The organism is Ruegeria atlantica, from assembly GCF_013032005.1.
Classification (GTDB): domain Bacteria; phylum Pseudomonadota; class Alphaproteobacteria; order Rhodobacterales; family Rhodobacteraceae; genus Ruegeria; species Ruegeria atlantica_A.
Window position 1 is genome coordinate 1 of sequence record NZ_WQBE01000019.1, and the last position, 41,589, is coordinate 41,589.

A 41,589-nucleotide genomic window follows, 5' to 3' on the forward strand; every position below is an offset into this window, starting at 1 on the left:
CTTTTGGACAGGACGCCAATATCAAGAAGTTTCATGGTTGACCTCAAGTCGACTTGAAGTAGCAGGATAGCTCCTCACTGGCACATGAGACAAGAGAGTTTACGATGACTGATACGGTGCAGGCGCAATCTTCTATTCCCATCCTGATCACTCTCGCTGCAACGACATTGCGCGACAACCATAATGTGCAGATAGCCTGAAATGAGGTTATTTACTTGGAATTGGCACTTGAAAAGAGCTTGTAGGAGCGATCAAGTGCCGAGAACAAAAGCGAATTCCGAGACTTCACCATGGCGTTCGCCAATGTTCTGATGAGATCAATCCGGCTCGGCCGCGCGCCTATAGACCTCTTTTCTAGTGTCGCCTACCCGGCACAACCAAACCCTCACAGCATCACCTCAATGGAACGGCCTTACCGCGCTTCTTCGATCGCCGTACGCCGAAAAACTCACGGTTTGATCGCAACCATTCTAAAACGCCGAACAAACCTGTTTTCTATCAAAGGCGTATACGAGAAGCGTTGGGGCAGGGCACCTTTGATGCAAGAACTAAGATCCGAGCTCGAGCCGGAGCAGAACAATGAACTTGATCGGCTATTACTGCAGTTCCCGGCAAAGTGGGTTTGAAAACACAGGGCGGAAAACGGACTTTCGCAGCGAGTGCGAACCAATGAGGGTGCTTGCAAGAAAGCCGACATTCAAATGGTGAACATTTCGGAATCTAAGCTGCACCATCGTAAGTCGGCTCTTTACCCAAATGCGTACTAAAACTAGCGAATAACTGACTTGCAGGTTGTTTGCGGAGGAGATCATCAACACTAAACCTTTTAGGTTTGCAGCATCGAAATGGCTCTGGAAAACAAACGAAATGACTCTTTGATTGCTAGGCATTCGATTAGCTTGCAATGTTGCGTGGCAGCTCTTTAATCGGAAAAGGACCTCCCATGTCTCGACTTTCAAAACGCAGAGATTTTGCCATCGAAGTTTGTGAGGAGGCTGGGGCAATTGCCGAAGAGTATTTCGCGGATCGGGGTAATCTTGTCGTTGATCAAAAAGGCGCTCAGGACTGGGTTAGCGAGGCGGATAAGAATGTTGAAACCTTTATTCGTCAGAGGATTGCAGAGGCGTTGCCCAATGACGGAATTTTCGGTGAAGAGCACGGCGCCACTGTTGGTAAGAGCGGTTTTGACTGGGTGATTGACCCAATTGATGGGACAACAAATTTCGTCAACGGCATACCTGCATGGACTATTGTTCTGGCTGGCGTCACGGAAGGGCATACTGAGATCGGTGTGATACGTGATCCAAATGTGGATGAGACCTTTGTAGCGATGCGCGGAGAAGGTGCGACGCTTAACGGATCACCAATGCGCGTCGCGTCAGGGGTGGCGCTGCGGGACGGAACAGTCGCCGTGGGATATACGAACCGGATTGAGACCCGGCATATTTTACCTATTGTCGAAAATCTAATCGAGTACGGGGCTATGTTTCACAGAAACGCCAGCGGAGCGCTATCATTGGCCTACGTCGCTGCTGGGCGACTCTTGGGATACATGGAAGAACACATGAATGCCTGGGATTGTCTGGCTGGGCAATTGCTGGTCTCGGAAGCGGGTGGCATTGTTGAGGATCAGAACGCCGATGTGATGATCCGCGAAGGTGGGCGTGTAATCGTGGGTACACCAGATGTGTTCGAGACCTTGGTTGAAATCGCAGAGAACGCTTGGAACGATTAGGGTCTATGCCAACGAAACCCAGCCCGAATAGGGTTTGAGTGTCAATAGATCTGCCTGCCAGAAATGGCCTTGTGAGGGCTGATCGTACTTGCGGTCTATCGAACAATCCGAGAGTGCGCACCACAGCAATGTGCCGACCGCGCCGTGTGTCACGATTGCAATATCTCCGGCGCCATGCATTTGGACAATCTCGGTGACTGTACGATAAATACGAATCTGCGCCTCGACAGCTGTTTCCCAACCGCGATAGCGCGTTTCCGGTTGAGCAAAGAAAGCATCAGCTGCTGCCTCGAATTCGTCCCGAGGCAAATAACCGGTGCCGCTGCGGTCGTTCTCACCAAGACCCAAGTGGTAATTTACAGGTAGCGTTAGGGATGCGGCAAGAATCTCGCCTGTTTCGCGGGCCTTTCGCTCGCCACTGGTCCAAATTTGCGTGACTTTCGATAAGACTTCATTGGATGCAAATTCAGCAGCGCGTTTGCGGCCCGTCGCACTCAAGCACCACTCTGTTATCGGAATGACCGGATCGATAGAGACCTCGGGGTGTGTTATGATCGTGAGAGTCGGCATTTAGTCAGGCAAAAGCACGGGCCCTTTGTCAGCAAAACCCATCATGATTTCAGTGCCGGGTTCTAGCGGTGCATCGACATCATCTTGAACGGCAAAAACCTGGCCGAATGCACCTTTCAATGTGTATTCCATCCGAACGCCAACATAGGTCGCCTTGGCCACTGAGGCTGGAATACCTTGATCTGAACCGATCACCAAACGTGAGGGTCGCACGGCGATGGTTGCCGGTCCTTCGGACAGACCGCGGCGTGGCAGCGTGTGGCGGTAGCCTTCGACTTCGATGGTTGCCATATCGCCATCAATACTTACGATTTGGCAGCTCAGAAGGTTTGCCTCACCTATGAAATCGGCGACAAACCGGTCATTCGGCGCATCGTAAAGCTGGCGCGGAGTGCCTATTTGAGCGATCGCTGCGTTACGCATAACAACTATCTCATCCGAGACTGCCAGTGCCTCTTCTTGATCATGGGTAACGTAAACAACTGTTAAGCCAAGGTCTTGCTGAATTGCCCGAATATCTTCACGAACTTGACGGCGAAGCTTGGCGTCGAGGTTGGATAGCGGCTCGTCGAACAACAGCACTTGCGGCTCAAGAACCAGTGCGCGCGCCACGGCGACACGCTGCTGCTGGCCGCCCGATAACTCTGAGGGAAGGCGGTTGTCGAACCCCTGAAGGCCAACCAGCTCCAAACCATACAAGGCGCGACTGCGGGCCTCGTCCTTCGCAAAGCCCGAGAATGTGAGGCCATACTTCACATTCTCCAATACGCTCATATGAGGGAACAACGCGTATGACTGAAACACCATAGATACATCACGGTCGGTGGCTGGCAGTTTGGTCACGTCCCGATCACCGATCAGGATCTTGCCCGAACTTGCCATCTCCAACCCTGCAATCATGCGCAGTGTCGTTGTTTTTCCGCAGCCTGACGGGCCAAGCAGCGTAACGAGCTTTCCTGCGTCTACGTGAAGGTTGATGTTATCGACGGCGACCACATCCTTGCCGAACACTTTCGACACGTTCTCAAACCGTACCGGGGCGGCCTTGGAACCGATTTTGGTGTCGGTCATGGCGATGTCTCCGTTCCGTGCTGGGTGCGTCGACCAATCTGAACCCGGCCAACGAGAAGTTGCAATAAGCCGACCGTCGCGAGCATCACGAAGATCAGCGTCGTCGAATAGGCGATAGCAAGGCCATAGTCGTTATTCTCGACCCGGCCGATGATATAGCTGGTTGCCATGTCATACTCTGCGCTGACCAGAAAGATGACGGCTGAGATTGCCGTCATGGCACGAACAAAACTGTAGACAAGTGCAGCAAGTATCGCAGGGCGCAACAGCGGCAGGATGACATTCCGGAACGTCTGCCACGAGTTTGCGCCAAGGGTAAGCGAGGATTCATCAAGGCTGCGGTCAAGCTGTGACATGCTCGCGATGCCAGCGCGAACACCAACTGGCATATTGCGGAAGATGAAGCTGACAACGAGGATGACACCTGTGCCGGTGATTTCGATTGGCGGAACGTTGAAGGCAAGGATGTAGCTAACGCCGATGACCGTGCCGGGGATGGCGAAGGACAACATTGTTCCAAACTCAAAGGCGTTCTTGCCTGCAAAGCTTTGCCTGGTCAGCAGATAGGCAGTTACTAGCCCAACAGCGGCAGTTAATGGCGCTGCTATGGCCGCGATGGTTATTGTGGTCCAGAAACTGTCCCAAGCGGCTCCGGTCCAGCGTATACCCTCTTCTTCGAAGCGGACTGAGAATGCAGTGATGTAGTGCTTGATCGTCAGCGAATTATCGACTCCCCACAGCTCAACCACACTGCCGTAGATGATCATTGCATAGACAACAATGGTGAACAGCGCCCACCCCAAAGCGATGAGCAGAACGGGAACAGATAGGCCCGTTGGCATTAGAGGATGCACCCCCGCATCACCCTTGCCGGTGACGGTAGTGTAGCTCTTCTTTCCCAGCCAGACACGCTGCGCGTAAAAGGCGGAAAGGGTAAAGAACAGCAGCACCATTGCCAGAACCGCAGCACGGCCTTGATCGTATTGAGCGCCGACAATTGCGAAGAAAATCTCAGTCGACAGCACGTCGAAATTTCCACCCAATACAAGCGGGTTCCCAAAGTCGGCCATGCTTTCGATGAAGCCCAGAAGAAATGCATTTGCAAGACCGGGCCGCATCAGGGGTAGAGAAACCGTTTTGAACGTCTGCCATCTGCTGGCCCGCAGGGTCTGGGCCGCTTCCTCCATCGAAGGTGAAACACCTTCCACCACGCCTATTAGTACGAGAAATGCAATGGGAGTGAACGCGAGTGTCTGCGCGATCAGAATGCCTGGCATTCCGTAAAGCCAGCGTGTCGGTTGTGTGCCAAATAGCTCGGCAAAGAACCGGGTTACAGAACCGGACAAGCCAAAAAGTAGGATAAGCGCCAAGCCGATCACGAATGGCGGGGTGATTATTGGAAGAACAGTCAATGCTCGCAGCGCCCGCTTATAGCGAAAGCCTGAGCGCGTCACGACCAACGCGAAGCACAGACCCAGACCCGTGGTGATGACGCCTACAAGGATGGCTAGGAACAGTGAATTCCACGCAGCACCGCATCGCGCACCTTGTAAACACCCCAATCCCCACAACCGGTCGTCGAAGAACTTCGAGAAGAAAACCGCAATGGAATAAGCGCCGTCTTCGGTGATGAAAGCAGCAAAAAGCATCTTGGCGATGGGGAAAAAGACAAAAGCGGTAACGATGGTAATCACACCGCCAATAGCGCTTACGACGAAGACATCACCATTAATAGCACCCCTCGCCGCGATACCTTGAGTGAGCAGGAACAGAAAGCTTGATGCGCAGATCATCGCGCCATAGCCCATTCCGAACTGACGGTCGCCAAGCTCACCAAACAACGCGTCCAACCAATCGAAGTTGAAGCCTCTGATACCGATGCTGAACCCCTGAGCGATCAGCCAGCCGAACCCCAGCGCTCCGGACAGTATCAGCATACGGGCGTAAAGCGGATCAGATTTGGTACGCTTCAACACCAAAAGCGGCAGGGCGAGGGCGATAAGGAGCGGAGCAAGCCACAGCTTCTCACCTTGTCCAATCAAAAACGCAGCGGGGGCATAATCCTCATCGAACGGGTAGCCGTCCACCAGCCACCCGAACGACCACAGGCCGCCGTCGACCATGTACCAGGGCAGCAGGCAGAATCCGACCCACCCGGCGATGATCCAGAAGATCAGGACCGGATGGGTCGTTTTTGATGTAGTGTCTGCCATTTACTGCGGCAGAACCGAAACCTCTTCATCCCATTTCTGCAACAGACGCTTCCGTTCGTCTGAGGAGCCATATTTTTTGAAGTCATAGTCGATCAGCTTGATCTGACTCATGTCAGGCGCGCTATCCGAAGTTTCCGCGCCCTTGTTCGATGGCACCTGAAACGCGTTAACCTGAAGAGCAAGGTTTTGAGCTTCGGGCGACAGGGCCCAGTCATAGAACTTCTTCGCTTCTTCTTCGTTACGAGCCCCGTCTATAATCGACATTGACCCAATTTCGTAACCGGTGCCTTCGCATGGCGCGACGACTTTGATCGGGAACCCCGAAACGGCCTGCTTTACGGCGTCATGCATGAAGACGATACCAATCGTGTTCTCGCCACGACCGGCGGCCTTGATCGGCGCCGAGCCGGACTTGGTGTACTGGTTGATATTCGAGTGCAGGCCCTTCATGAACTCAAAGCCTTCATCCTCGCCGAAGATCTGCACCATTGAGGCCAGCGTCGTATAGGCCGTACCCGACGAGTTTGGGTTCGCCATCTGAACGTGTCCTTTGTATTCGGGCTTCAAAAGATCCTTCCAGCAGGCAGGTTCGGGCAGGTTGTTTGCAGCGACAAGGTCGGCATTGTAGCCATACCCAAGCGCGCCTGAATAGATGCCGATCGTCTTGTTGCCAGCACTTTCAGCCTGAGATATCGCCCAATCATGAAGCTGGTCGCGCATTGGGGACATGTATTCCATCGTCAGGCCTTCTTCGGCGGCCTGCAGATGCGGGTCGCCCGTACCACCCCACCAAACGTCACCTTTCGGGTTCGAGCTTTCGGCACGGATTTGCGCAAATGTCTCGCCCGAGGACTTTCGGGTCATGTTAACGTCGATGCCAGTTGCATCTTCGAAGCTACGTGCCATCAGTTGACACCAATCCTCTTGAGCTGAGCAATAGAAAGTCAGCTTATCGGCATGCGCTGCGGACAAAGACGCGGTCAAGGCAATCAGTGATCCCACGGCAGTGGATGTCAATTTCTTCATTATTTTTCCTCCCTTAGGGTTTAATTCGTCCAGGTTTCCCGGATCTATTTTGCCCTTCCTCATGCAGCCTTACGAAATTTTTCTTAGAGTGTTGAGGCTTCCTAATTATCTGTCAAAACCTTTGGAAAATGCGTCCGGATACTTTTACAACCACCAACTTCACCAAGAGAAAACCAACGATGCGCCCAGCCTTTCCTTTTGAAATTGATCAGCCTGCGTATATTGCTCTGTCCCTTGAAATCTTTGATGTCATGTGAATTTTCACAACGGAATGAGGATTATGCAACAAAAAATATTGCAAAATGCCCGAAACCCCACAAAATTAAAATCTGAAAATATTCGAGTCGTTGAATGTCCAAAACCAAAACGCGCGGCAAGAAATCTGAAAAGAGTCCGGGTCGGGTAAAAAAATCCGACAGACGCCAGCAAATCCTGCTGGACTTGAAACTGCGCCCGCACGTTCGCATCAACGAGTTGGCACAGCGTTTCAACGTTTCGAATGAGACCGTGCGCCGGGATTTCGAAGCCCTGTCCAATGAAGGCCTGATCGCGCGTGCGCACGGTGGGGCATCAGCCCCAGTGCAAGGGCATTACCCAAGTCTGGAAGAACGGACCGGCGCACAGATCGAAGAGCGCGAGCGGATAGGTATCAGCGCGGCGGGGCTTGTTCAGGACGGCGAAACGGTCATGGTCGATTCCGGCTCGACGACTGTCGAGATGGCACGCGCTCTGGCATTTCTCGATATCCATTGCACGGTGATCACGAATTCAATCCCCGTAGCGATGACCCTTGGCCATGGTACTGCCCAGGTCTTGCTGTGCCCCGGAGAATACCTGGCAGCTGAATCTGCAACGATCGGAACCGAGACACTGGAATTTCTGTCTCGTTTCAACGTTGACAGGTGCATGATCGGTTCTTCGGGTTTCTCAGTAGAAGGCCCGTCTGAGACGGTAAGGGGCTTTGCGGCGATCAAGAGGATGATGCTGACGCGTGCTGCAAAACGCCACCTTCTTATCGATTCCGGGAAATTTGGCCGCAAGGGTCTGGCTCAGGTAGGCGATCTTGCCGAGTTGGATTCCATAGTCACCGACACAAAACCAACCGGGGAACTGCTCAATGTAATAGATGGTGCCGAGGTCGATATTCTCGTCGCCGGTTAAGAACGAAAAGGAATGACTAACAGCGGCTGATAAATGCCGCACATAACTGGGAGGAAAACATGAAGATTGACATCAAATTATTGGTTGGGGCTTCCGCAATTGCGCTATTGTCGCTATCGGGGACAGCCTCAGCGCAGGATTGTCCACGCGGTGACCTAGACGAGCGCTTTTGTGACGCCGATGGGGATTTGATCGCGGATATTCCAACAGATGCCTCCGAGCAAATTGATCCAGACACCTTGATTTTTGCATATACACCAGTCGAAGACCCGGCCGTTTACAAAACCGCATGGTCAGACTTTCTTGAGCATTTGAAGGCGGAAACCGGCAAGGACGTCGTCTTTTTTCCGGTTCAGAACAACGCAGCTCAGATCGAAGCGATGCGTTCGGGGCGTCTCCATATTGCGGGCTTCAACACCGGTTCCAACCCACTGGCTGTAAACTGCGCCGGGTTCCGGCCATTCACGATCATGGCTTCGAAAGACGGTAATTTTGGCTATGAGATGGAGATTATTACCTTTCCTGGTTCGGGCATCGAAAAGGTTGAGGACATCAAAGGCAAGCAACTGGCCTTTACGTCCCCCACATCCAACTCGGGCTTCAAAGCGCCATCAGCAATTTTGAAGAGCGACTTTGATCTTCTGCCGGAACGCGATTTCGAACCTGTCTATTCGGGCAAGCATGACAACTCGATCTTGGGCGTGGCCAACAAGGATTACCTAGCGGCTTCGATTGCCAATTCGGTAAAATCACGGATGATCTTGCGTGATGTAATCAACGAAGACGACGTTGTTACGATCTATAAATCGCAGACTTTCCCGACCACAGGATTTGGCACCGTTTACAACCTGAAGCCTGAGCTGCAGGAGAAAATCCGCAATGCGTTCTTCAATTTTGACTGGGAGGGCACGACACTTGAAGCTGAATTCTCGAAGTCGAACGAAGGCCAGTTTCTTGAAATGACCTATCAGGAATTCTGGGATGTCATTCGTAAAATTGACGCAGCAAATGGCGTCTCCTACGCCTGCCAGTGACCCTTGGCCAATACTGCGGGCCCGAAAGGGCCCGTTATTCAACCTAATCTGGGGCATTTTATGCTGCGTCTTCAAAAGCTGACGAAAACATACAAGACCGGAGATCAGGCGCTAAAGGCCATCGATCTTGAGGTGCCCAAAGGACAGGTGCTTGCGTTGATCGGACCCTCGGGTGCAGGCAAGTCGACCATGATCCGCTGTATTAACCGCTTGGTCGAACCCACAAGCGGCGGCGTCCTTCTGGATGATGTGGACCTGACAAAACTCGGCTCGGGCGCTTTGCGGAAAGCGCGCCGGGAAATGGGTATGATCTTTCAGGAATATGCCCTGGTCGAACGCCTCACAGTGATGGAAAACGTATTGTCGGGACGGCTGGGATATGTGGGATTCTGGCGCAGTTTCCTACGGCGATATCCGCAGTCGGACGTTGACGAGGCTTTCCGCCTGCTTGATCGGGTGGGGTTGTTACACATGGCTGACAAACGCGCCGACGAGTTGTCAGGGGGGCAACGCCAAAGGGTCGGCATCTGCCGCGCCTTGATTCAAAACCCAAAATTGCTGCTGGTCGACGAGCCAACAGCATCGCTCGACCCGAAAACCAGCCGTCAGATCATGCGACTTATTACCGAGCTGTGTCAGGAGCGCGGATTGGCGGCGATCATCAATATCCATGACGTGGCACTTGCCCAGATGTTCGTTCCTCGCGTCGTGGGCCTCCGCTTTGGCGAAATCGTCTATGATGGTCTTCCAACAGGCCTTACCCCCGAAAAGCTGACTGAAATCTATGGGGAGGAAGACTGGGAAGCGACCATCGAAAAAGTGGACGAAGATGAAGATGTCGAGGCTGCAGAATGAGCCATCGAGAGTTAGACGACATGCTGGGAAAAGGCTGGCGTAAACCGGCCTTTGTAAAACACCCTTTGCTCCGCTGGGTATTGATCCTAGGCTTTTTCGCCTACCTAATCGCGGCCTTCATGACCATCGATGTCGATTGGGGCCGTGTCTATGAAGGGCTGGATCGGGGGTGGGCATTTGTACTTGCGTTTACCAGCCCGGACTTCGTTTCGCGGTGGTCAGACATTTGGAGCGGTCTTCTGGAGAGTATCATTATGACCGTGGCTGCGTCGGTCGTGGGTATCTTGATCTCGATCCCAATAGGGTTGGGCGCAGCACGAAATATCGCCCCTTTACCAGTCTACATGATTTGCCGGGGCATTGTTGCCATCAGTCGAGCCTTGCAAGAAATCATCGTGGCCATTTTGCTGGTGGCTATCTTCGGTTTTGGTCCGCTGGCCGGATTTCTGACCCTTTCCTTCGCCACCATCGGATTTCTCTCAAAACTTTTGGCCGAAGACATCGAAGCGATGGACAAGGTTCAGGCCGAGGCGATCAAGGCTTCTGGTGCGCGTTGGCCGCAATGGATCAACTATGGCGTTCAGCCACAGGTTATGCCGAGACTTGTGGGCCTTTCCATGTACAGGATCGACATCAATTTCCGAGAAAGTGCAATTCTTGGTCTGGTCGGTGCCGGCGGGATTGGCGCGACGTTGAACACTGCGTTCGATCGATATGAGTACGACACAGCGGCGGCCATTCTAATCCTGATCATCGGGATCGTCATGGCACTTGAATACCTTTCGGGAATTATCCGCGCGAGGGTTCAGTAGTGCCTGTTCTTGAACAAAACGATACGCAGATCTGGCGCAGACGGACGACGGGTCAAAGTCTTGTTCGCTGGTTTGGCTGGCTTTTGGGTGTGGCTGTCTTTGTTTATTGCTGGCAGTTCATTTCGGAATCGACGACCTGGTTTTTCGTTTGGGATGCCCCCCGCATTGCCAACGATATCTGGACCCGCGCAACGCCTCCCAAATGGGATTACATCACACAGCTGGGCCGCCCGATTTGGGATACGCTGAACATCGCCACCCTAGGTACAATCATCGCCTTGTGCATGGCAGTGCCGGTTGCCTTCTTGGCCGCGCGCAACACCACACCGTCGACATTATTCATTCGACCCATAGCTTTGTTGATCATTGTCTCGACCCGCTCTATCAACTCGCTGATCTGGGCGCTTCTATTGATCGCAATTATTGGCCCAGGCGTCTTTGCAGGTGTTATTGCAATTGCCATCCGTTCAATCGGGTTCTGCGCAAAGCTTCTGTATGAAGCCATAGAGGAAATTGATCACACTCAGGTCGAAGCGATCACGGCGACCGGTGCGTCGCGCTGGCAGGTCATGGCTTACGGGATTGTTCCACAGATCCTGCCCGCTTTTGCAGGCATTGCCGTTTTTCGTTGGGACATAAATATCCGCGAGTCCACGGTTCTGGGCCTGGTTGGTGCCGGAGGTATTGGATTGCAACTGTCAGCTTCGCTCAACGTTCTGGCTTGGCCACAGGTCAGCCTGATCCTGATTGTAATTCTCGTCGCGGTTTTGATCAGCGAATGGGTCTCGGCAAAAGTTCGAGGGGCGATCATTTGACCGGGTTCTCTGCGCAGGAGGCTTTCGATGCCTATGAAGCTGTACGACATCGCCTTCCGGAAGCTAGACCTACTGAAGTGACATATCGTCAGGTTGAAACGCTTGATGACATAGCTCATGAGTTCGATGTATTCCTCCTCGACGCCTTCGGGGTTCTTAATATAGGTGACACAGCAATCCCGGATACACCGGATCGGGTCAGGTCACTGAAAGCCGCCGGCAAACGTGTTTTGGTCGTTTCAAATGCTGCTGGGTTTCCTCACACAACTCTGTTGGAAAAATATTCTAGGCTTGGTTATGACTTCGCGCCCCGAGACGTGATCACCAGCCGGGCCACGTTGCTATCAGAAATAAACGGTCAAAGTGGGTTGCATTGGGGCTTGATGGCGACCCCCAGCGCCGGTCTTCGCGATTTGGAAGGGCTGAAACTATCCTACCTCGAGGATGACCCGAAGCCCTACGAAACCGTTGACGGGTTTCTAATGATAGGATCAGCGGTTTGGACTGAATCGCGTCAAGCTATGCTAGAGACTGCCTTGCTTGAACGGCCTCGCCCGGTAATGGTCGGCAACCCTGATATCGTCGCGCCCCGCGAGTACGGGTTTTCAAAAGAGCCCGGTCTTTTCGCGCACAGGCTGGCAGACCGGACAGGTGTTGTTCCTCAGTTCTTTGGAAAGCCTTTCGCCAACATCTATGATCTTGCTTTCCAACGTCTCGGGCACATCGACAGGTCCCGGGTTCTGATGGTTGGCGACAGCCTGCACACCGACATTCTGGGCGCATCCAGCGCTGGCATAGATTCGGCACTCATTTCAGGATATGGATTCTTCGCAGGGCATGATGTTGAAGCAGCGATCAAGAAGGCGGGGATAGTGCCAAACTTTGTAGTAGGCCGGCCTTGAGTCTAGAGCATTCGTTTTCGATAAGTATCCCGTTCAAATCGAATGTCCTGCAAGCCCGCATTTCGAACATGCTGACCATGGAAATACTGCGCTGTGGACCAACGGCAGCTTTGCCCCCCTCGCGGCAATGCGACCCCCGGTCTAAAGTCTGGATTGGGCTGTGATGCGACGTGTCGGCTCAGCCGTTGAACCAAATCGGAGCATCGCCTTCTGACCAAGTTGTGTACTTTCGCATCACTAGCAAAAATACTTCACTGTCCAGGAATTGATCTAGCCACGCCACTAAATTCGGCCACTCCTGTGCGTCAAACCGCGCCCGGTCTATATGCGCAAACTGGCGAACAAATGGTAGAATCGCCAAATCGGCGAGAGTGGGGCGATCTCCAAAAAGCCAGGCCCTCCCGACTAACCGCTCGTCGAGGTTGAGCAAGTAGCTCGCCGCTTTCCTGCGCTCCTTTTGGACGTCTAAGTCCGGATACCGCACGACGTATTTTGTGTGATCTAATGCATCCTTGAATGGGCCATCATTTGCCGCGATTAGGCCCCAACCTTCTTGAGGCATATCCAAAAGTCGCTGCGGATCATTTTGTTGAAGCGCCCAAATCATGATTTCCAGGCTTTCATCTATTACTTTGTCTGGAAGTCGAAGCGCGGGCACTGTTCCGGACGGGGATGTTTGTAAGAAAGCCTCAGGTTTGTCCTGCAAAAGAATCTCGCGCAGCTCGACTGTGACTCGTGAACTCGCCAATGCGAGACGGGCCCTTATGGCGTATGGGCAGCGACGGAACGACCATAAGATAGGGTATTGAGCCATACGAAGATATATCTCCAATCTACCAGCGTGGTTAAACCTCCCGTCGTTTCCCAACTGGTACTTCTGCTTGAACGCTGTCTGATACTATCGGATGGGCCATTGCTTCACAAACATCGGCCTCAGTAGCCGTCTGGTTTGGAGATTCAGAACGAGAAAATGCGGAATTGAGTACAAGTGACTTGTCTTGCGAAGTTGCAACGCGAAAGTCCCCGAGATCTTAGAAATTGGCCCTGGGCCGGTCGCGGTGGTTATGGATTGATCGAAGAATTAGTCTATCATAGCTTGCAGCATATGCCCAAGTTTCTCCATCTTGTCGTCTTAGAGCGCCACAGCGCTCATCGCCGAAAACGTTTTGCCGGATAGCTGGTCTTCCATTTGTGACTTAGCCAATAAAACAATTTTGGAGACCTCAGATGACTGAATTCACTGAAATCCCGGTGCTTGATCTTGCACCGCTGATCAATGGAGAGGATACGTCCAACCTCGCCTTGGAATTCGCCGAAGCCTATGGAAAAACCGGATTTGGCTATGTTGTTAATCACGGCGTTGATCCTGACTTGCGCGCTGCCGTGTTTGCCGCCTCGACGGAATTTCATGCACTGCCGGAGATCGAAAAACAGGCAATTGCACTAAATAAATGTCATCGTGGCTACATCGCGATCAACACCTCCACGGACGTGAACTCTGACCTGGCCAAGGTGACTAAACCCAATCAGTCCGCATCGTTCATGATGATGCGCGAGGATGCAGAGGTCGACCCTGCCGTCTATCTGTCCGGACCAAATCAATGGCCTGCTCTGGAAGGTTTCCGAGAGGCCTGCGAGGCTTATGCCGACGCGATGACAAACCTGGGTTACAAACTCATGGGTCTTGCCCTTGACGCTATTGGCGCCGCGGATCGTTCGATCCTCAGTGCATTCCAGACGCCAACGATTTGGCTGCGCCTACTCCACTATCCACCACAACCGCCACAGGCTTTGGGTGATCTTTACGGATCTGCACCCCACAAGGACTTTGGATGTCTGACATTGCTCGCACAGGACAATGTTGGTGGTTTGCAAGTCCAGACGCCTGAGGGTCATTGGGTGGATGCACCGCCTATCGACAATGCCTTCGTGGTCAATGTAGGCGATATGCTGCACCGACTCTCCAACGGAAAGTTGTTGTCCACCCCGCACCGGGTTATCAATGCGACCGGACAACAGCGCTATTCCGTACCGTTCTTCTTCGACCCACATGTCTCTGCTGAAATCGCGCCGCTCCCTGGGACAGGGACTGCGAGATTCGATCCCCTGAAGTTTGGACAGTTTTTGAGAGGAGAACTGGAAGCAAGCTACGACGCACATCAGGTTGGCCATTCGGATACCTAAAAGCACGCTGCGTTGGCAGTGACATTCCACTGACCGATATGAAACGAACGTCCGCATTGCAATTGCTGCGACGCAGCTATGCGGCTTCAGATCAAAATCCTCAATGGGCCGTTTCGGTACATGTGAGTAACGTCTGCCTCCCGGATGCTGCGTTCGGTCCGAGGTCCGTATTGAGCCCATACTCACCGATGCTGCGCTTTGAACAAATGACCGCTCCGTAGTCACCAGTGAAATCTGGATCCGCATATGCAACCAATGTCTTGACTATGATTTCGGTGATCCGGCTCAATCGAAAAACATCAAAATTCTGACCAATTATGCATATCTCAGATTCGTAAATGGAATACTCTATGCCAATCTTGGAGGAACCACATGACAGAATCTGATACGATTTCTCTTGGCTATGATCCCGATCCATCGCGTTCCAGTTCACTGCGAGCGGAGGCCTACACGGAAGAAAAGTGGTTTGACGCTGATCTCAAGGCCATCATCTCCAAGACCTGGCAGTGGGTCTGTCATGTGGAAAAAACCCGCGAGTCAGGGTCCTACGTTACAATCGAGATTGCAGGGAAGCCTATTGCCGTTGTGCGCGACAAGGAGGGCACGTTGCGCGCTTTCTACAACGTCTGCAAGCACCGCGCCCACGAACTGCTTTCTGGCGATGGAAACACAACTCGGATCATGTGCCCTTACCATGCTTGGGTTTACAAGTTGGACGGGCAGTTGGCCCGCGCGCCCCACACCGAGAACCTTGAAGATTTTCGCACGAATGAGATTTGCCTCGACGCGGTGCAAGTCGAAGAGTTTTGCGGATTTGTATTCGTCAATCTAGACCCAAAGGCACCCTCTTTGGCGCAGCAGTCAGGCAATCTGGAAACTGAAGTGCGCCACTGGGCTCCGGACGTGGATCAACTGACCTTCGGGCACCGATTGACCTATGACATCAAATCAAACTGGAAGAACGTCGTTGATAACTTTCTTGAGTGTTATCACTGCCCGACGGCCCATAAGGATTTCTGTGATCTTGTTGACATGGATACTTACAAGGTCACAACCTATGGCATTTATTCCAGTCACATGGCCGATGCGGGAAACAGCCCCAATGCCGCATATGACGTGTCGAACGCCACGGTCAAAACCCATGCGGTTTGGTGGCTTTATCCGACAACTTGCCTGATGCGGTATCCGGGTCGGTCCAGCATGATCGTGCTCAACGTCATCCCTGTCGGGCCGGACCGGACGTTGGAGACCTATGACTTTTTCCTCGAAACGCCTGAGCCCGACGCGATGGAGCTGGATGCCATTCGCTATTTGGATGAGGTGCTGCAGGTTGAAGACATCAGTCTTGTCGAATCTGTGCAGCGCGGTATGAGCACACCTGCTTTCACCCAAGGCAGGATCGTCAATGACCCGGATGGGTCGGGCAAATCTGAGCATGCGGTGCATCACTTTCATGGGCTGGTTCTGGATGCCTACGCCAAGGGTGCAACGTGACGCGGGCAAATATCCTTGTGATCATGGCGGATCAGTTGGCCCCACATTTCACGGGGGCTTACGGGCATAGCGTTGCCCAGACCCCGCATCTTGATGCGCTAGCGGCGCGCGGGATGCGCTTTGATGCGGCCTATTGCAATTCGCCGCTTTGCGCGCCGTCGCGGTTCGCCTTTATGTCGGGCCAACACATCTCCCGTATCGCGGCCTATGACAATGCATCAGAATTCAAGGCGTCTGTTCCGACCTTCGCGCATTACCTAAAGTCGCTGGGCTATCGCACGTGCCTGTCAGGTAAGATGCACTTTGTCGGCCCTGATCAGATGCACGGGTTCGAAGACCGCGTGACGACCGATATTTACCCGTCGGACTTTGCATGGACGCCCGACTGGGAAGCCCCCGATGAGCGGATCGATAAGTGGTATCATAACATGCAGACCGTCAAGGAAAGCGGTCTGGCGCATGCGACGTTCCAGATTGATTACGATGATGAGGTTGGCTTTGCCGCCAAACGGTGGCTTTTCGATGCGGCACGTGACAAAGCGCTAGGGCATGATGCGCCCTTTGCGATGGTTGCCAGCTTCATACATCCGCATGATCCATATGTCGCCCGCCCCGAATGGTGGAACCTCTATTCAGACGACGACATCGACATGCCGGCCTTTACGCCTGCTTTGGATGATCAGGACCCATTCTCGCGCCGCCTGATGGATGGGATCGAAGCGTCCTATGTGCCGCTGACAGAGGAAGAGGTGCGCCGCGCGCGCCGCGCATATCTGGCGAATGTCAGCTACTTTGACAGCAAGATCGGCGAACTGGTTCAAACGCTCGAAGAGATTGGAGAGCTGGACAATACAATCGTGATCGTCACGGCAGATCACGGCGACATGCTGGGCGAACGTGGGCTGTGGTACAAGATGAATTTCTTTGAACATTCGGCCCGCGTGCCGTTGGTCATGGCGGGACCTGGCGTGGCGGTTGGGACAGCGCGAAACGCTGTGTCGCTCGTGGATATGTTGCCAACGTTTATTGAGATCGCTGGCGGTAGTGAAAGCATGATCGGCGAACCTATAGATGGCCGAAGCCTTATGCCCTTGGCGCGGGGCGAGGACGACCCCGTTGATGAGGCAATCGGCGAGTATTGCGCTGAAATGACGGGCTTTCCCGTCATCATGATCCGGCGTGGTTCATTGAAATACATCCACTGCGATAGCGATCCACCACAGCTGTATGATCTGAGCGTTGATCCGTTGGAGACAAGAAATCTGGCCTCCGACCTCAGTTACAATGAGGCCGCTCAAGCCTTTGCTGATGAAGTTGCCGCGCGGTGGGATGGCAAGGCATTGCGTACAAAGATCATTGCAACCCAAAAATCCCGCCGCGCGCTGCATGCCGCGATGGAAGCAGGCGCAAGTGTGCCTTGGGACTACAACCCACCATCCGACGCGAGCAAGCAATATGTGCGTAACGATATGGATTGGACCATTGCGGCCAAGCGTTACCGTTATCCCCCTTTGAAGGACCAAGACCAATGATGCTGAACGGAAAAATTGCCCTCGTTACAGGGGCAAGGGGTGGAATCGGACGTGCGATTGTGGCGCGTTTCGTCAAAGAAGGTGCGACAGTTTACGCCGCAGACCTGACGCTCGAAGGGTCACTGGACAGGCATGACGATGACGGCAGCCACTTTTTAAAGCTCGACGTAACACAGGAGGCGGACGCAATCGCCGCGATGGATCAGGTCCGCAACGCTCATGGCAAGCTTGACGTCTTGGTGAACGCGGCAGGGATCGAGATTGAAAAGACGGTCGAAGACACCACGCTGGAGGAATGGAACCAAAGCTTTGCGGTGAATTCCACGGGTACTTTTCTAACCTCAAAATACGCCATTCCATTGATGCGCGAAGCCGCGAAATCTGGCAACAGCGCTAGCTTGATCAACTTTGGGTCTTACGATGGGTTCATCGCTGACCCCGGCCTTGCCGCTTATTGTGCAACCAAGGGAGCGGTGCATGCGCTAACCCGTGCAATGGCCTGCGACCATGGCCCTGAGGGTATCCGCGTCAATGCGATCTGCCCCGGCTATATTGATACTCCGATGCTGCAGAGTTTCTTCAACGGTGACGGATCTGGCGGCGGGGGGGGCAACATCGAAACACTTCAAAAAGCTGTCCGGGACGTGCACCCGATGCGTACCTACGGAACGCCAACGGACATTGCCAATCTGGTCAATTGGCTGGCCAGCGACGAGGCGCGCTATGCCTCTGGTCAGCTTTGGGTTTTGGACGGGGGGCTGTCTGCGCAAGTGCAACAGATGAAATTGTAATGCCCAAGTCAGTCATCATCACCTGTGCGCCAACGGGCGGCATTCACACGCCGTCAATGTCGCCCCACCTGCCGATCACACCTGCCGAAATTGCAACAGCAAGCATTGAAGCGGCAGAGGCTGGCGCGTCGATCATCCATCTGCACGCGCGACATCCCGAGACCGGCAAGCCAGATCCCAGACCTGAATTGTTTCAGCAATTTTTGCCTGTGATCAAACAATCCACTGACGCGGTGGTGAATGTCTCAACCGGCGGCGGATTGGGCATGTCGATGGACGAACGTCTTTTGGCCGCGACTTCGACGAGCCCGGAAATGGCCTCGCTCAATATGGGCAGCATGAACTTTGGCATCTTCCCGATGCTTCAGAAATACACGGAATTTCAGCACGATTGGGAACGTCCGTTCCTTGAGATGACGGAAGACTTCATTTTTCCCAACACGTTCAAGACCATTCGATATGCGATTGAGAAACTGGGGGGTGATCATGGCACCAAGTTTGAGTTTGAATGCTATGATCTGGGCCATCTCTACAACGTCAAATGGTTCGTGGATCAAGGGCTTATCAAACCGCCGTTCTTCATCCAGATGGTCTTTGGCATTTTAGGAGGCGTTGGCGCTGACGCTGATCATCTGACCCATATGCACAATACGGCGGACAAACTTTTTGGCGCTGAAAACTATGAATGGTCTGTACTGGCAGCAGGACGGCACCAAATGCCTTTCGCTACACAAAGCGCAATGCGCGGTGGCAATCTGCGTGTCGGGCTCGAAGACAGTCTCTTTATCGGCAAGGGAGAGCTTGCCACATCGAATGCCGAGCAAGTGAGCCGCATTCGCACAATCATCGAAAATCTGGGCCTTTCAGTTGCGACACCGGCAGAAGCACGCGAACGCCTCGCACTAAAAGGCGGCGATCGGGTTGGGTTTTAGAGAGGACCACATGCAGACAAAGATATTAATCAATGGCGAAATGGTTGAAGGGGGCGGCGCGCCGATCTTTGTCGTGAACCCAGCCACGGGCGAAGAGATTTGCAAGATCAATTCCGCGACGTCCGAACAGGCAAGCGCTGCGGCCGCAGGGGCCCACGAAGCCTTTGAGACATTTGGCCAGACCAGCCCTGCAGAACGTTCTGAGCTTTTGACCAATATCGCAACTGTCTTGGAAGAGCATGTCGAGGAACTGGCAGAGCTGGAAAGCTTGGATGCCGGTAAGCCCTGGCCCTCGGCTTTGGATGACGAAATGCCGTTGACGCTGGACACATTCAAGTTCTTTGCCGGTGCGGCGCGCACGATGTCTGCCGTTGCTGCGGGCGAATATGTGGCCGGTCATACCAGCATGATCCGCAAAGATCCGGTTGGCCCCGTAGCCGCGATTGCGCCATGGAACTATCCGCTGATGATGGCGGCCTGGAAACTGGCAGCGCCATTGGCAGCTGGCTGCCCGGTCACACTGAAGCCCTCGCAGCTGACGCCGCTTTCCACGCTGAAAGCCGCCGAGCTGATCGCAGGTGTTGCGCCCAAAGGGGTGGTAAACGTGCTGCACGGCCCCGGTCGTGAGATTGGCGAGCAGATGATCAACGATCCACGGACCGAGGCGATCTCGATCACGGGTTCCAACGCGACGGGTTCTGCCGCGATGGCTGCAGCCTCTCGTCAAATCCGCCATGTGCATCTGGAACTGGGCGGGAAAGCCCCGGTTATTGTTTTTGACGATGCTGATATCGAGGCGGTTGCCGAAACTGTGCGCTATGGTTCGTTCTTCAACGCCGGTCAGGACTGTGCACAGCCCTGCCGTTTGCTTGTCGCTGATGAGGTCTATGACAAGGTCGTCGCCGCCGTTGTTGATCAGGTCAGCCAGATCAAAGTTGGGGCTCAAAAGGCCGAAGGCACCGAAATGGGGCCGATCATCTCGGCCGCGCAACGCAACGCTGTAGCGGGGTTTGTCGACCGAGCGCGCGATAACTGCGACGTTGTATTGGGAGGCAACATAATCGACGGACCAGGTTTCTTTTATGAACCTACCGTGCTGATCAATGTGGCGCATGATGCCGAGGTATTCTGCAACGAGATCTTCGGTCCTGTCGTGACCATCTCGCGGTTTGGCGACGAAGAAGAGGCGCTCAAGGTGGCAAATGCAGGCCCGTTTGGTTTGGCCTCATCCGTCTGGACCAACAATACCGGTCGCGCGATGCGGATGTCTTCGAAGTTGCGTTATGGCTTTACGTGGGTGAACACGCATGGTGTTGCCACGCCTGAAATGCCTTGGGCCGCGATGAAGAGCTCTGGCACTGGTTGTGATATGTCGGTCTACGCCTTGGACGCTTATACCGCCGTGCGCCATGTGATGGTCGCGCACTGATGCGGTTGGCTGGCAAACGCGCTTTCGTTACAGGCGGCAGGCAGGGCATTGGGCGCGCTATCGTAGAGGCCTTCATGGCCGAGGGTGCGGACGTTATCACCTGTGGTCGGGGACCAAAGCCGGATGGTTTGAGTACTGATTGGATATCTTTGGATGTGTCAGATGCCGCCGCCGTTGGCGAAGGTGCGCAAAAGCTGGGTGTATTGGACGTCATCGTAAACAACGCCGGCGTCCAGGTTGAAAAGACTGTTGTGGACAGCACTGATGCCGATTGGGATTTGGTTATGGGAGCGAATGCAAAGGGCGTTTTCAATGTCTGCCGGGCACTCATTCCGCAAATGCAGGAGGGTGGCTCCATTGTCAATATCGGGTCGATCTCGGGCAATGTCGCGGACCCGTCGATGGCACTCTATAATGCGTCAAAGTCTTTTGTGCACGGGCTCACCAGGTCCATCGCGGTGGATCACGGACCGGCAATTCGCTGCAATGCGATCTGTCCGGGCTGGATTGAAACCGGCATGCTAGATGCAGGGTTTGAGCTTGCCCAAGACCCTCAGAAAGCGAAAGCCGACGCATTGGCGCGGCACGCGGTCAAACGCTTTGGCAAACCTGCTGACATAGCAGCAATGGCTTTGTGGTTGGCCTCTGACGATGCATCGTTTGCAACGGGCCAATTGTTTACTGTTGACGGTGGCATGACAGCGGCCTCTCCTCTTAATCCGGGGTTGTTCTGATGTCTCAGATTGAAAGAACTACCATTCTTGGAGCCGGTGTGATCGGGGCAAGCTGGGCCGCATTGTTCCTCGCCTCGGGCCGGAACGTAACTGTCTTTGATCCTGACGAAAACGCTGAGAACGCCGTGCGTTCCTACGTTGAAAACGCATGGCCTGCGCTGGAAGACCTAGGCCTAACTGAGCGCGCGACACCTGACGCCATCACCTTTGTGACGACCGCTGCCGAGGCCGTCACAGAGGCGCAATTCGTTCAGGAAAACGCGCCTGAGCGGTTGCCCATCAAGCATGCAATCTATGCGGAGATTGAGCCCGCGCTGGCTGCTGACGCAATTGTCTCCAGCTCGACATCGGGTCTGACGCTCGAAGCGCTCCAAGAAGGGTGGCGCGATCCCGCGCCGCTTATTCTTGGCCACCCCTTCAACCCGCCGCATCTGATCCCGCTGGTGGAACTGACAGCGAATAAGGTCACCGGATCAGACATTCTGGACCGCACAGAAGCGTTCTACAATGACATCGGGAAAGTCACGATCCGCATCAAGAAAGGCATGCCGGGGCATGTAGCCAACCGGTTGCAGGCCGCAGTTTGGCGAGAGGCCGTTCATATGGCCGTTGAAGGTGTTGCCAGCGTCAAAGACATAGACAAGGCGATGTGGGCCGGACCGGGATTGCGTTGGGCCGCAATGGGGCCAACCACTCTTTTTCACTTGGGCGCGGGCGCAGGCGGTTTGCAGGCTTTTTGTGACCACTTCAAAGACACGTTCAACAGCTGGTGGGACGATCTTGGTGATCCACGCTTAGACGATGATGTGATCAGAAAACTGGTCGATGAAATGACAGCGCATGCACACGGGCAAAGCATCGAGGAACTCTCAGCGCAGCGTGATGAGATGCTCACAGCTATGCAGAAGGCTACAAGACACCTTCGGACCTAATGTCAGGCTTGAACATTGGCCAGGCGCGAAACTCGAACGGCACACGACCTTCAATGCGATCAGCAGTGGGCGTCAGGCCGAACCGGTTGCGGTAAGCGCGGCTGAAATGCACTTGACCGTTGAACCCCGACGCCTCTGCAATCTCGCTGAATTTCAGCTCGGTTTGCGTGACGAGGCCACGCGCTCGATCAAGGCGGATATCTCGGTAGTATTCAACGGGTGACTTTTGGACATACTGCCGGAACAATCGGCCCAGTTGCCGCTGCGAAACGCCTAACTGTTGAGATATAGCGGGAATTGACAACGTGGTCTCCAAATGCGCTTCCATAAGGTCGATCGCATCCCGGACAACGCCAGATGTTACATACCCAAGCGGTTCCACATCCTTGGGGTTTTGTGACTGACCTTCCCCACGCACATCATGGTGAAACAGATACCGCGCTGAGGCGTTCGCGATGCTTTCGCCAGCTACGGAATGGACAAATCTCAAGCCAAGGTCGGTTGCCGCTGATCCTCCACAACATGTGAAGATCTTGCCATCTGTTACAAACATGTTCTCAGATACCGTCGTGTCCGGTGCAATTTCGGCGAAGGCATCGATGTGCTCATAATGGACCGTCGCAGTTTTGCCCTTTAGCAATCCAGCCTGCGCGAGCACAATTGCACCCGTATCCAACCCACCAACTATTGCACCGCCTGCATCCCATTTTTGAAGAGCCGCCTTGAACTGGCGTGTCCCGTGGCGTTCAGGCGTCCAGCTTGTACTTACGAGAACGAGCCAAGGCTTGCCCCTGACCACGTTTGCCAAAGGGGCAGTATCAACCACCAGGCCGCTGCTGGATTCGATGTGACCACCAACCTCCGAAACATAGGTCCAGGAAAACCGCACTAATCCTGACAGGTAATTCGCAGTTCTAAAAGGATCGATGAAAGATGTCGTTGCCGAAACGTTGAAATGCGGGCTCACCAAAACAACGATGCCTAACGTTTGATCAATTGATTTCGCCATGGCTGATTTTGTAAAGTATGGTCCAAAAATATCAAATCGATTTCTTTTCTTTCATTTGTTTGGTGTCTTTTGGAGCTCCAAAACCAACAGCTTGCCGGGGACAGAAAGCAGTCCTGCGGTAGTTTAGAAGCACCACAAGCAGACCTTGGCGCAAATTTGACGAAGGCCCGCTTCGTCCGCAAACTGTAAATTCACCCATCTTTTGATTGCGCACTTGCAGCGAATGTCCGTAATGTCGAGCCGCACTGCAGAATGCTGAACGACCGACTAAAGTCCGGTAAGGGCCGGAAGTGATCAGGGCAGGGCACTTAGTCGCTCAACATTGTTCAGCACAAAACCTTACGCTGTGAAGCTGTCGGTCTGCGAGTTGTGTCCGCTCTCGGAAGTTCCCAATGCGCGTCGCAGTCGACGATCGTATTGCTGCAGTCTGAGACAAGCTTAATAAGTCCAAGTCAGCGAAATCCACCAAAATGCATGAAAATCTTAAGTCGTTGAATTATGGGGAAGACAAGTCTCATTAATTACGTACTCCGACAATTCTCCCTCAAAAGAGGCAATCTTCTCATAATACGTCTTATGTTAAATAACAGCGTTTAACTTACCGTCGATGTGCGGAGTATCTGTCGAATAGGTCGGCCCGCACATCAGATAGCGACCGTATTTCTGGTGACGTGCTGCACCGAACGGAAGGTCCCGGCCGTTCGAGAAAATCTGAAACAAATGAATTTTGGTGCTTGTTTAAGCCGTGAACCTCAAGCTAAACCACCTGCACGCAGGGGAGTCCCACCAAGGGGACTGAGAGGCTGACGGGGCAATGCCCGGCGACGCGACCCTTTGAACCTGACCCAGTTGATACTGGCGTAGGAAGCTAGGGCGCGCAGGCCACAATACCGGGCAAGCGCACTCCGAACAGGGGGCTGTCTGCCTTCTCGTTTCCCCAAGCCAAAACTCATCTGGTGTCTTTTTAAGTTGAACTGCTTGAGGAGCACCAACATGAACGTCCCCAACCCCAAAATCACCGCCGGTGAACTGCCCGCATCGCGCAAGATCTATGTAAACGGCACATTGCACCCGGATGTGCGCGTGCCAATGCGTGAAATTTCGGTCCACCCCACGGCGGGGGAGCCACCCTTGCCTGTGTATGACAGTTCAGGGCCGTATACCGATCCGCATGTGATGACGGACATTCGGCAAGGTCTGGCGCCGCTGCGTCGCAAGTGGATTGAGGCTCGAGCAGATGTCGAAGAATATGATGGACGTGAGATCAAACCGGAAGACAACGGTTTTGTCGAAAGTGATCGGCTAACGCCCGAGTTCCCTGTGCGCCCGCGCCCTCTGCGCGCCAAGGATGGAAAGGCTGTGACGCAACTGGCCTATGCCCGCGCCGGCATCGTCACCCCGGAAATGGAATTCATCGCCATCCGTGAAAACCAACTGCGCGAGGCTGTCGTTGAACAGCGCGAAGGCAATGATTGGGGTGCAAACATCCCTGATTATGTGACCCCGGAATTCGTGCGGGACGAGGTCGCCGCTGGTCGCGCCATTATCCCTGCGAATATCAACCACCCTGAAAGCGAACCGATGATCATCGGGCGTAATTTCCTGGTCAAGATCAACGCCAATATGGGTACCTCGGCTGTGACCTCTTCGATGGAAGAAGAGGTCGATAAAATGGTCTGGTCGATCCGTTGGGGTGCTGATACCGTCATGGACCTGTCGACCGGCCGCAACATCCACAACACCCGTGAATGGATCATCCGCAACAGCCCGGTGCCGATTGGCACCGTGCCGTTGTATCAAGCGCTGGAAAAGGTCAACGGCATTGCCGAAGACCTGACATGGGAAGTGTTCCGTGACACGCTGATCGAACAGGCCGAACAAGGCGTCGACTATTTCACCATCCACGCAGGCGTGCGCCTGCATATGGTGCCGATGACGGTAAAACGGGTTACCGGTATTGTGTCGCGCGGTGGGTCGATCATGGCCAAGTGGTGCTTGCATCACCACAAGGAAAGCTTCCTCTATGAGCATTTCGACGAAATCTGCGACATCTGCCGGGCCTATGATGTGTCGTTCAGCCTAGGCGACGGTCTGCGTCCCGGCTCTATCGCCGACGCCAATGACGAGGCACAATTTGCCGAGCTTGAGACGCTGGGTGAGCTGACCAAAATCGCGTGGGCCAAAGATTGTCAGGTGATGATCGAAGGCCCCGGACACGTAGCCATGCACAAGATCAAAGAAAACATGGACAAGCAATTGGAGTGTTGCCACGAGGCGCCCTTTTACACGCTTGGTCCCCTGACCACCGATATCGCGCCGGGCTATGACCACATCACCAGCGGCATTGGTGCTGCGATGATTGGCTGGTTTGGTTGTGCGATGCTCTGCTATGTCACGCCGAAGGAACATCTGGGGCTGCCGGACCGGGATGATGTGAAAACTGGGGTTATCACCTATAAGATAGCGGCTCATGCCGCTGATCTGGCAAAGGGTTTGCCGGGCGCACAACGTCGTGACGATGCGCTGTCCCGCGCAAGGTTCGAGTTCCGCTGGGAAGATCAGTTCAACCTGTCGCTGGACCCGGAAACGGCGCGGGAATTCCACGACCAAACCTTGCCCAAACAAGCGCATAAGGTGGCGCATTTCTGTTCCATGTGCGGGCCGAAATTCTGCTCGATGCGGATCAGCCACGACATTCGAACTGAAGCGCAGAAAGAGGGGATGGAGGCCATGGCCGCCAAATTCCGTGAAGGCGGCGACCTTTACATGCCCGTGAAAGACTAAACACCGCGGCGGAGCCGATCCTTTCGGCTCCGCACGCTCTTGCATTGAAGGGAAACTACTCTCAGGGCAATAGATCGGAAACTTTGCTGAACCCAGTCAAATCGAAGCCAAATGAAATTGGCTCTCCGACCCTGTTTTTAGCGTCGATCTGCAATTGATTACCTGCCCGCATCGCAGACATCCATTCCTGGGAAACTGGCGAACGGGCAAAACAACCTTGTGCCTCGCATGTCAGGAACTCCAGACGGGCGACCTCGGCATCATCCACCTTTGCAACCAGCCCTTCCGAGAACAAAAGACCGAATGGCAGGGTCAGCACGGTCTCAGTCTCGTCCTTACCTGCAGCCTTGATAAATGCGATGGACGTAAGCCTTTGGTTGTTTTCGGTCAAAACGATGCTTTGGGTCATTTCGCAGATCAACTCGGACCCAACGGCCCGATTGCTGCAATTGACCGACCATGGCGGCGCTGCGCCTTCCTGCGCAGCAAGGGGAGTTGCCAATCCCAATGCGACCCCCAAAGCGCTTATCCAAGTTTTCATCCTGCTGTCCCTTATCGATTAGAATTGTAGTCCAAGGCCAAGACCTACCTGCAGGGCCCTGGTTGAGTCTCCGAACAAATGATCGAGGCTCAGATTGACAAAGCTGCTGTCATCCAGCGCAAACAGCCCCAACCGGGCCGAGACCAAGCCATGCGCGTCGCCGACAAAGCTGGTGTTTGAAAAACCACCGTCAGCGGTGCTCGCTCCGTTGAACCCGGCGGTGACCGATACGGTATCATCCGACGAGAGAATGGCACCAACCTGAAAACTTGCTCGGAGCTTTTGCGAGGCACTCAGGGTTTGCTCGGTTCCGATTTCCAGCGAAGGCGTGAACGAATAGATCATCTCGCTATCGTCTTGCAGAACGACCCCCGCCAGGGTTGCATCGCCATTGCTTTCAGTTGCCAGACGCGTGGCATCAACGGCTACCTCAGGGCGCAGATAGGAACTGCCGCCCGCGAACCTGTGGTCATAAGCAAGGCTGAGACGCAGGTTCTGATGGTTCATCTTGTGCTTGATCTCGCTGACGCCAACGGTGCTTACGATTTGACCGTTGGGCAACACGCCACTGATCCCGCCCGCGCTGAGCGTATCATAGTCTGACCAACCGGCCGACAGCTGGGCTGCAAATTCCCACGCGCCGGTGTATTTGGTCAGCGAGGCACCCAGATTGAACCGATCACCCGTTGCATTGTAATTCGACCCGTTCCGTAGGCTCATTTCGTCATAGCCTATCGCGAACCCGGCGAATAGCTCATCCCCAACCGGCAGACGGACACCAGCCGACAGGTTGGTGTCGTTGATGTCCAGCTCTTCGTACATGCCGGTCTGATCGCGGTCATAGAAAGACCGCCCGCCTGAGAACCAGACACAATTGCGCGGGTCATCCCCGAACTGGTAATCGGTAAACCGTTCGCAATTGTGCAGCGTGTCCGCAAATACCCGGGTGCCATAAAGCGCATCAACGGCATCGGCGGCATAGTCGGCAGTCGACAGGCTTTCGATTGCGGCGATGACATCAGCCTCGGACTGCATGTTGCCGATCAAGGCGAACAGTTGGCCTTGGGCAGCCGATCCCTGCCCGTTCAGAACTTGGTTGATGTAATCCCCGATGGCGGCCTGATTGGCATTCATGCCGGGGGTCGAATAATCCGGCGTGATCACCAGGTCGACCGAACTGCCGTCAGAGGTGGAGCCGTTCAGGCCGATGGAATAATCCAGCACCACAGTGTCCTCGATCAGCGTGCCCGCGTCTGCGGCGGTTCCATCAGGATTGATGATGACAAGCGGCAAGGCCCTTTCCAGCGTATTCAGCAGTGGCACCAGCGTACCGCCCATGGTGGCATTACCGGTGGCATTAACCAGGTCGCTGTTGCCACCCGATGCCCCAGAGGTCAGGAAATACACGTCGAAGGTTGACGTTGCCGTTGCTCCAAAGGCCAGGCTTCCGGTCAGGTTCAATGTCTGGCTGACATTTCCGCTGAAGGTAAAGTCACTGGCCGCAACCGTCGCCGTCAAATCTCCGTCCAGACCCAGATTGGCCCCCAGTACAAAATCACCGTTCACCTGCATGAAGCCGTCAGCACCCAGATTGACCGTATCCAACGCATAGAAGTCCGCGCCGTCTTCGACGGTAAAGCCGTTAGTGCCTGCGCCAAGATCCATGTTGCCAAGGGCCGTACCCGCAAGCGAGATTTGTTCGTTGCCGTCGCCCCCATTCACCAATTGATCGTTGCCGGCGATCAACAGGGTATCTTTAGACAGGGTCAGCACATTGTCGGTGCCGCCGTCCACAACGATTGATGCGACTGACCCCGCCTCACCAGTGCCGCCCATGACGACGCCGTCAAAGCCAAGTGTGATCGCGTCTGCGCCATCGCGCCCCTCGGATTGTGCCAAGACGCCGATGCCGCCCTCGCCCACCGACAGGATGTTACCATCAAGCGTCATGTCGATAGCACCACCAGAGCCCGCACCACCGGCAGCCCCGCGATAGACCGAGTCCACCATGCCACCGCCGCCGCCAAGCGATTGCGCCACAACACCAATCGCATTTTCGCCCGTCGTGACGATGTTGCCGGATTGCGAGAATCCGATATCGCCACCATCACCGCCATTTGCAGCAGACAGGTTTACCGTGATCCGGCTGGCCTCCATATCGGTTGAAACGAGACCGCCGCCGCCACCGATACTTTGGATGACGAACCCGTGCGATCCAGTTCCACTGGTAGTCATGTCCCCGATATTTGCAAAGCCGACATCACCACCGTCACCGGTTGAGTCGTCTTGCGCGCCCAGCGTTACATCCGCACGCCCAAGACCCGAGATGACAACTTCGCCCCCACCGGCACCGATACTCTGAACGCTTTGGCCAAAGGATCGGTCACCACTTGTGAACACGTTGCCGTCCAGCAAAAGGTCGATATCGCCGCCATCGTTGTTGAAGCTGGGATCAGAACCCAGGATCACAGACGCGGCCTTTTGGATCCCGGCTTCGCCATCCGTATTGCTGTTCAGCACAAGCTTACCGCCGCCGCCGCCGATGGATTGCGCCGTTCCGGCGGACGAGAACGCGCCATCGGTGCCAACATCACCAGTCCGGCTTCCGTCCACGTCTCCGCCACCAGCGTCGTCCGTGTCAATCGCACCCAGACGTGCAGTGATGTCGATAGTGTCACCGTCTTGGACATCCACCGTAGTCGCGGATGTACCGCCGCCGCCACCAACACTCTGCAGCATCAGGCCGGTCGAGCGATCGCTTGTGGTGGCAATGTTACCGTTGTGGGCCTGCGTGATCTGGTTGCCCGCCATACCCGACACGTCATCGCCACCAAGGGCGATATCGCTGCTGACGACCGAGCCGGTCGCGCCAGTGGTCGTGGTGGTGAAATCGACAGAGGCATCAGTATTGCCGCCGCCGCCATTCACCGATTGGACAAAGACCGCTTCGCTGCCCACGCCATTGACCAGAATATCTCCGGTCGAGTTGACAGTTACTGTGCCCACCGAACCGGTGGATCTCTCCCGAGCCCCCAGCGCCTGCGAGATGGTGTAATCCAGCACCGAGACCAGCGGGGATGACACCGAATAACCCGCGTTGCCGCCGCCACCGCCAACGGATTGGGCATAGATGCCAAACCCGTTTTCGGCATTCACAACAATTGTGCCAGTGTGGTTGACCGTGACGTCTCCTCCATCAGAACCCGATCCGCCTGATCCGCCAATGGCGATCTTCGAATAGGATTTGCCCGTCATTGTGTTCTTAAGGTCGTTCACGTCCATCGCAACGGCCAGACCGCCATTGCCGCCGCCGCCACCGACAGATTGTGCAAAGATGCCGTAGGCGCCTGTGCCATCCACTTGAACGTCTCCGGTGTTGGTGACGACCACGTTGCCGGCAACATTGCCGCTGCCGCCCGATCCGCCGATATTCAGCTGCGCGGTCGGAGAGCTGCTGTCCCCGGTCTTTAGCCGCAATGTCCCCGTGATTGAGCTGCCGCCATTGCCACCGCCGCCGCCGACGGATTGGGCAAAGATACCATGCGCACCCGCACCCGTTGTCACGATCGTACCGGCATTGGTCACCGCGACATTGCCGCCCGTGCCACCCGTACCGCCTGATCCGCCCAGACCAAATTGCAGCGCCCGCCGCGTAGTGGCCTCGGCCCCGCCATAGCGCCCGTCAACCGAGATGGTCGAGCCGCCATTACCGCCACCTCCACCGATGGACTGGGCAAAGATCCCGTGACTTTCCGTACCATCGGTCAGGATCGTGGCATCGGTTTCGTTTACTACGGTTACCGTGCTGCCCGCGCCGCCAGTGCCACCAGTTCCGCCGATCAGAATGGCGTTTGTCGTTGATCCTTCCGAGGATCGGCCCAAGATGATGTTGCGCACCTGTTGCGCGTCGCCTCCGCCACCGCCAACGGATTGCGCATAAATACCGATAGACTTGTCACCTGTTGTTGCGATGACATCGCGGTTAGTGACCGACACTGCCGCAGACATCGCACCGGTGCCGCCATTGCCGCCAATCGAAATTGTCGCTGTGTTGCCGATCTCTTTGCGCAGGTTGATTATGCGGTTTTCCACCAGGCCACCCATGCCGCCTCCGCCGCCGACGGATTGCGCATAGATGCCGTGCGCCATCGTGCCCGCCGTGGTGATCATGCCGTCATTCACAACGGTCACAATGTCCGACGTCATGCCGTCCCCGCCAGTGCCTCCGATGTTGATCGAGGCTGCCGTCCCCACGGTTGATGGGTTAACGAAGGATTTGATCGTATCAAGGTTTCCCTGACCTGCCTGCACCATGCCGCCGGTGCCACCTGCACCGCCGACCGATTGCGCCAGCAACCCGATTGAGCGTTCCCCCAACGTCGCGATCCGTGCGGTACTGGTGACATCGACCGTGCCACCCACGCCGCCAGAGCCGCCGGTGCCACCGATGGACAGTGATGCCGAAATGCCGCCGCCGGCCGAGTTGCTGGCCTTGCCGCCATTACCGCCACCGCCGCCCACGGATTGCGCGAAAACCGCATGGGCATCGTCGCCCTGGGTGACCACGATACCCGCGACCACAGAGGTCACGTTACCTGCCGCACCACCAGTGCCGCCCGCCAAACCGACCGACACGCTGGCCTTGTTACCCTTGCTGTCGCCGGTTTTTGGCGTGCCAATGCTGACCGAGGTTGACGAAGAATTGCCGCCGCCGTTGCCAATAGATTGGGCAAAGAACCCGTAAGATCGGTCGCCCGAAGTGCTGATGATACCGTCCGAGCTGGCATAAACATCACCGCCACTGCCGCCGGTACCGCCGGTCCGGCCGATCTGAATGTTGACGTTGCCGCCATCCACCGAGGTCGAGGCCGAGTTATAGCCCGCGTTGCCGCCACCGCCACCAACGGACTGAGCGAACAGCCCATGGGAATCCGCACCGAGCGTTGTGATGTCGCCGGTATTGCGCACGTCGACTGTCCCCCCGGTGCCGCCCTGACCTGTCCCGCCGCCAACGGCCAGGCCAAAACCCTTGTTGGTTTGGTCCGAGGCAAGTTCATAGGCAAAGGCCAGGTTCAGGGCTGCGTTACCGCCGCCGCCGCCAATCGATTGGCCGAATACCCCATGGCTACTGTCTTGTTTCGTGAGAATATCGCCGTAATGGTCAATATCGACCGTCCCACCATCCCCAGCGGTTCCGGCATCACCGCCAATGGCAACCACAGCTGACATGCCGGTTTTGTTGCCAGAAGAATCCGCTGGATTAACTTTGCCTTCAAGCTCATCCAGCACGTTGTTGTAATTGGCAATTACCGAGTCATCCACACCCGTGTTGGTTGGTGTCTTGCGGTCGGTTGAATCGCCCGTGCCGCCGTTGCTCTGACTGCCGTTGGTCTTGCTGATACCCACAACCGCGTTGACCCCGGCGTCACCGCCACCGCCGCCAATGCTGGACGCCTCGATCCCGTGCGCGCCGACACCGTCTGTCGTGATGGTGCCTGCTGCCGCTAGGGCGGTTCCACTCATGACGGTCACGTCCCCAGCGTCACCACCGCCGCCACCAAAGCCGCCGATGCCCATGGCAATGGGTGAACTGTCCTTGGTGCCGACAAAGGTCGCGTTGATCCCGCCAGTACCGCCACCGCCGCCGATGCTTTGGGCAAAGATGCCACGCGCGTGATAGCCATTGGTCGAAATATTGCCGGTTTGCGTAACAACGACGTTGCCCGCATCTGCGCCGGTGCCGCCATGACCGCCCAGACCACCAACGATGCTCAGGTCGGTTTTGCCGTCGGAATTGTTGGAATCGCCATAGTTCAGCTGCCCGGTCACATTCAGCGCGCCGTTACCGCCGCCGCCCGCGATGGACTGGGCCAGAACGCCGTGCTTCCAATTGCCCGCAACGGCAACCGATCCGGCATGATCCACGGTCACATCGCCCGAGACATTGCCATTGCCGCCGAAACCACCGACACCAAATGTGACCGAGGGGATCTTGCCATCCTTGCTCAGCGCAATCCCGCCCGACACGTTCAGGCCGCCATTTCCACCGCCGCCGCCGATGGATTGCGCCATCAAACCGGCCGAGCCATCGGTATCCGGCTTTTCTTCGTTGAAGACCCCCATGTCGATGAACAGACGCTCCAACCCATAGGTCGTGGCCAGCTCTTCGGTCTGATCTACGATCGTATCCCCCAGGAAATCGCGCAACTTGTCTTCGAAAGTTGTGGTGTCAGGGATCGAAATATCGTCCGGGTCCGTCGTGACCGTGATATCCGCCTGCGACGTGACTGTGACATCGCCCGCCTGACCACCGTTTCCTGCGAACCCCCCAACACCCACGATCAGCGAGCTGTCGGACACGATCCCGCCCGACACGTTCAGACCGCCATTGCCACCGCCACCGCCAACGGATTGAGCTAGCAGACCGGATTGGCCGGTGCCATGCGCCATGATCGTGCTGCCGGAACCAATGTTTACGTCGACGTTCCCGGCATTGCCGCCACCCCCGCCAAAGCCGCCGACCCCGACAACGACTGCATAGGATTTGCTGCTATCCGTTTGCCCCGCCCCTGGTTTGCCGCTGATCGCGATTCCGCCAGAGACATTGGTGCCGCCATGACCACCGCCGCCGCCCAGCGATTGCGCGATAATTCCGCTGGCGCCTTTGCTTTCATCGACGGCGAAAGTTCCGTCGGATTGCAGCACCATCGGCACCGCCTGCACGTTGCCGGTGTAATCCAGGTCGACATCACTTGCGTCGCCGCCTGATCCACCAAATCCACCCACGCCCGCTGCAACGGAAAAGATCGTGTCAGACCCCGACGGTTTGGTCAGCGCCAATGAGCCCGAGATATTCACACCGCCGGTACCGCCACCGCCGCCAAGGCTTTGGGCGAAGATACCATGCGCCCCGTCGCCTGCGGTCACTACGTCGCTTTGAACGTCCAGCGTTACCGTACCGGCATCACCGCCACCGCCACCAAAGCCGCCAAGGCCCAATGCGACCGCTGCACCGGATTTGCCCGTCAGGTTCACCGCGCCCGAAACATTCAGACCGCCATTACCGCCGCCTCCGCCAACGGATTGCGCCATCACACCGATGCTGTCGACGCCCGTCGTGACCACCGAAGTTGTGCCACTACTGTCCGTATTGGAACGCAGGGTGCTGATAACGTCGCCAGCATTGCCAGCCCCGCCGCCAAAGCCGCCCACGCCCAGGCTGACCGAACCGCCGTTTTGCTGGGTGATACCCAGCGTGGCCGAGATGTTCGTGCCGCCATTGCCGCCACCGCCGCCAAGGCTTTGTGTCAGAATGGCCGTGCTGCGATCGCCAGCAGTCAGAACCCCGCCTGTAACGGTCGATTGAACCAGCGCACCGGCATCCGCGCCGCCACCGCCGAACCCGCCGACGCCAATGCCTACGGCCGCATTGGTCGAGCGGGACAAGGACAAGGCCGCCGAGATGTTGGTGCCGCCGTTACCACCGCCCCCGCCAAGGCTTTGTGTCAGAATACCGACTGAGTCATCGCCAGCCGTGGTGACATTGCCGGTGACTTGCTGGGTGACGTTGTCCGCTGTGCCGCCGTTTCCGCCGAATCCGCCAACGCCGATCCCAAGACCGCCCGAGAAATTGCTGGCCAGAGAAATCGCGCCGGAAATATTCGTGGCCCCATTACCACCGCCACCGCCCAAACTTTGCGCCATGACGCCAGCCGAGCGCGCGCCCGAGGTGCTGACATTGCCCACAAAGGTGTTGTCGACCACGCCGCTGGTGCCTCCGCTGCCACCGAAACCACCAACACCGATCCCCGCCGCGCCGGAACCTGTCCGCGCAATGCTAAGCGCGCCCGAGATGTTGACACTGCCATTGCCACCGCCGCCACCGACGGACTGCACCAGAACACCGGTTGCGTTTTCGCCGCCCGTGGTGACATCACCGGTGACCGAGCCGGTGGCTGAACTTGCATTGCCACCATCCCCGCCGGACCCGCCAATGCCAACGCCAACAGCACCGCCGCCAGTACCCGAAAGGTTCACGGCGGCCGAGACATTCAGTCCTCCGTTACCGCCGCCGCCTGCTGCGGATTGCACCAGAACGCCGCCCGAATTGTCACCAGCCGTGGTGACGTTTCCAACAACTGTCCCGCTCGCCGTGTTGGCGTTGCCACCATCGCCACCGCTGCCGCCAAGTCCGACCGAGGCACCACCGCTGCCGGTTCCGGCAACCGTGACTGTGGCGGAGACATTCATACCGCCATTGCCACCGCCGCCGCCAAGGCTTTGGACGATGACACCGCCGGACTCGCTCCCTTGGGTCGATACATCGCCGGTTAGCGAGGCTTCGGCGGTGCCGCCGTCACCGCCCGTACCGGACGCGCCGCCGAGACCCATCGAGGCACCGCCCGATCCCGTGCCTGCCGCAGCAACCGCGACCGAGACGTTCAGGCCCCCATTACCGCCGCCGCCGCCGACGGACTGCGCTAGCAATCCTGTCGAAGTGTCACCCAACGTTACCAGATTGCCCGTGACATTTGCCGTGACAGCCGAGGCATCGCCGCCACCCGTCCCGCGGCCACCCAGACCTACAGCCGCCGCGCCGGAGCCTGTACCTGCACCGCCCACGGATGCTGAAACATTGAACCCGCCATTGCCGCCGCCGCCGCCAATGGATTGCGCAACAACTGCGCTGGACTGCGCGCCTTCGGTCTGTACATCGTTAGCGACGGTCAGACCCACGATGCCACCCGTGCCACCGCTGCCACCCGATCCGCCCAGACCAACGCTGATCGCTCCTGACCCGGTGCCTGCGCCCGCCAAAGCTGGCGATACATTAAAACCACCATTGCCGCCGCCGCCGCCGACAGATTGTGCCAAAATGCCAACCGAGGCCTCGCCCTTGGTGACCACATTTGCCGTTGTGCTGGCGGTAACCTGGCTACCGTCACCCCCACCCGCACCAGAACCGCCCAGCCCAACCGAGACTGAGCCCGCGCCCGTGCCTGCACCCGAAACAGTGGGGGACACATTGAACCCACCATTGCCGCCGCCACCGCCGATGGACTGCGCGACGAATCCGCTTGAGGCAAACCCGTCTGTCAGAATGGTTCCGTTCGAGGTCAAGGTGACGCCGCCGCCCCGCCCGCCGGTATCACCCGACCCGCCAAGCCCGACGCTGACCGCGCCGCTGGCCGTGCCCGCGCCCGACAGGACCGGAGCAACATTGAACCCGCCATTGCCGCCGCCACCGCCAATCGATTGCGCCACAACGCCCGAGGACTGGTCACCGCGTGTTTCCACTGCATTGTTGGATGTGGCGATGACGGTGTTGCCATCTCCGCCACCTGCGCCGTCGCCGCCCAGGCCAACGGATACTCCGCCCCCCGCTGTGCCCGATCCCTGAACCGCCGCACTGACGTTAAAGCCGCCGTTGCCGCCGCCGCCGCCAATCGATTGCGCCAGAAAGGCTGTGGCTGAATCGCCCTGCGTCAGGATCGTTCCGTTTGAGGTCAACGTGACTGCTCCACCATCACCGCCACCATCGCCCGTGCCACCCAGCCCAACGCTAACCGCGCCAGAGCCGACACCCGCGCCCGCGCCAGTACCAGAGATATTGAAGCCCCCATTGCCGCCACCGCCGCCAATGGATTGTGCAACAACGCCAGACGACCGGTCTCCGGCGGTCACAATGGAATTCGTCGTGGTCAGGTTGACCGTTCCACCCACTGCGCCACTGCCGCCATCGCCGCCCAGGCCGACGCTGACAGCGCCGCTGCCAACCCCTGCACCTGCGAGCGAGGCGCTGACGTTGAACCCGCCGTTGCCTCCGCCACCGCCAACGGATTGCGCCAGAACCGCAGTCGAATCCGCGCCGCCTGTGCTGACTGTGCCGGAGACTGTGCCAGTGACCGATTTTCCAATCCCGCCGCCCGAGCCACCGCCGCCAAGGCCAACTGTGACAGCACCGCCACCGGCGCCAGCCCCCGCGATCCCGGCCGTGACGTTGAACCCGCCATTGCCGCCGCCGCCGCCAATGGATTGGAACACAACACCACTTGAATTGTCGGACAGAGTTGTGACGTTCCCAGCAACCTGAGCCTCGACCACGCCGCCGTCGCCGCCGGTCGCACCGTTTCCGCCCAGCCCGACGCCAATTGACCCGGCACCAGCACCCGCAGCGGCGACTCCTGCGGTGACGTTAAAGCCACCATTGCCACCGCCACCACCAATGGATTGAACCACTACACCTGTGGACCGCAAGCCTTCGGTTCGAACGTCCCCATTGACGCGAACGCCCGTGACAGTTCCTCCACCGCCACCACTGCCGCCGTCACCGCCAAGGCCCACACCGATGGTTCCGGCACCGGCACCCCCGGCAGCCAGACCCGCCGCGACGCTGAAACCACCATTGCCGCCGCCGCCACCGATGGATTGCACGACTACTGCACCGGAATCGTCTCCGCGTGTGGTGACATTGGCGTCGACAGTGGCCGTTACGTTCCCCCCTGCCCCGCCACCGCCGGATTTACCACCAAGACCAACGCTGACCGACCCCGCCGCAGCGCCGCCGATATCGGCGCTCGCACCGATGGCATAGCCGCCATTGCCGCCACCGCCACCGACGGATTGCGCCACAACGCCGCTGGAAAACGCGCCGCTGGTCTCAATCGACGTGCCGCCTGCAACCAGAGTCACATCACCTCCGGTTCCGGCACCGCCACCATCACCGCCGACGCCGACATTGATGCCAATCGCAGCAACACCACTGGCACTGACCCCGGCGGCGATGCTGCCGCCGCCATTGCCACCGCCGCCGCCGACGGATTGCGCGATGATCGCGCTGGAGTTCGTGCCCGTCGTGGTAACGTCCGCATTGGTATAGACTTGAACGGTCCCACCATTGCCAGCGCTGCCCGCCTGCCCGCCGATCCCGACGGAAACATTGCCGGAAAACAGTGCCGAAGCACCGCCGGTTGCTGCAACCGCCAGACCACCATTGCCGCCACCGCCACCAACGGATTGGAAAAGCATCCCGGTCGAACGATTTCCTGTGGTGACAACTGTGCCCTCGAACCCTGCGACCGTCGCAACCCCGCTGCCATTGAACTGGCCGACCGTTACGTCTCCGCCCTTGCCACCCGTGCCGCCATCACCGCCGACACCAACTGCCAAAGATCCAGAAACCGGGCCGCCGGACACCGCAACCGAGACAGCATAGCCACCGTTGCCGCCGCCACCGCCAACCGATTGCAGCATGACACCGACGGAATCTTCTCCTCCGGTTTGCACCGAAGCTGAGCCGCTGCCGCTTAGCGTGACGTCGCCACCGTCACCACCATTACCTGCCGATCCGCCGACCGAAACTGATGCCGCACCAAAGGCCCCGACGGCCACCGAAACAGCACCGCCGCCATTACCGCCACCGCCACCTACGGATTGGGCAAACACTCCTGACGAGCGGTCGCCAGAGGTTTGGATCGCCGAAGGCTGGCTACCGTCGGTGTTGGACAGGGTCACATCAACGTCTCCGCCGGTGCCACCGGCCCCGCCATCACCACCGATGGCCACGCCGACAAATGCACCAACAGACCCGGACGAGCCACCGTTGCCGCCACCGCCGCCGATGGATTGGGCCAGAACGCCCATCGCGTCGTCTCCGGTCGTGGTAATGATGCCGTCGTTCACGATCGTCACGGTCGAACCACTGCCACCGCCATTACCATTGCCGCCGACCGAAACCATGCCGCCAGACGATCCGCCGTCCCCGCCGCCACCGCCAATGGATTGCGCGATGATGCCGCGCGCGCCGTCGCCGCCCGTTACGATGCTCCCGTAATTGCTGACGCTGACTGCTGCGCCCGTGCCACCCCGCGACCCGGTGCCACCAATGGCTACCAAACCATAGGAATTCGCGCCCGTGCCACCGCTGCCACCGATGGACTGAGCCATAACCCCGTCAGAGCCTTCGCCTGACGTCAGAATGCTGCCGCTGCCCTGGACTGTGACGCTCACAGTGTCTCCGCTACCGCCGTTTGATCCGACCCCGCCCAGAGACAATGCAACCAGCCCCCCTGCAGTGCCCCCCGAACCGCCACCGCCGCCAATGGATTGGGCGACGATTCCGCGCGCGAAATCCCCTTGCGTCTCAATTGCCCCGCCATGCGAGACCGAAACCGCGCCGCCATTGCCGCCATTATCTGCGCCACCGATCAATGAAACCAGCAAGTTGCCACTGGTACCGGCCGAGCCACCGGACCCGCCGATGGACTGGGCATAAATCCCGTTGGCGTAATCTCCTGTCGTCAAAATGCTGCCGCTTGATGTTGTGTTGACTGTGACCGTACCACCACTGCCACCATAGCCGCCGTCACCTGATGCGCCGACCAACCCCCATTGCGAGCCACCATTGCCACCATTGTTCGATACACTCAGAGCATAGATGCCATCGGCCGAGTCTCCGGTCGTTGAAATTGACCCGCTCTGGTTGACTGTGACATTGCCCCCATCGGCTGAATGCCCGCCGGTACCACCGCCCGGTGCCGCGAAACCGCTGCCGCCATTACCCGCTTCACCGCTACGGCTAAATGCAAATATACCGTCGTTATCGGAGCCTGATGTTTGGATTGTGCTGCTGGAGTTTTGCGTTGCGGTGACTGTGCCACCTTTGCCGCCATCACCGCCGTCGCGTCCGTCCCAGAAACTCAGATACGAGTCACCTCCGTTGCCGCCGTCGCCCCCGACGCTGCCGATCTCCCAGCCGACGTTGCTGGTGGCGTTGACATCGCTGGACAGAGATTTTGTCTGCGTTGGGCCATCATCACCATCTCCGCCCGATCTTGGCGGAACGACCAAGGCGCCGTCCCGTCCGTTGCTGCCATTCTGTCCGTATACAACTTGATTTACTCCGTTGGGCCCAGAGACATTCACTGGCGGTGTGACGGTACCCGGAGTGCCCGAGCTGTTGAAGTTGCTGTTGTACTGGGACAGCGTCAATTGCGTCGACAGGCTGGATGTACCGGTCGCCCCGGAATTGCTGATCTGCGCCGTTGTTCCGCTAATGGAGACAATATCAAATGCAAGCGGTGGATTGTCCGAATTATAGATTGTGTCGCCCGCACTTTTAACGAGAAAAACATATCCGTCAGCCGTTTCCACAAAAGCGGTTGTACCCGCTGTTGGCGTCGAGGCCGGATCCACAATTAGCGCGCTTACGGTCGTATCCAGACCAGTCACAGGGTTGGTGACTGTGTCGCCAACTTTGGAAGCGGCTGTTGGCGCAGCAAGCAATGGGTTTGAAATCAAAACAAAAAATGAAATCGCGAGCAGCAGATTTGATTTCATTGTCACCCTCGAACCTCGCAACCGGCATAGTCAGAACACATGGCAATCGGGTACAGTTCCGAAAAACAGTTACCTGCAATTCGGCATTTCCCCATCACCATTTCGGGCAGAATACGCGCAAGCTAAAGGAGATTAATTTCCTAAAATTCACCTATTAACAGTTTCGTGAACCGTATTGCCTAAATGCAACATTTTTAATGCGCCAATAGGCTGTCACACGGTTTGAACAGGTAAACCACCTAAGGTGAGACAGCAGCCCTATTAAAACGTGAAATGTGCCAAGGCGACATGACGGGCGCCTTCCGGACGAAGAGTGGATTCGTATAGGGTAAAGCCGGTCACAAGCATCTCTGGCAACGTATTCACCGTGCAATCGTGGGGAATGTGAGCCGCCTGATGACGTTCGTGTTTAAGCCGCGCGATCGTTACGTGTGGGCGAAAACGTCGGCGGGGCAACACAATTCCGGCACGCCGTGTTGCGATCTGTATCTTGCGATGCAGCGCAACAAGTGGCGCGCTGTCCTTAACCCCAATTGCCAATGCACGCCCGAAACACTCGATGTCCAAAAAAGTGATGTGAAAAGGTGCAGAGGAAAGCGCCAAAAGCTCGTCATGCAAAGCCTCCAATACCTGTTCGGGCTGATCATCCAGAAATGCCAGCGTCAGATGCAGGTTCTCAGGTGGCACCGGTCTGCCCGCGGGTAACGCGCGTTGTAGCGGCGCAAGAGCCACAGTCGCCTCATGGTTGAGTGATATGGCGACGAAGGAACGCAATTGACCCTCTTGCTGTGTCTATTGTTGAACGCACGTAAAGTTAACCGTTCATGCCCGCGATGTCAGGTCTTTGCGCGATCTGCATGTAAGCCCGGAATTGATGAATGACTGGCCCGAGCCGACTTATTCTCGGGCGATCCGGGATGAATAGAACTGGGCAATGGCTTGTGTTCTGTTTTTCACCCCAAGTTTTTCATAGATGTTCGACAGGTGAAACTTGACGGTGTTGGTCGAAATCTGCAGCTCTTTTGACAAATCCCGGTGCGACATTCCTTGTGCCAATGCTTCGAGAATGGCGCGCTCTTTGCGGGACAAGCTTTGAATCGGGTCCTGCTGCATTTTTCGTACGTCGATAAACGGAAAAACCATCTTGCCTCGGGCAACATCCGAACAGGTTTCCAGCAAGCCTTCGACCTCGCCGGACCGGGCGGCAAACCCTGCGGCCCCGGCCTGCATCGTCAGACGCGGTCTATCACCCGTCGCATCGCTATAGACCACAAGCCGCGGGGCGTTGGCCTGTTCGCGCAGCACTTCGATCAGTTTGGCTGCCCCCAGCACAGGCAGATTTCAGTCGATCACGCCGACCTGAACGGGAACCCGCATAACAGTCCCAAGAAACCCTTCTGCCGTGGCAGATGTCGCCACCAGCGAGAATCGGGGGTCGCGTTCGGAAATTTTGGACATGGCGGTCAGGACCAGCGGATTGCTATCCGCCAGCGTGACATCAATCGGTACTCCTGAGGCATCAACCATCTGTTTCTACCTTATTTTTGCTAAATACCACCCGGTTGGGTAGGTAGAAATTTGGTATACTGCGGTATTTTTACCATTATGGGTGGGTTTCAGCCCATACCTTTAGCCATCCTAAAGCAGTAGTAAGTTACGTTGTGTCGTAAGACAAGGCCGCGTTTTCTATTCGGC

Annotated in this window: 26 protein-coding genes, 1 pseudogene and 1 riboswitch; of the genes and pseudogenes, 17 read left to right on the forward strand and 10 right to left on the reverse strand. The window is 56.6% G+C overall.

The features are described from left to right. Positions 1-290: 290 nt before the first annotated feature. Positions 291-626, forward strand: coding sequence for a hypothetical protein (locus tag GOX21_RS21000; protein WP_170379860.1), 336 nt, complete (start codon positions 291-293; stop codon positions 624-626). A 317-nt stretch (positions 627-943) separates the two neighbouring features. Beyond that, positions 944-1,735, forward strand: a complete 792-nt coding sequence (locus tag GOX21_RS21005; protein WP_170379858.1) for an inositol monophosphatase family protein — start codon at positions 944-946, stop codon at positions 1,733-1,735. A 3-nt stretch (positions 1,736-1,738) separates the two neighbouring features. Here the strand turns inward: GOX21_RS21005 and GOX21_RS21010 are convergent, their stop codons facing one another. Genes GOX21_RS21010 through GOX21_RS21025 form a run of 4 tightly spaced genes read right to left on the reverse strand, consistent with a single transcriptional unit; the run spans position 1,739 to position 6,615 of the window. Further along, the gene (locus tag GOX21_RS21010) at positions 1,739-2,305 is read right to left on the reverse strand and encodes a histidine phosphatase family protein (protein WP_170379857.1); all 567 of its coding nucleotides are present in this window, start codon (positions 2,303-2,305) and stop codon (positions 1,739-1,741) included. Further along, positions 2,306-3,376, reverse strand: coding sequence for an ABC transporter ATP-binding protein (locus GOX21_RS21015; protein WP_170362835.1), 1,071 nt, complete (start codon positions 3,374-3,376; stop codon positions 2,306-2,308). It lies immediately after the preceding gene. Continuing rightward, positions 3,373-5,589 carry an ABC transporter permease gene (locus tag GOX21_RS21020; RefSeq protein ID WP_170379855.1) on the reverse strand — a complete coding sequence of 739 codons (2,217 nt, stop codon included), beginning with the start codon at positions 5,587-5,589 and terminating at the stop codon, positions 3,373-3,375. Before GOX21_RS21020 ends, GOX21_RS21015 begins: the two co-directional genes overlap by 4 nt. Beyond that, a complete protein-coding gene (locus GOX21_RS21025; protein WP_170352083.1) occupies positions 5,590-6,615 on the reverse strand; it encodes an ABC transporter substrate-binding protein in 1,026 nt (341 codons plus the stop codon). A 351-nt stretch (positions 6,616-6,966) separates the two neighbouring features. On the opposite strand from GOX21_RS21025, the gene GOX21_RS21030 reads away from it, so the two are divergent. The 6 genes from GOX21_RS21030 to GOX21_RS21055 are packed head-to-tail and all read left to right on the forward strand — an operon-like array spanning position 6,967 to position 12,194. Then, positions 6,967-7,776, forward strand: a complete 810-nt coding sequence (locus tag GOX21_RS21030) for a DeoR/GlpR family DNA-binding transcription regulator (RefSeq protein WP_170379853.1) — start codon at positions 6,967-6,969, stop codon at positions 7,774-7,776. 59 nt (positions 7,777-7,835) lie between these two features. Next, complete coding sequence (gene phnD / locus GOX21_RS21035; protein ID WP_170352081.1) at positions 7,836-8,810, forward strand: phosphate/phosphite/phosphonate ABC transporter substrate-binding protein; 975 nt, start codon at positions 7,836-7,838, stop codon at positions 8,808-8,810. 60 nt (positions 8,811-8,870) lie between these two features. Further along, positions 8,871-9,665 (forward strand): phosphonate ABC transporter ATP-binding protein, encoded by a 795-nt coding sequence (gene phnC, locus GOX21_RS21040; protein ID WP_170352080.1) that lies wholly within the window; start codon positions 8,871-8,873, stop codon positions 9,663-9,665. After that, entirely contained in the window at positions 9,662-10,477 is an 816-nt protein-coding gene (phnE, locus tag GOX21_RS21045) for a phosphonate ABC transporter, permease protein PhnE (protein WP_170352079.1), read from the forward strand. Before phnC ends, phnE (GOX21_RS21045) begins: the two co-directional genes overlap by 4 nt. Then, positions 10,477-11,292 carry a phosphonate ABC transporter, permease protein PhnE gene (gene phnE / locus GOX21_RS21050; protein WP_170352078.1) on the forward strand — a complete coding sequence of 272 codons (816 nt, stop codon included), beginning with the start codon at positions 10,477-10,479 and terminating at the stop codon, positions 11,290-11,292. Before phnE (GOX21_RS21045) ends, phnE (GOX21_RS21050) begins: the two co-directional genes overlap by 1 nt. Then, the gene (locus tag GOX21_RS21055; protein ID WP_170379851.1) at positions 11,256-12,194 is read left to right on the forward strand and encodes an HAD-IIA family hydrolase; all 939 of its coding nucleotides are present in this window, start codon (positions 11,256-11,258) and stop codon (positions 12,192-12,194) included. The genes phnE (GOX21_RS21050) and GOX21_RS21055 overlap by 37 nt, the downstream gene beginning before the upstream one ends. A 178-nt stretch (positions 12,195-12,372) precedes the next feature. Here GOX21_RS21055 and GOX21_RS21060 read toward each other — a convergent pair whose 3' ends face one another. Next, a complete protein-coding gene (locus GOX21_RS21060) occupies positions 12,373-13,008 on the reverse strand; it encodes a glutathione S-transferase (protein ID WP_170379849.1) in 636 nt (211 codons plus the stop codon). Between the two features lie 413 nt (positions 13,009-13,421). Between GOX21_RS21060 and GOX21_RS21065 the strand changes: the two genes are divergently transcribed. From GOX21_RS21065 to GOX21_RS21100, 8 genes are all read left to right on the forward strand, one after another. Continuing rightward, positions 13,422-14,378, forward strand: a complete 957-nt coding sequence (locus GOX21_RS21065) for an isopenicillin N synthase family dioxygenase (protein WP_170379847.1) — start codon at positions 13,422-13,424, stop codon at positions 14,376-14,378. Between the two features lie 372 nt (positions 14,379-14,750). Next, positions 14,751-15,872: an aromatic ring-hydroxylating oxygenase subunit alpha gene (locus GOX21_RS21070; protein WP_170379845.1), complete on the forward strand. Its 1,122-nt coding sequence runs from the start codon at positions 14,751-14,753 to the stop codon at positions 15,870-15,872. Next, on the forward strand, positions 15,869-17,404 hold the full coding sequence (gene betC / locus GOX21_RS21075; RefSeq protein WP_170379843.1) for a choline-sulfatase: 1,536 nt from the start codon (positions 15,869-15,871) through the stop codon (positions 17,402-17,404). The genes GOX21_RS21070 and betC overlap by 4 nt, the downstream gene beginning before the upstream one ends. Continuing rightward, positions 17,401-18,195, forward strand: coding sequence for an SDR family NAD(P)-dependent oxidoreductase (locus GOX21_RS21080; protein WP_170379841.1), 795 nt, complete (start codon positions 17,401-17,403; stop codon positions 18,193-18,195). The genes betC and GOX21_RS21080 overlap by 4 nt, the downstream gene beginning before the upstream one ends. After that, positions 18,195-19,127 (forward strand): 3-keto-5-aminohexanoate cleavage protein, encoded by a 933-nt coding sequence (locus GOX21_RS21085; RefSeq protein ID WP_170379839.1) that lies wholly within the window; start codon positions 18,195-18,197, stop codon positions 19,125-19,127. The genes GOX21_RS21080 and GOX21_RS21085 overlap by 1 nt, the downstream gene beginning before the upstream one ends. A gap of 10 nt (positions 19,128-19,137) precedes the next feature. Next, entirely contained in the window at positions 19,138-20,556 is a 1,419-nt protein-coding gene (locus tag GOX21_RS21090) for an aminobutyraldehyde dehydrogenase (protein ID WP_170379837.1), read from the forward strand. After that, a complete protein-coding gene (locus GOX21_RS21095; protein ID WP_170379836.1) occupies positions 20,556-21,290 on the forward strand; it encodes an SDR family NAD(P)-dependent oxidoreductase in 735 nt (244 codons plus the stop codon). The genes GOX21_RS21090 and GOX21_RS21095 overlap by 1 nt, the downstream gene beginning before the upstream one ends. Then, positions 21,290-22,222: a 3-hydroxyacyl-CoA dehydrogenase NAD-binding domain-containing protein gene (locus tag GOX21_RS21100; protein ID WP_170379833.1), complete on the forward strand. Its 933-nt coding sequence runs from the start codon at positions 21,290-21,292 to the stop codon at positions 22,220-22,222. The genes GOX21_RS21095 and GOX21_RS21100 overlap by 1 nt, the downstream gene beginning before the upstream one ends. Here the strand turns inward: GOX21_RS21100 and GOX21_RS21105 are convergent. Further along, positions 22,200-23,231 carry a GlxA family transcriptional regulator gene (locus GOX21_RS21105; RefSeq protein WP_170379831.1) on the reverse strand — a complete coding sequence of 344 codons (1,032 nt, stop codon included), beginning with the start codon at positions 23,229-23,231 and terminating at the stop codon, positions 22,200-22,202. The two genes, GOX21_RS21100 and GOX21_RS21105, sit on opposite strands and share 23 nt — an antisense overlap. A gap of 764 nt (positions 23,232-23,995) precedes the next feature. After that, a riboswitch (TPP riboswitch) is annotated at positions 23,996-24,115 on the forward strand. A 109-nt stretch (positions 24,116-24,224) separates the two neighbouring features. Between GOX21_RS21105 and thiC the strand changes: the two genes are divergently transcribed. Then, positions 24,225-26,015 carry a phosphomethylpyrimidine synthase ThiC gene (gene thiC / locus GOX21_RS21110; RefSeq protein ID WP_170379829.1) on the forward strand — a complete coding sequence of 597 codons (1,791 nt, stop codon included), beginning with the start codon at positions 24,225-24,227 and terminating at the stop codon, positions 26,013-26,015. Between the two features lie 61 nt (positions 26,016-26,076). Here thiC and GOX21_RS21115 read toward each other — a convergent pair whose 3' ends face one another. From GOX21_RS21115 to GOX21_RS21130, 4 genes and pseudogenes are all read right to left on the reverse strand, one after another. After that, the gene (locus GOX21_RS21115; RefSeq protein WP_170379827.1) at positions 26,077-26,556 is read right to left on the reverse strand and encodes an invasion associated locus B family protein; all 480 of its coding nucleotides are present in this window, start codon (positions 26,554-26,556) and stop codon (positions 26,077-26,079) included. An 18-nt stretch (positions 26,557-26,574) separates the two neighbouring features. Beyond that, the gene (locus tag GOX21_RS21120) at positions 26,575-39,894 is read right to left on the reverse strand and encodes a hypothetical protein (protein ID WP_170379825.1); all 13,320 of its coding nucleotides are present in this window, start codon (positions 39,892-39,894) and stop codon (positions 26,575-26,577) included. Between the two features lie 261 nt (positions 39,895-40,155). Next, entirely contained in the window at positions 40,156-40,668 is a 513-nt protein-coding gene (thpR, locus tag GOX21_RS21125) for an RNA 2',3'-cyclic phosphodiesterase (RefSeq protein WP_170379823.1), read from the reverse strand. Positions 40,669-40,791: 123 nt separating this feature from the next. Beyond that, positions 40,792-41,421, reverse strand: a pseudogene (locus GOX21_RS21130) (LuxR C-terminal-related transcriptional regulator). Between the last annotated feature and the right edge of the window lie 168 nt (positions 41,422-41,589).

Coding starts and splice junctions, on each gene's coding strand:
- GOX21_RS21095 (WP_170379836.1), top strand. CDS start 20,556: ATGCGGTTGGCTGGCAAACGCGCTTTCGTTACAGGCGGCAGGCAGGGC.
- GOX21_RS21060 (WP_170379849.1), bottom strand. CDS start 13,008: ATGGCTCAATACCCTATCTTATGGTCGTTCCGTCGCTGCCCATACGCC.
- GOX21_RS21055 (WP_170379851.1), top strand. CDS start 11,256: ATGGGTCTCGGCAAAAGTTCGAGGGGCGATCATTTGACCGGGTTCTCT.
- GOX21_RS21020 (WP_170379855.1), bottom strand. CDS start 5,589: ATGGCAGACACTACATCAAAAACGACCCATCCGGTCCTGATCTTCTGG.
- phnD (WP_170352081.1), top strand. CDS start 7,836: ATGAAGATTGACATCAAATTATTGGTTGGGGCTTCCGCAATTGCGCTA.
- GOX21_RS21030 (WP_170379853.1), top strand. CDS start 6,967: ATGTCCAAAACCAAAACGCGCGGCAAGAAATCTGAAAAGAGTCCGGGT.
- GOX21_RS21010 (WP_170379857.1), bottom strand. CDS start 2,305: ATGCCGACTCTCACGATCATAACACACCCCGAGGTCTCTATCGATCCG.
- thiC (WP_170379829.1), top strand. CDS start 24,225: ATGAACGTCCCCAACCCCAAAATCACCGCCGGTGAACTGCCCGCATCG.
- GOX21_RS21100 (WP_170379833.1), top strand. CDS start 21,290: ATGTCTCAGATTGAAAGAACTACCATTCTTGGAGCCGGTGTGATCGGG.
- GOX21_RS21000 (WP_170379860.1), top strand. CDS start 291: ATGGCGTTCGCCAATGTTCTGATGAGATCAATCCGGCTCGGCCGCGCG.
- GOX21_RS21090 (WP_170379837.1), top strand. CDS start 19,138: ATGCAGACAAAGATATTAATCAATGGCGAAATGGTTGAAGGGGGCGGC.
- GOX21_RS21105 (WP_170379831.1), bottom strand. CDS start 23,231: ATGGCGAAATCAATTGATCAAACGTTAGGCATCGTTGTTTTGGTGAGC.
- GOX21_RS21115 (WP_170379827.1), bottom strand. CDS start 26,556: ATGAAAACTTGGATAAGCGCTTTGGGGGTCGCATTGGGATTGGCAACT.
- GOX21_RS21085 (WP_170379839.1), top strand. CDS start 18,195: ATGCCCAAGTCAGTCATCATCACCTGTGCGCCAACGGGCGGCATTCAC.
- phnC (WP_170352080.1), top strand. CDS start 8,871: ATGCTGCGTCTTCAAAAGCTGACGAAAACATACAAGACCGGAGATCAG.
- GOX21_RS21025 (WP_170352083.1), bottom strand. CDS start 6,615: ATGAAGAAATTGACATCCACTGCCGTGGGATCACTGATTGCCTTGACC.
- GOX21_RS21005 (WP_170379858.1), top strand. CDS start 944: ATGTCTCGACTTTCAAAACGCAGAGATTTTGCCATCGAAGTTTGTGAG.
- GOX21_RS21070 (WP_170379845.1), top strand. CDS start 14,751: ATGACAGAATCTGATACGATTTCTCTTGGCTATGATCCCGATCCATCG.
- GOX21_RS21015 (WP_170362835.1), bottom strand. CDS start 3,376: ATGACCGACACCAAAATCGGTTCCAAGGCCGCCCCGGTACGGTTTGAG.
- GOX21_RS21080 (WP_170379841.1), top strand. CDS start 17,401: ATGATGCTGAACGGAAAAATTGCCCTCGTTACAGGGGCAAGGGGTGGA.
- phnE (WP_170352079.1), top strand. CDS start 9,662: ATGAGCCATCGAGAGTTAGACGACATGCTGGGAAAAGGCTGGCGTAAA.
- GOX21_RS21065 (WP_170379847.1), top strand. CDS start 13,422: ATGACTGAATTCACTGAAATCCCGGTGCTTGATCTTGCACCGCTGATC.
- GOX21_RS21120 (WP_170379825.1), bottom strand. CDS start 39,894: ATGAAATCAAATCTGCTGCTCGCGATTTCATTTTTTGTTTTGATTTCA.